Raw genomic sequence first — 55274 nt, forward strand, 5'->3', positions numbered from 1 at the left:
GCTCAATCCGCCGCCATTCCGCATCGCTGAGCCAGTAGACCTGCTTTGCCATTCAAGCCTCCCTTCCACTGAGAAGCTTGAATCACAGCCGAATTCCGGATGGAATCCCTATTGAGTACAGACCCTAGAGCGTTTTCGAGCGAAGTGGATACCGGTTCGCGTCAAGAAAACGCGACAAAATAGGAATCCAGAGCCCCGTTACGATTCCATCGGAACGGGAAAGTCTCCAGGCCAAGGTCGTCGGTTCGTCAGTCCGAACGCGCAACACGTCAGCCCGGAATCCGTCGATCCACGTTGTCCGGGACAGAACACTGTCCGCGGCAAAATGGATTCCGGGTTCGATGCTCCGCATCATCCCGTAATGACGGGAGTTACTTTCACCGCGCGATGTCGTAACTCTCCGCCATGAACTACCGTCATGCCTTCCACGCCGGCAGCTTCGCCGATGTCATCAAGCACATCGTGCTGGCGCGCATCCTCACTTATCTGCAGGACAAGCCGGCTGCCTTCCGCGTCATCGATACCCATGCCGGCGCCGGGCTCTACGACCTCGACAGCGACGAGGCGCGCCGCGGAGGCGAATGGCTGACCGGCATCGCGCGGCTGATGCAGGCACGCCTGTCGAACGAGACCGTTGCGCTGACGAAGCCCTATCTCGACATCGTGCGCGCCTTCAATCCGAAGGGCGAGCTCAAGGCCTATCCGGGCTCACCGTTGATCGCCCGCGGCCTGCTGCGTCCACAGGACCGCCTCGTCGCCTGCGAGATCGAGCCGAAGGCGCGGAAAGCGCTGATCGACGTGCTGCGCCGCGACGAACAGGCCCGTGTGGTCGATCTCGACGGCTGGATGGCGCTGCCGGCCTTCGTGCCGCCGAAGGAGCGGCGTGGCCTCGTGCTGATCGATCCTTCCTTCGAGGCGAAGGACGAGTTCGAACGGCTCGGCGAAGCCTTCTCGGCCGCCTTCGCGAAATGGCCCACCGGTATCTACGTAATTTGGTATCCGGCCAAGAACCGGCGCGCCACCGACACGCTGGCCGAAACGGTCGCGCGGCTCGCAGCTGCAGCGAAACCGCCCGGGAAATGTCTGCGCCTCGAATTCAGCGTCGCGCCGCAGACCGACAGCGCCGTCCTCACCTCCACCGGGCTCCTGATCGTCAATCCGCCCTACACGCTGCACGGCGAGCTCAAGACCATCCTGCCCGAACTGGAGATGCCGCTCGGCCAGGGTGGAGCTGCCAGATTCCGATTGGAGATGCCGAGGCCTTAACGCTCCGGCATTCTTGGGAAAAATATGCAGGAACGGTAGTCAATCTGCGACGAACCGTATTATGCTGTTTCCGTGACTGGCTTTACGTTCCGCTTCCGCGAATGGTTGCGGCGGAGTGAAGGCCTAAGAAAGATCCGGTCGGACCGATGAGGTTCGTCCAAGGATGGCCAGCTCCCGGGCTCCGTAAGGCCCGGTCATGTCGTGACGTGAGTCTGCGTCGCGACGGAGGAGCAATGAGGGGGAGTTTCCCGATGGCCATGACGGGAACGGTCAAGTTCTTCAACGGCGAGCGCGGCTACGGCTTCATCAAGCCGGACGACGGCGGTCGAGACGTCTTCGTTCACATCACCGCTGTGGAGCGGGCGGGACTGAAGGACCTTGCCGAAGGACAGCGTATTACTTTCGAGGTCGAGCCGGACAAGAAGGGGAAGGGGCCGAAGGCGGTCAATCTGGTGATCCTCTCCTAAGGCGAGATGCGATCGGGATGTATCGTCAACGCGCTTCAGGCTGTGGGTTGAGCACGATCCTTCCGGAAAACCGCTGCGCAGTTTTCCCGATCATGCCTTGGCGAGCCTGACGCAAAAAAAATCCCGGCCGCGAGCGACCGGGAGGCTGGTTCGGTATTTTCTTCTCGAGATTGTCAGAAGCGATAGTTCACGCCTGCGCGGACAACGCTGGCGCTGTAGCCGTTTGACACGCCTGTGATTGCGAACTGACTCGTCGACAGATCGATGTAGAGATATTCGAGCTTGGCGCTCCAGTTCGGCGCAAGGCCGACTTCCGCGCCGGCACCAATGGTCCAGCCCGCGGTGGTGTGCGACTCCGTCCAGCCGAAGGTCTGCCCGCGCAGCTCGCCGAAGGCGAGGCCGGCTGTGCCGAAGAACAGCACGTTGCTGAACGCATAGCCCGCGCGGCCGCGCAGGGTGCCAAACCACGGGTTGGAGAATTTCCACGGCGCGAAGGTGTCGTCGGCACCGGTCGCCTGGATGTCGCCCTCGACACCGAACACCCACGGGCCATTCTGGAAATTATAGCCGGCTTGCACACCACCGACGAAGCCCGACGGCTTCGAGGGGTTGTTGTCGACCGAACCCCATTCATAGCCGATGTTGCCACCGAGATACGGGCCAGCCCAGCTATAGGCATTGAGCGGCTGATTGACGGTATAGGGCGCACGCTGCCCGTAACTGAGATCGGCGGCCTTTGCCGAAGCTGTCCAGCCGGCTGCAACCAACGCGGCTGCGCCCACAACGAGCCTCTTCATCACACACTCCAACGCAACTGCCGCAACCCGTTGCGATGATCCGCGCCGCCGCGCCGACCCCGTCGCAAGGTTACGGAACCCAGAACTTTTCGCGTAGGATTTATCGAGAGTTTTAAGTTAAAGGGCTGTTAAGCCGGGTTACTGCGCTGTTAACAGGCTTAAGCAAGCGTTACCGGGAACCCGGCGCCCATCCTGTGCGTGGCGCATGGCCGGAACTTCAAATCGGCACCCCCAGCGCCTAAATTCACACCATGGTTCACGATTCCTCCGACAATCCGGACGACCACGCGCGTAAGTCACCGCGGGCGGCTGCGAGCGACGCGCCTCCCGAGCTGGCAGCGCCGGACGTCGATCCCGCGGCAGCAGGCGCCGACGACGAGGACGAGGCGCTCCTGCCGGATATCCTCGAAGAGAGCGGCTCGATCGGCGGGGAGCCGCTGGCGATCGGCCACGAGGCGATCGAGCGCGCGGTCCGGCTCGCTCCCACCTCGCCCGGCGTCTATCGCATGCTCAATGCGAACGCCGACGTGCTCTATGTCGGCAAGGCCAAGAACGTCAAAAAGCGCCTGTCCAGCTACGCGCGCCAGAGTGCGCCGCAGCCGGCGCGCATCCTGCGCATGATCGCGGCCACCGTGACCGTGGAGATCGTCTCGACCACCACCGAGACCGAAGCGCTGCTGCTGGAAGCCAATCTCATCAAGCAGCTGCGGCCGCGCTTCAACGTGCAGCTGCGCGACGACAAGTCGTTTCCCTACATCCTGATCACCGGCGACCATTGGGCGCCGCAGATCCTCAAGCATCGCGGCGCGCAGAGCCGGCCCGGGCGTTATTTCGGCCCGTTCGCATCCGCCGGCGCCGTGAACCGCACCATCACCGCCCTGCAGCGCGCGTTCCTGATCCGCTCGTGCACCGACTCCTTTTTCGAGAGCCGCACAAGGCCCTGCCTGCTCTATCAGATCCGCCGCTGCGCCGGCCCTTGCACCCGCGAGATCGATTTTCCGGGCTATACGACGCTCGTCCGCGAGGCGAGCGACTTCCTGTCCGGCAAGAGCCACGCGGTGAAGCAGGAGCTTGCTGGAGAGATGGAGAAGGCGGCCAATGAGCTCGAATTCGAGCGCGCCGCACTCTACCGCGACCGCCTCGCCGCGCTGTCGGCGATCCAGTCGCAGCAGGGCATCAATCCGCGCACGGTCGAAGAGGCCGACGTATTCGCCATCCACCAGGAGGGCGGCTTCTCCTGCGTCGAAGTGTTCTTCTTCCGCACCGGCCAGAACTGGGGCAACCGCGCCTATTTTCCGCGTGCGGAAAAGACGTATACGCCTGAGGAAGTGCTCGGCTCGTTCCTTGCCCAGTTCTACGACGACAAGCCGCCGCCGAAGAACATCCTGCTCTCGCACGAGATCGAGGAGTGCGAACTGCTCGCCAATGCGCTGTCGATCAAGGCCGGGCACAAGGTCGAGGTCACTGCGCCCAAGCGCGGCGAGAAGAAGGAGCTGGTCACCCACGCGCTGACCAATGCGCGCGAGGCGCTCGGCCGCAAGCTCGCGGACACCGCGACGCAAAGCCGCCTGCTGGACGCCATGGCCGCGACGCTGAACCTGCCGCACCCGCCCAAGCGCATCGAGGTCTACGACAACAGCCACATCCAGGGCACCAATGCGGTCGGCGCCATGATCGTCGCGGGGCCCGACGGCTTCGTGAAGAATCAGTACCGCAAGTTCAACATCAAGTCGGAAGGGCTGACGCCCGGCGACGACTACGCCATGATGCGCGAGGTGCTGGAGCGCCGCTTCAAGCGCCTGATCAATCCGCCCGAGGATGGGGCAGCCACGAAGGACGACGACTTCCCGCAATGGCCGGACCTCGTGATCATCGACGGCGGCCGCGGGCAGCTCAACGCCGTCCGCGAGATCTTTGCAAATCTCGGCCTGACCCAGGTGTCGCTGATGTCGGTCGCCAAGGGGCCGGACCGGGATGCCGGCCGCGAGACCCTGTTCATGCCGGAACGCGAAGCCATCAAGCTCGAGCCGCGCGATCCCGTGCTCTATTTCATCCAGCGTCTGCGCGATGAGGCCCACCGCTTCGTCATCGGCTCGCACCGCAAGCTGCGCAAGAAGGACATCCGCGAGGCCGGTTTGCAGGAGATCCCGGGCATCGGCCCGTCACGCAAACGTGCCTTGCTGCATCACTTCGGGACCCTGAAGGAGATCGAACGGGCCTCGATCGTCGATCTCGGCAAGGTTCCGGGGGTCAGCGCCGAGAGCGCCCGCAGGATTTTCGAGTATTTCCATCCCCAGCCGGGGTGAACTAAAGGGAGTCGTAGTCATATGGTCGTCGCATCCCGCGTCCCATTTGGGAGCGGGACGGTTGACCTTCAGGCTCGAGCGGTATTGGTAGGACGGATGAACATCGCCACGACACGAGGGACGACCAGCCGCGCGATGTCCCTCCCCAACATTCTGACCTATGGCCGGATCGCCGCGATCCCGGTCGTCGTCGGATGCATCTATGCGCAGTCGATTCTGGATCAGCCGCTCTGGCTGCGCTGGCTCGCAGTCGCCATTTTCATCGCGGCCGGGGTGACCGATTACCTCGACGGCTATTATGCGCGGATATGGAATCAGCAATCGGCGTTCGGCCGCATGCTCGATCCGATCGCCGACAAGTTGCTGGTCGCCTCCTGCCTGCTGATGCTCGCTGCGGACGGCATCATCCACGGCTGGTCGCTGTGGGCTGCCATCGTGATCCTGTGCCGCGAGATCCTGGTCTCAGGCCTGCGCGAATATCTCGCCGCGCTCCGCGTCAGCGTCCCGGTGACCAAGCTTGCGAAGTGGAAGACCACGGTCCAGCTGGTCGCGATCGGCTTCCTGCTCGCGGGGCCGGCTGCCGACCAGGTGGTGCCCGTCGTCTCGATGATCGGTCTGGCGCTGCTGTGGGCCTCGGCGATGCTCACCATCTACACCGGCTACGACTATTTCCGCGCCGGCATCCATCACCTCATCAAGGAGGACGAGGGATGAAGGTGAAATATTTCGCCTGGGTGCGCGAGCGCGTCGGCAAGGCCGAAGAGACCATCGAGCCGCCCGCGGGCGTGCGCACCGTCGAGGAGCTGATCGCCTGGCTGTCCGGCCAAAGCGAGGCTTACGCTCACGCCTTCGAGAAGCCGAAGGTGATCCGCGCCGCGATCGATCACGCCCATGTCAAGCCGGACGCCGCCATCGCGGGCGCCCGCGAGATCGCGTTCTTCCCGCCGATGACCGGCGGCTAGGCCATGACCTCCCCTGTCGCCGCCTGTCCCGTCACCATCCGCATCCAGGAGGACGATTTCGACCTCGCGCGCGAGATCGCGATCCTGACCAAGAGCCGGACCGACATCGGCGCGGTCGTGAGCTTCTCCGGCATCTGCCGGGCCGAAGAGGACAGCGCGAAGATCGCCGCGCTCACGCTCGAACATTACCCCGATATGGCCGAAGAGGAGATCGGGCGTCATGTCGATGAGGCCATCTCGCGCTGGCCGCTGAACGGCGTCACCGTGATTCATCGGGTTGGCCGCTTCCTGCCCGGCCAGAACATCGTGCTGGTGCTGACCGCTTCGCAGCACCGCCAGGCCGCGTTCCAGGCGGCCGAGTTCCTGATGGACTATCTCAAGACGAGCGCGCCGTTCTGGAAGAAGGAAGAGAGCGAAGCCGGCACCGGCTGGGTCGAGGCGCAGGCCCGCGACGACGAAGCCGCCGCACGCTGGACCCGATCCTGATGGCAAAAGCATCGAAAAAGCCCGCGCGCGGCCGCGCCGCGCCAAGACCTGCCAAGGTCGGTCCGGGCGAGCTTCTCACGCTGCTCGATTTTGTCCGCTATGCGGTGAGCCGCTTCGTCGCAGCCGAGCTCGCCTTTGCCCATGGCACGACCGATCCGGTCGCCGAGGCCGCCTTCCTGGTGAGCGAGGCGCTGCACCTCAATCCCGAGCAGTTCGAGACTTTCGTTGGCGCGCGCGTCACGGCCGCCGAGGGCAAGGCCATCCTCGATCTCATCCATCAGCGCGTCACCACGCGCAAACCGGCCGCCTACCTCGTCAACAAGATCTACATGCGCGGCTTGCCGTTCTATGTCGACGAGCGCGTCATCGTTCCGCGCTCCTTCATCGGCGAACTGCTGGAGTCGCATTTCGGCGGCGAAGAAGCCGCCGGCTCGCTGATCGACGACCCCTCGGCCGTCGCGCGCGTGCTCGACCTCTGCACGGGATCGGGCTGCCTCGCCATCCTCGCGGCGCATCATTTCCCGAATGCCGCCGTCGACGCCGTCGACATCTCCAGGGGTGCACTTGAAGTCGCCGCGCGCAATGTCGGCGAATACGGGCTCGAGGACCGGATCACCCTCTATCGCGGCGACCTGTTCGCCCCGCTCGGCGACAACAGATACGACTTGATCATCACCAACCCGCCTTACGTCGATGCCGAAGGCATGGCGGCGTTGCCGCCGGAATGCCGGGCCGAGCCAAAGCTCGCCTTCGACGGCGGTGCCGACGGTCTGGACGTGGTACGCCGCATCCTGCGCGATGCGCCCGATCACCTGACGCCGGACGGCGGGTTGATCTGCGAGATCGGCCGCGGCCGCGAGCTGGTGGACGAAGCCTTTCCGGAACTGCCGCTGCTCTGGCTGGACACCGAAGATTCCGAGGGCGAGGTGTTCTGGATCGCGGCCGCCGATCTCGGCTGATTCAGCACGGCGAGTCACGCTCCGTCGGAACAAGTCAAATACCGCCACGTTCATCCACCGACCAGGTTCTCACTCTCGGAGGATGTCCGCATGCTCGCGCCATCGGGCGAATTGCTGCGCGCCGGCGTGGCGCTCAAGCTCAACCATCTCAAGCGCGCCACGCAGTCATACTTGCGCGACCGCACCAGCCAGGCCACCGGACGCGCGACCTCCTACGCGGTCGCGGCCGGCCTGTTCGCAGTCGCCGGACTGTTCGTGGTCGCGACCTTCTTCGTCGGCCTGATCGCGCTCTACCGCTGGATCGCAATCACCTACGGGCAATTCTGGGGGTTTGGTGCCGTCGGCACAGTGCTGCTGGTACTTGCCGCGATCTGCGTCGGCGTCGCCATGGCGATGATGAAACGGCCGACCAAGGCGATCGTGCCGCTCGCCAGCCGGATGCGGGTTGCGATCGCGACCCCGCGTATCCCGCGCGGAACGGTCAAGCAGGCCGTCAAGGAGGTCGCGACGACGATTCCTCTGGTGCCGCTCGCACCAGGCGAGCGTGGCCACGGCAGCATGGCCCGGGCCGTTCGCACCAACCGGCCCGTGCAGCTCGGCCTGATGCTCGCGGCGATTGGGCTGGCGGGATACACGGCGGCGCGACGAAGGCGTCACGGTCAAAGATTGGACGCCTGAATGCTGGCGCGGCGCCCCGAACAGATCGACTCCTGGCTGCTGGTGGCGGCCACGGCCGTGTTCGTGCTGACGGCGGAGCGCTACTTTCAGGACTCCGGCGTGATCCGGCCGGGGCCTCCGCAAGACCGTCGCAAGGGCGAAGCGAATTCACCGGAAACGCATCCGGCCGGTGCGGCAATGCAGCCCGGCCGGGGCCGCCGGGCGAAAAGTCCGTTCGATATCCCCTGGGCGGGCTGGAAGGATATCTTCTGGCGGACCTATCAGCGTATCGACGAGGATCGCCTGCTCGCGACGGCCGGCGGCGTCGTCTTCTTCGGGCTGCTCGCCATCTTCCCCGCGGTCACCGCGCTCGTCTCATCTTATGGCCTGTTCGCCGATCCCGCGACGATCAGCGCCAACCTCCACACGCTTGCGACCATGCTGCCGGAGGGCTCGTTCCAGATCGTCGAGGAGCAGGTCGCGCGCGTGGTCTCGAACGGCAGTGCGACGCTCGGGGTCACATTCCTCTTCGGGCTGCTGCTTGCGATCTGGAGCGCCAATGCCGGTGTCAAGGCGATCTTCGACGCCCTCAACGTCGCCTATGAGGAACGCGAGAAGCGCAGCTTCATCCGGCTGAACATGGTGTCGCTGGCCTTCACCATCGGCGGCATCGTGGCGCTGCTGTTGATGGTGGGAGCCGTCGTCGCCTTCCCGCTCGCGCTCAATCATCTCGGCATGGCGCCCGAAAGCAAGCTGATCGTGGCGCTGGCGCGATGGCCGCTGCTGTTCCTGATCCTGCTGGTGGCGCTCGCCATCCTCTACCGCTTCGCGCCCAGTCGCGACGCGCCGCGCTGGCAGTGGCTGAGCCTCGGTGCCTTGACCGCCGCGATCCTCTGGATCGCCGGTTCGGCCCTGCTGTCCTGGTACCTCTCGGAATTCGCCAACTACAATGCAACCTACGGCTCTCTGGGCGCCGCGATCGGCCTGATGATGTGGATGTGGATGTCGGCGATCGTCATCATGTTCGGCGCCGAGCTGAATTCGGAGATCGAGCGGCAGACGCTGCGCGACACGACCACCGGGCGGTCGAAGCCGCTTGGGAGCCGCGAGGCCGTCTCGGCCGACACGGTCGGCGCCACCGCGCCATTTTGATCAGTGGCGGTCAGGCCGGAGACCGGCCTGACCGCGTCTCAGGCGCTGTCAGCGCTTGGTGATCACGGCTTCCAGATATTCGCTGTGCACCACGATCGTACCGTCGTCGGCGTGGTTGAACTCCTCGAGCAGCGCCATGAGATCGCGCTTCAGCGCGGCCTGGCCGTTCTCGTCAAGCGCGGCAAACGCCTTCAACGTAGGCCCGTAGAAGGTCTTGAAGATTTCGAGCCAGTGGTCCGGCGAGCGATAGCGGAACACGAACATGCGCGGCTCGGCGGCGATCTCGGAAGCCTGGCTTGCGAACATCTCTTCAAGTCGCGCCGCCGTGCCCCAGAGCGCCGGCGACTTCACTCCCGCGGGCGGCGGCAAGTGCTTGCCGATGGTCTTGAACAGTTGGCCGATGAATCCCTGCGGCGTCCAGTTGGCGAGACCGATCTTGCCGCCGGATTTGCAGACCCGCGCGAGCTCGGAGGCGGCCTTATCCTGATCCGGCGTGAACATCACGCCGAAGGTCGAGAGCACGACGTCGTAGCTGGCGTCGGCAAACGGCAACGCTTCGGCATCTGCCTCGCGGAACTCGACCATGAGATGTTCGGCCGCCGCGCGCTCCTGCCCGCGCTTGAGCAGCGCCGGCACGTAATCCGTGGACGTGACGTCGCACCAGCGCCGCGCCGCGGCCAGCGTCGCATTGCCGTTGCCGGCGGCAACGTCGAGGACCTTGCTGCCGGCGCGCAGGTCGATCGCCTCACACAGCTGCTCGCCGACGATCTGCAAGGTGGTCCCGACAACGGCATAGTCGCCCGACGCCCAGGCGCCGTGCTGGCGCTGCTTGACGGCGGCAAGGTCGGGCTGGGCTATGGGCTGCTTGAGGGCTGCGGATGTCGACATGGGCAATCTCCTGGGGTTGAAAACGCCGGCAGGATAGGACGCATGCGGCTCGCTGGCCTTGAGAGCGGCGTTATTTTACGCTGAGAGCGCCTTGATTTCCGGACGGACAGCCGCGGCGGGCCCGACATCGGCTGCCAGACACTCACTATCCCCTCGAATCAACAATGATGTTAGGGTCTTGCGTGCTTGGGGGGCATGAGGCGCGACCGGTTCGGAACGCGACCCGTGTTTTCCCGGGTGAGGCAGTCAGCTCTTGAGGCGAACGCGCGGCATGATTCGTATTTCGACGATCTTCATCGCCATTTGCATGGTCCTGGTCGCGGCCTCGCTCGGGCTCGTGCTCTATTCGGTCGCCGGCATCACTGGAATGGAATCGGCGATCGTCGCGCTGACCACGCTGACCTTCCTGATCCTCTACAACGCGGTGTCGATGCGGCTGCGCGACCGCAGCGACGTCGGCGGCCAGATCGCCGACCTCTCGCGCGGCACCGCCGACCTCGCTCGGCAGGTAGCCGAGTTCGGCCGCCGGCTTGCCGCGATCGAGGGCCGCATCGCCTCGTCCAATTCGACCAACTCCGACCGCATCCAGTCGGTCATCGGCGAGATCAACGAACTGGGCGGATTGGTCAGGCAGCTCGCCACCACCGTGTCGACCCATGAGGATCTGCTGGCCGGCAACGCGCCGGCTCCCGCCCCGGTCGCGAGGCCCGAGCCAGAGACGCAGATTGATCTGGCTGGCCCCTTAGATGAGAAGCCGGTCGCCCCGCCGCCGCTTTCCGCGCCGCTGCCACGGCCGGCGCCGGCGGTTCAGGCTCAAGCCGCCGGCCCGGTTCAGACCGCCAATGGACGCAACCAGACCCAGCTGCTGGCGACGCTGCGCAATGCAATCGACGAGAACCGCATCGACATATTCCTACAGCCGATGGTGACGCTGCCGCAACGCAAGGTGCGGTTCTACGAGGCGGTGACGCGTCTGCGCGACGAACGCGACCAGCTGATCGCCGCCGAGGAATTCATCAGCATCGCAGAGGCTTCCGGCCTGATCGGACGCATCGACAACATGGTGATGCTGCGCTGCGTGCAAGTGCTGCGGCGCCTGATGGTGCGCAACAAGGACGTCGGCGTGTTCTGCAACGTCGCCGCCTCGACGCTCGGCAATTCCACCACCTTCGCGCAATGCCTCGACTTCCTCGAAGCCAACCGGGCGCTGGCGCCCTCGCTGGTGCTGGAGTTCAAGCAGTCGACGTTCCGCAATCTTGGCCCGGCCGAGACCGAGAATCTCGCGGCGCTCGCCCAGCGCGGTTTCCGTTTCTCGATCGACCATGTCACGGATCTGCGCATCGAGCCGCGCGAGCTGGCCGATCACGGCGTGCGCTTCATCAAGGTGCCGGCCTCGCTGCTGCTGGACCCCCGGCGGGCATCGACCTCGGACATCCACCCGTCCGATCTCTCCGACCTGCTCGGCCGCTTCGGCATCGATCTGATCGCGGAGCGGATCGAGGGCGAACGCGCGGTCGTGGACCTGCTCGACTATGACGTGCGGTTCGGACAGGGCTTCCTTTTCGCGCCGCCGCGGCCATTGCGACCGGAGGGGGCATCTGCTACCGCCGGGGCCCCGTCGAACCAGGCGAAAGACATTCAGGGACCTCATGGCTCCGGCACACCCAGCTCAGGCGCGACGTCCTCTGCGCCTCCGCCACAACGCATCACCGGCAACGCGGCGCTTGCGCGCCGCATCTGATCGGCCACGCACGTCATGACCACGCTGCATTTTGCCGAAGGCCTGCGCGAGCTCGTGGGCGGCGTGGACGTCGTGCTCAGTGACATCTGGGGCGTGGTCCATAACGGGCTGGAATCCTTTCCCGAAGCCTGCGAGGCGCTGCACACCTATCGCAGCCGCGGCGGTACGGTGATCCTGATCACCAACGCGCCACGCCCGGCCGACTCCGTGCAGCGGCAATTGCGCAAGCTCGGCGTCCCCGATGAGACTTACGACGCGATCGTATCGTCAGGCGACCTGACGCGGCTCTATGTCGCCGAACATCCCGGCCGCAAGATGTTCTGGCTAGGCCCGGAGCGCGACAGCTCGATCTACCGCGGCCTCAATGCGGTGACGGCGCCGCTGGAGGAAGCCGATTACATCGTCTGCACGGGCCTCTTTGACGACGAGACCGAGACGGCGGAAGACTATCGCGGCATGATGCTGAAGGCGCGCGAGCGCAAGCTGACGCTGGTCTGCGCCAATCCCGACATCGTGGTGGAACGCGGGGACCGGCTGATCTATTGCGCCGGCGCGATCGCGGAGCTCTACCGCGAGCTCGGCGGCGAGGTGATCTTCTACGGCAAGCCGCACCGGCCGATCTATGAGCGCGCGATGGCGCTCGCCGGAGAACGCCAAGGCTACCAGATCGATCGGAAAAAGGTGCTGGCGATCGGCGATTCCGTCCGCACCGACCTGACCGGCGCGCGCGAATTCGGCATCGACTGCCTGTTCGTGACCCGCGGCATCCATGCCGAGGAGTTCGAGGGCCTCGACCAGCTCGACCCGAATTCGGTGATGGAATTGTTCGGCCACCCCCCGAAGGCGCTGATGCGCGAATTGAAGTGGTAGAGAGCCGGCCGAGCGGGCCCCCCAGCTCAGATCAATTGCTGACGGCTGAGAGCCGTCATTGCCGGGCTTGACCCGGCCATCCACGTCATTCTTTGCGGATCCCAGAACGTGGATGCCCGGGACAAGCCCGGGCATGACGATCACAATGGAAGATTGTTGTCTGGCGAAGAGCGCCCTACGCGCTCGCCATGTCCGGGAAGACCGCCTCGATCTTGGTCTTCAGCGTCGCCGCGTTGAACGGCTTGACGATGTAATTGTTCACACCGGCCTTCTTGGCCGCGATCACGTTCTCGGTCTTCGATTCCGCCGTGATCATGATGAACGGCGTGGTGGCGAGGTTCGGATCCGCGCGGACTTCGCGCAGGAGATCGTAGCCCGTCATCGGCTCCATGTTCCAGTCGGAGATCACGAGCCCGTACTTCTTGCCGCGCATCTTGTTCAACGCTGCCGAACCGTCGCTGGCATCATCGATGTTCTCGAAGCCAAGCTGCTTCAGCAGATTCCGGATGATACGGATCATGGTGCTGTAGTCATCCACCACTAGAACCGGCATCGACAAATCAACCGCCATCTCGACTCCCCCAACGCAAACCCAGGAATAATTAGGACCGGACCTGCCTGGCCGGAGCCCGGCAGTTCCACGTCTCAAGGACTAGCATCAAGGCGTTAAACAGCGCGTTAACTGCGGACGCCCCCAAAGGACTGAAATCGCGCGTTCAATGTCTGCACTCCCACCGCTTGACTTCGTCGGGCGGGTCGAGCCACGGTCCGGGCCGGTCCTGCCCCTTCGAGAATTCCCCTGATGGCCCCGCCTTTTACCGTTATCCGCGACACGACGCCGGATTCCGCGATTCCGAGGGGTGCCGTGGTCGCCATGGGCAATTTCGACGGCGTTCATCTCGGCCATCGCGCCGTGATCGCGGCAGCCCTGGAGATGGGCCGGGCGCAAGGCCGCCCTGCCCTTGCACTGACCTTCGAGCCGCACCCGCGGCGGTTTTTCAGCCCCAACACCCCGCAATTCCGCCTGACGGACGAGCGGGCCAAGCTGCGTCTTTTGGCCGGCACCGGGCTTGCCGGCGCTGTGGTCATGACCTTCGACAAGGCGCGTGCCGGTACCAGCGCGCAAGATTTCATTCACCATGACCTGATCGGGCGTCTCGGCGTCAGCGGCATCGCGGTCGGCTACGACTTCCATTTCGGCAAGGGACGGGTCGGCTCGCCGAGCCTTCTCGTCAGCGAGGCACCCCGGCTCGGCATCGAGGTCGACGTGCAGCCGCATGTCGACATCGACGAGCGCCCCGTCTCCTCCAGCGCGATCCGGATCGCCCTCGCCGAGGGCCAGCTCGACGAAGCCACAACCATGCTGGGGGCGCCCTGGTTCATCACCGGCGAGGTCATCCATGGCGAAAAGCGCGGCCGCGACCTCGGCTATCCCACCGCCAACATCCGCCTGGACGCGAATTGCGGACTCAAGCACGGCATCTACGCGGTGCGGGTCGGCCGCGGTGCCGAGCGCCTGGACGGGGTGGCCAGCTTCGGCCGCCGCCCGACCTTCGACAATGGCGCCCCACTCCTGGAAATCTTCCTGTTCGACTTCAAGCGCGACCTCTACGGGCAGCTCCTCGACTGCGCCTTCATCGGCTTCATCCGCGAGGAGCTGAAATTCGACAGCCTGGAGGCCCTGATCCGGCAGATGGACGACGATTCCGCCCGGGCGCGCGCCATGCTGGCCGCCGCCCCGGACGCCTTTCCGAGGCTGGGCGCGTTCGATTGAGCCCGAAACCGGGCCACCCGAACCTTTGCGCTTCCCTTGGCCCCCTGCTATGGAGGGCCCATGTTTGCGCGGCGCATCATAGGGATTAGCGGCCCGGCTTCCGCCTGAGCCTAATGGCTCGGCGCAAGACCGGGATGTCGTCGTTTCACCCCGCGATTACCCTATCGCCATCCGTTTTCCGCGCCCTTCCGAGCCAGTCAGCCCCATGTCCGAAAAGCCGCAAAAGTCCCAAAAGTCTGAAGCCAAGGACTATTCGAAGACGCTGTTCCTGCCGCAGACCGAATTCCCGATGCGCGCCGGCCTGCCGCAACGCGAGCCGGAGATTCTCAAGCGCTGGTACGAGATCGGCCTCTACGAGAAGCTGCGCGAGAGTGCGAAGGGCCGCGCCAAGTTCGTGCTGCATGACGGCCCGCCCTACGCCAACGGCAACATCCATATCGGCACGGCGCTGAACAAGATCCTGAAGGATCTCGTCACCAAGAGCCAGCAGATGCTCGGCTTCGATTCCAACTACGTGCCGGGCTGGGACTGCCACGGCCTGCCGATCGAGTGGAAGGTCGAGGAGGAGCACTATCGCAAGAAGGGCAAGCAGAAGCCCGACTTCCGCGACAGCGCCGCAATGATCGATTTCCGGAAAGAGTGCCGGGCCTATGCCACCCACTGGCTCGGCGTGCAGCGCGAGGAGTTCAAGCGCCTGGGCGTGATCGGCGACTGGGACCATCCCTATGCCACCATGAGCTATCCCGCCGAAGCCCAGATCGCACGCGAGCTGATGAAGTTCGCCGCCAACGGCACGCTCTATCGCGGCTCCAAACCGGTGATGTGGAGCGTGGTCGAGAAGACCGCGCTGGCCGAAGCCGAAGTGGAGTACGAGGACCACACCTCCGATACGGTGTGGGTGAAATTCCCGGTGACCTCGCCCGCGCACGGTGCGCTCGCCTCCGCAAGCGTCGTGATCTGGACCACCACGCCCTGGACCCTGCCCGGCAACCGCGCCATCTCTTTCTCACCGAAGATCGCCTACGGCCTGTACAGGGTCACGGACGCGCCCGCCGACAATTGGGCCAAGACCGGCGACCTCCTGATCCTCGCCGACGCCCTCGCTGCCGAGGTGTTCAAGCAGGCGCGCGTGACGGCTTATGAGAAGGTCCGCGAGGTCCCCGGCGACACGATGGACGCGGTCGAATGCGCTCATCCGCTGAAGGGCCTTGGCGGCGGCTACGACTTCATCGTGCCGCTGCTGCCCGGCGACCACGTCACCGACGATACCGGTACCGGCTTCGTGCACACGGCGCCCGGCCATGGCCGCGAGGACTTCGACGTATGGACGGCGCAAGGGCGCGACCTCGATGCGCGCGGCATCAACACTGCAATCCCCTACACCGTCGATGAGAATGGGGCCTACACCGATCATGCGCCGGGCTTTGCCGGCAAGCGCGTCATCAATGACAAGGGCGAGAAGGGCGATGCCAACGAGGCCGTGATCAAGGCGCTTGTGGAAAGAGGTATGCTGCTCGCGCGCGGCCGGCTGAAGCATCAATATCCGCACTCATGGCGCTCCAAGAAGCCCGTCATCTTCCGCAACACGCCGCAATGGTTCATCGCGATGGACAAGGACGTGGCGCAGGGTGGCAAGACCAAGAGCGGCGACACGCTGCGCGCCCGCGCGCTGCACGCGATCTCGGTGACGCAATGGGTGCCGCCATCAGGCGAAAACCGCATCAACGGCATGATCGAGGCGCGCCCCGACTGGGTGATCTCGCGCCAGCGCGCCTGGGGCGTGCCGATCGCCGTGTTCGTGCGCGAGAAGGGCGACGGCTCCGCCGAGATCCTCCAGGACGAGGCCGTCAATGCGCGCATCGGCGAGGCGTTCGAGAAAGAAGGCGCCGACGCCTGGTACGCGAAGGGCGCGCGCGAGCGCTTCCTCGGGTCGCGCGCGAGCGAAGACTGGCAGAAGGTCGACGACATTCTCGACGTCTGGTTCGATTCCGGCTCGACCCACGCCTTCGTGCTCGAAGACCCCGTGCATTTCCCGGGGCTATCAGGCATCAAGCGCAAGGTCGACGGCGGCACCGACACGGTGATGTACCTGGAAGGCTCGGACCAGCACCGCGGCTGGTTCCACTCCTCGCTGCTGGAAAGCTGCGGCACGCGCGGACGCGCGCCCTACGACATCGTGCTGACCCACGGCTTCACCCAGGCCGAGGACGGCCGCAAGATGTCGAAGTCGCTCGGCAACACCATCGAACCGCAGGCCGTGATCAAGGAGTCCGGCGCCGACATCCTGAGACTCTGGGTCGCGTCCTGCGACTACACCGACGATCAGCGCATCGGGCCCGAGATCCTGAAGAACACCGTCGAGACTTATCGCAAGCTGCGCAACACCGTGCGCTGGATGCTGGGCACGCTGCATCACTACAAGCCGGCTGACGCAGTCGCGCCCGCCGACATGCCCGAGCTGGAGCGCCTGATGCTGCACGAGCTCGCTGTGCGCGCCGCCGCGATCGACAAGGCCTATCGGGAGTTCGACTACAAGAGCGTGGTCGCGATCCTGTCCGCCTTCCTCAACAGCGAGCTGTCGGCGTTCTATTTCGACATCCGCAAGGACACGCTTTACTGCGATCCGCCGTCGTCGCTGACGCGCAAGGCAGCGCTGACGACCATCGACCTGTTGTGCGCCTCGGTCCTGAAATGGCTGGCGCCGATCCTCAGCTTCACGGCGGAGGAAGGCTGGCGCATGTACCGGCCCGACGCCGAGCCGTCGGTGCATCTGACGCTGTTCCCGACCGATCTCGAAGACCTGTGCGACGACAAGCTCGCCGCCAAGTGGGAGACCATCCGCAACGTCCGCCGTGTCGTCACCGGGGCGCTCGAGCTCGAACGCGCCGCCAAGAACATCGGCTCCTCGCTCGAAGCCTCGCCGGTGATCTATGTCGCCGACCGCGACATGCTGATGACGCTGTTCGACACCGATCTCGCCGAGATCTGCATCACCTCGAACTACGAGGTACGGGAGGGCGAGGCGCCGGCTTCGGCGTTCCGCCTCGATGCCGTGCCCGGCGTCGCGGTCGTGGTGGAGAAGGCGGTCGGCACCAAATGCGCCCGCTCCTGGAAGATTTCGCCGATGGTCGGCGAAGACCCTGAATACCCCGACGTCACCCCTCGCGATGCGAAGGCGCTGCGCGAATGGAAGGCGCTGGGGGTGAGCGTCTGATCCCCGACCATGACCCCGCTCCGCGCCGGCATCCTCACGGCCCTGGTCACGCTGGTGGCCGACCAGGCCTCGAAGCTCTGGCTCTTGAACGTGTTCGACCTCGCCCGTCGTGGCGCAGTGCGGGTGACGCCGTTCCTCGACCTGGTGCTGGCCTGGAACATCGGCATCAGCTTCGGCTGGCTCCAGAACGACAGCCAGGCGGCGCAGCTTGCGCTGATGGCCGTCAAAGGTATCGCGGTGGTTGCGCTGGCGATCTGGATGGCCCGCTCGCACACCATGCTTGCGACCGTCGCGCTCGGCCTGATCATCGGCGGCGCCCTCGGTAACGGCATCGACCGTCTGGCCTATGGCGCGGTGGTCGATTTCGCCCTGTTACACATCGAAATCGCGGGAAATACCTATAATTGGTATGTGTTTAACCTCGCCGATGTGGCCATCGTTGCTGGGGTGGCAGCGCTATTGTATGATTCCTTCCTGGGAGTACCCGCCGCAAAAGCGCCCTGATCCCGGCCGATACGGACCGGCAGGCGGAACCTGCATTTGCGACGGTTGGAGCCGCAAACGAGCGGCAATCTGCCACAATATGGAACAGGTAAAGTGATGCGCAGCTCGAAGACCAGCGGTTCGATGGTTCGAGACACCCGATGGGGGTTCTGGCGGGCTTTGAAATTGTCCGCTGTCGCGCTCGGCATCGGTCTCGTCATGTCGGCCGGCGCGGCCCGCGCCGAAGACGACGACGAGGAAGACGATATGACCTTCGAAGAGAGGCTCATCGACAACCTGATGTCCGGCATCGGCGCCAAGAGCATGGAGAAGAAGGGCATCGAATACCGCGAGCGCTCGCCGCTGGTCGTGCCGCCCAAGCTCGATCTGCCGCCGCCTGCGACCGAAGCCAAGGCTGCGCCTAACTGGCCCAAGGACCCCGAAGAAAAGCGCCGCAAGGAGGCCATCGCCGCGCGGAAGAAGGCCACCAAGGCAACGGAGAACTGGCAGGCCGCCCAGCCGCTGACGCCCGCCGAGATGAAGGCCGGCCAGGTCGCCGCAGCGCCCCGCACGAGCAACGATCCGATTCAGCCGGGCACCAACGGCAACCCCTCGCTGAGCCCCGCCGAGCTCGGTTTCACCGGCGGTCTGTGGAACATGATGAAGGGCGGCAACAGCTCCGAGTCCAAGCCGTTCACGTCGGAGCCGCCGCGCCAGTCGCTGGTCGAGCCGCCGCCGGGCTACCAGACGCCCTCACCGAACTACGCCTATGGCGCTGGACCGGACAAATCGCGGCGGATGTACTACGACATCATGTCCGGCAAGGAGAAGGAACAATAGCGTTCCTTCCACTGCGGCATCCTGACAACAGCGAAGCCGGCGCCGGCGTCTCCCTGTACGCCCGGCGCAGCCGTATATTGCCCATCAGTAACTTGCCCACGAGTTGCGTTCTCTGCTTCGTGACGCGAAGCCTCAGCCGCACGGTGTAGCATGCCGTGCCTCCGAGCCGGACGTCCGGGCTCGGCCTTTCAAAAGGATCATGATGTCCTCTCACCGATCGGCTGCCTGCCTCCTTGCCGCGCTGCTTTCGACGAGTGTCCTCTCAGCCGGAGCGTCCCTCGCCCAGACCACGGTAACATCGGCTCCGCCCGCCAGCTTCACGCTCAGCAACGGCATGCAGGTCGTGGTGATCCCGGATCACCGCACCCCCGTCGTCACCGAGATGATCTGGTACAAGGTCGGCTCGGCGGACGAGACGCCGGGCAAGTCCGGGCTCGCGCACTTCCTCGAGCACCTGATGTTCAAGGGCACCTCGAAGCATCCGGCCGGAGAATTTTCCCAGACCGTGCTTCGCGTCGGCGGCAACGAGAACGCCTCGACCTCGGTCGACTACACCAATTACTACCAGCGTGTGCCGAAAGAGCAGTTGCCGACCATGATGGAATTCGAGGCCGACCGCATGACCGGCCTGATCCTCAAGGACGAGAACGTACTGCCCGAGCGCGACGTCGTGCTCGAAGAGTACAACATGCGCGTCGCCAACAATCCGGATGCGCGGCTGAACGAGCAGATCATGGCCGCGCTCTATCTCAACCATCCCTATGGGCGTCCGGTGATCGGCTGGCATCAGGAGATCGAGAAGCTCGATCGCGAGGATGCGCTCGCCTTCTACCGCCGCTTCTACGCGCCGAACAACGCGATCCTGGTGATCGCCGGTGACGTCGACGCCGCCGAGATCCGCCCGCTGGTCGAGCGCAATTTCGGCTCCATCCCGGCGCAGCCCGCCATTCCCGCGCGGCGCGTTCGTCCACAGGAGCCTGAGCCGGCCGCACCGCGCACCGTCACGCTGGCCGACCCGCGCGTCGAGCAGCCGAACATGCGGCGCTATTATCTCGTCCCCTCGGCGACCACGGCTGCAGCCGGCGAGAGCGCGGCCCTCGACGTGCTGGCGCAGTTGATGGGCAGCGGCAGCAATTCCTATCTGTACCGCGCCCTCGTCGTCGACAAGCCGCTCGCGGTCTCCGCCAACGCCAGCTATTCGAGTATCTCGCTCGACCCGACCCAATTCGCGATCTCGGCTGCGCCGAAGCCCGGCGTCAGCTTCGCAGAAGTTGAGCAGGCGGTCGACGGCGTCATTGCGAGCGTTGCGCAGAATCCGATCCGCGCCGAGGATCTCGAACGGGTCAAGACCCAGCTCATCGCCGAGGCGATCTACGCCCAGGACAATCAGGCTGTGCTGGCACGCTGGTATGGCGGCGCGCTGACGACGGGCCTCTCGATCGAGGACATCAGGAGCTGGCCCGACCGCATCCGCGCGGTCACTGCCGAGCAGGTTCGCGCCGTGGCGCAGAAATGGCTCGAGAAGAAGCGCTCGGTGACCGGCTATCTGATCAAGGACACCGCCGCTGCCAAACGCGAGGAGAAGCGTTCGTGACCTATCCCTTCCTTCGACGCGCCGCATTCTCGCTTGCCACCGCCGCCGCGCTCGCGCTGGCGGCGATCTCGCCGTCACAGGCCGCCGCAAAAATCCAGCGCCTGGTCTCGCCGGGCGGCATCGAAGCCTGGTTCGTGCAGGACGCAACCGTGCCGCTGATCGCGATGGAATATTCCTTTGCCGGCGGCTCGTCCCAGGATCCCAAGGACAAACCGGGAGTCGCCAATCTGGTCGGCGATCTCCTCGACGAAGGCTCCGGCGATCTCGACTCCAAGACCTTCCATGAACGGCTCGACCGCCGTGCCATCGAGCTTTCCTTCAACGCCACGCGCGACACGTTCCGCGGCAGCCTGCGCATGCTTCGCGACAACAAGGATGAGGCTTTCGACCTGCTCAGGGGCGCGCTGACCTCGCCGCATTTCGACGCGGCGGATGTCGAGCGCATCCGCTCGCAGGTCATCTCGGGCCTGCGCCGCGAGACCACGAATCCAACTTCGCTGGCGAGCCGCAAATTCCTGGAGGTCGCCTTCGGCGACCATCCTTATGGCCGGCAGACCAACGGCAACCTGGATAGCGTGCCGACCATTACTGTCGCCGACATGAAGGACTATGTCCGCCGCGTCCTCGCGAAGGATGGGCTGAAGATCGCGGTCGTCGGCGACGTCGATCCGGCAACCCTCGGAAAGCTGCTCGACCACACGTTCGGTAGCCTGCCTGCCAAGGCCAATCTCGTGCCGGTCCCCGACATAGAGGCATCGAAGCCGCCGCAGCGCGCCTTCCTGACGCTCGACGTACCGCAGACCGTGATCACATTCGGCGGCCCCGGAGTGAAACGCAGCGATCCCAACTTCATGGCAGCCTACGTCGTCAACCACATCCTCGGCGGCGGCGGACTGTCCTCCCGGCTCTATCGCGAGGTCCGCGAGAAACGCGGGCTGGCCTATTCGGTGTTCGAATCGCTGCTATGGATGGAGCATTCGGCGATCTTCATCGGCAACACTGGCACGCGCGCCGATCGCGCCGGCGACACCATCGACGCCATCGAGAAGGAGGTGCGCCGAATGGCCGAGGAGGGCCCGACGCAGAAGGAACTCGACGAGGCCAAGTCCTACCTCAAGGGTTCGCAGATGCTGGCGCTCGACACCTCCTCCAAGCTGGCACAGGCGCTGCTGCAATATCAGCAGGACAAGCTGCCGATCGACTATATCGAGAAGCGCAACGCCATCGTCGACGCGGTGACGCTGGATGACGCCAAGACCGCGGCCAAGCGGTTGTGGGGCCAGGGCCTCCTCACCGTCGTCGTGGGCCGTGCCCCGCAGGCCGCCGCGCAGCCGGCAGCGGCGACCAAGTCGAACTGACGCCCCCTCAACTTTCCTGAATGGCCGGGCTCGTCCCGGCCATTTGCGTTTGCAGATGCCATTGCCGAACCTGAACGTCCGCGATATGTCCAGACATCACGGATGGTGCCTACATGCTGCGGATATCCCGCAATCTCGTCATCGACGAGGACGATATCGAGATCGGTTTTGTCCGCGCCTCCGGCCCGGGCGGGCAGAACGTCAACAAGGTCGCAACCTCGGCACAGCTGCGCTTCGACACGCGCAAGCTGACCTTGCCGGAGGACGCGACCCTGCGGCTTGCGCGCCTTGCCGGCCAGCGCATGACCAAGGATGGCGTCATCGTCATCCATGCCCAGCGCTTCCGCACCCAGGAGCGCAACCGCCAGGATGCCATCGACCGTCTCACGGAGATGCTGCGCGAGGCGATGATCAGACCGACGCCGCGGCGCGCGACGCGGCCGACCTTCGCCTCCAAGCAGCGCCGGCTCGAGGGCAAGAAGCGCCGCAGTGACGTCAAGGCAGGACGCGGCCGGAGCTTCGACGACTAACTGGCGCGGCAAAGAGCTCCGGCCGCGAGGCGACCGGAGCTTTGCCGATTCACCGGCGAGATCAGTAACGTTTGGACGGGGCTGCGCCGCCCGTCGCGGCATCGTCCGCCGTTCCCTTGTGCGTAGCGCTGCCCGTGGTGCCGACAGTGCCCCTGGTGCCTTTGGTCGACTTCATGCCGGTCTTCTCACCCGCCGCGCCCGCCTGAGGACTCATTTCTTCGTCGCCGCTGCCCATGGTGCTGCCCTGCATCGGTTTGCTCTGCACGGTGCCGCCTGTCTTGGCAGGCGGCGCGCCTTGCGCGAGAACGGGCGTGGCAACGAGAGCCGATAGAGCGCATGCGATCATCGAGGTCTTGACCAACTTCATCCATTTCTCCTGGATTCTTTCGCGAGGAACGGCTCGGCGGCTCCCCACACCGCTCATCTGCACCGGCCATGTCATCGCGTAGAGAGTTCGAGCGGCGTGACCGTCATGCAATCCGGATGGTGTGGTGATCGTTTAGGGATTTGACGGCGGTTTCGCGGAATTGTGCTCCGCATATATGGCGCGCGGAACATCACACGCGCCCCGCACATCTCCGCTTTCCGCGAAACAGCCCGCTACTACCACCATGTCTTTGACGCCGACTAGAGTTTGCAACACGCTGGATTTGACGTGGATGAGCGAGCTCTTGGCGATACGCACGATCGTGCTGGGATTGTGCACCGCGATGGTGCTGATGGTGCGAGGCGCCGACGCGCAGATGCCGCTGCCGGCGGCAAAGCCGCCGGATGGCGCGACGCTGTTCAGGCAGCAATGCGCGGTGTGCCATACCACCAATCTGTCGGATCCGATGCGGCAAGGTCCGCCGCTGGTCCGGATCGTGGGCCGCGCTGCCGGCAAGGTCGAAGGCTTTCACTATTCAGACGGTCTCGCCAAAGCTGACTTCACCTGGGACGAATCCCGGCTGAACGCGTGGCTGGCCAATCCGCAAGCCGTCATCCCTGGCGCGATCATGGCTTTTCGCCAGGCCAGGCCCGAGACGCGCGCCGCCATCATCACTTACCTCAAGGAGCTGAACTGAATGGCAAAGCCAGTCCATTCCATGATCCGCGTGCTGGAGGAGGCGCGCTCGCTCGACTTCTACAAGCGTGCCTTCGGCCTGGAGGTCACAGACCATTTGAAGTTCGCGGATTTCGCCCTGATCTATCTGCGTCACCCCTCCTCACCTTTCGAGGTCGAGCTGACGGTGAATTTCGATCGCAGGGAGCCGTACCAACTCGGCGACGGCTACGGCCATCTCGCCGTGGTGGTTGAAGACATTGATGCCGAGCATGCCCGCTTCGAACGCGAGAAGCTCGCACCGGGACCCTTACGCGATTTCAAGCACGACGGCCGAACATTGGCACGCTTCTTCTTCGTCAGTGATCCCGATGGCTACAAGATCGAGGTGATCCAGCGGGGCGGCCGTTTCAACTGATCAAACCAAAATCAAAATTTACGGAGGACATGCCATGAGAGAAATCGATCGTCGAAGCAAGCACAGCCGCCGCGTCTTTCTCAAGGGCGCGGCAACCGCCGTGCCGGTCGTCGCCGTGGCGACCAGCGTTGCCGTCAGCATCGAGGACGCCTGGGCCGATGAAGCGAGCACCCTGTCGCCGGCCACGATGAAGACGCTGCTGAAGGTCGCACGCGACATCTATCCGCATGATGTCCTCGGCGACAGCTACTACATCACCGCGATCAAGCCGTGGGACGGCAAGGCGGCCAAGGATGCGTCGGTCAAATCGCTGATCAATGGCGGCATCGCGCGGCTCGACCAGAACGCACGGGATCGCCACAAGGCCCCCTATGCCGAAGTGCCCTGGGAAGCCGACCGGGTGGTTCTGCTGAAGGAGATCGAGCAGAGCGACTTCTTCCAGAAGGTGCGCGGCGACCTCGTCGTCTCGCTCTACAACCAGAAGGAAGTCTGGCCGCGGTTCGGATACGAGGGCTCCTCCGCCGAGCTCGGCGGCTACATCAATCGCGGCTTCGCGGACATCGACTGGCTGCCCAAGGCTTAAACGTCACCCAACGGTTCAGGAGAACGCATATGGCAAAATTCGATCTGAACGACTCCGGCGTTGTGGTGATCGTCGGCTCCGGTGCCGGCGGCGGCACGCTGGGCAACGAGCTTGCGCAGAAGGGCGTCAAGGTCGTCATTCTCGAGGCTGGCCCCCGCATCGAGAACCACGACTTCGTCAACGACGAATGGGAAAGCTTCTCCCAGCTCGCATGGACCGATGCGCGCACCACGTCGGGCACATGGCGCGTCGCCAAGGATTTCTCTGGTCTCCCCGCCTGGATCGTCAAGGCGGTCGGCGGCTCGACCACCCATTGGGCCGGCGCCTCGCTGCGTTTCGACGAGCATGAGTTCAAGGTGAAGAGCACCTACGGCAACCTTCCCGGCGCAAATCTGCTGGACTGGCCGGTCACGCTCGCCGAGATGGAGCCGTGGTACGGCAAGGCCGAGAACAAAATGGGCGTGACCCGCACCAACGGCATTCCCGGCCTTCCCGGCAACAATAACTTCAAGGTGCTGGAGGCCGGCGCGAAGAAGCTCGGCTACAAGACCGTGCACACCGGCAACATGGCCATCAACAGTCAGCCGCGCGACGGACGGGGCTCGTGCCAGCAGATCGGGTTCTGCTTCCAGGGCTGCAAATCCGGTGCGAAATGGTCGACGCTCTACACCGAGATCCCGAAGGGCGAGGCAACCGGCAATCTCGAGGTTCGCCCCGGCAGCATGGTGGTGAAGATCGAGCATGATGCAAGCGGCAAGGTCACCGGTGTCGTCTACGCTGACGAGCAAGGCGCGATGCAGCGTCAGAAGGCGCGAATCGTTGCGGTGGCCGGCAACTCCATCGAGAGCCCGCGGCTGCTGCTCAACAGCGCCTCGCCCATGTTCCCCGACGGCCTCGCCAATTCCAGTGGTCAGGTCGGCCGCAACTACATGCGGCACATGACCGGCAGCGTCTATGCCGTGTTCGAGAAGTCGGTGCACATGTATCGCGGCACCACCATGGCCGGCATCATTCGCGACGAGGCCGCCAACAACCCCAAGCGCGGCTTCGTCGGCGGCTACGAGATGGAGACGCTGTCGGTCGGCTTGCCGTTCATGGCGGCGTTCCTCAACCCCGGCGCCTGGGGACGCACGTTTACGTCCGCGCTCGACGGCTACCCGCGCATGGCCGGCATGTGGCTGGTCGGCGAGGACATGCCGCAGGAGACCAACCGCATCACGCTCGATCCGGTCGTGAAGGACAAGTTCGGTCAGCCGGTCGCGAGCGTGCATTTCGACGATCATCCCAACGATCTCGCGATGCGCACGCATGCCTACAAGCAGGGCGCCGCGGTCTACGACGCCGTCGGCGCCACCGTGACCTATCCGACGCCGCCCTATCCGAGCACGCACAATCTCGGCACCAACAGGATGAGCGAAAAGCCCCGGGATGGCGTCGTCAACAAGTTCGGGCAGAGCCACGACATCAAGAACCTGTTCGTCTCCGACGGCAGCCAGTTCACCAGCGGCGCGGCCTGCAACCCGACGCTGACCATCGTTGCGCTCGCGATCCGGCAGGCCGACTACATCGCCGGTGCAATGCAGAAGAGGGAGATTTGATCCACCTGGCATTGCCAGGACGACATTGAGGTGGATTGCGTACTCACACGCTCAGGTGACGTCCCGGCCTGTCACGCGATTGCGTATCAGGCCGGAGCGACAACGATAAAGCGGGTGTGGCTCCCGCTGTAGGGACTATTCGGCCGCGTCGAGAATGGGCGCAACGGTTGGCTTGAACTCCTGAACCGGCGCAACGCTTCGAGAGCGATAGATCAGGCAGGAGCAGCGCAGCAGCGAGGCGAAATTGTTGACCTCGCCATGATGGTCGAGCACCTCGTTGTAGAGCGTGGTCAGGAACTTGCCGAGGCTCATGCTCTCCTTGGCCGCGATCTCCTCCAACGTGTCCCAGAACGCCATTTCCAGACGGATCGACGTGCAGTGCCCACCGATCCGCAAAGACCGGGTCTGGGATTCGTAGTCGCGTTGGGGCTGATGCGCGAAGAGATGGCACATGGCGTCCTCCCGTCCTGTTGCCGTTTTTTCACGATGCTACACCGCTGTCCGGCGCCTAACAATCACAACCACCGTCGAAAGCCGGCTCAGATGCCGCGGGATATTCCCGAACGTCCAATGTCTTCAATGTGATAGGGACCTTCTTCCCCAACCGTGACGCGGCTGTTGCCCAACACATGCTTTTGACGCAACACGGCATAGAATAGCACTCTCAGCGAATCCAAGACCGAGCCCGATCGAACTCATGCCCGTCCGTCAATTGCCAGAGCAGGTCGTCAACCGCATCGCCGCCGGCGAGGTGGTCGAGCGGCCGGCGAGCGTGGTCAAGGAACTCGTCGAGAACGCGATCGATGCCGGCGCGAGCCGGATCGACGTCTTCACCGATGGCGGCGGGCGGCGACGGATCGGCATCACCGACGACGGCAGCGGCATGACCGCGAAGGACCTCGCGCTCGCGGTCGAGCGCCATGCGACCTCCAAGCTCGATGACGAGGATCTGCTGCAGATTCGCACGCTCGGGTTTCGCGGGGAGGCACTCCCCTCGATCGGCTCGGTCGCACGGCTGTCGATCACGACGCGGCATGCGAGCGAGCCGCACGCTTGGGCGCTGAGCGTCGAGGGCGGCGAGAAGTCCGAGATCATGCCGGCGGCGCTGGCCCACGGCACCCGCGTCGAGGTTGGCGACCTCTTCTATGCGACGCCGGCGCGGCTGAAGTTTCTGAAAACCGACCGCACCGAGGCTGAAGCCATCCGCGAGGTGGTGCGGCGCCTCGCCATGGCCCGGCCCGACGTTGCTTTCACGCTCGCGGGCGAGGAGCGCGCGCCGGTGACCTGGGCCGCCGCCCTGCCCGGCGCCGCCGGTCGGCTGACCCGGCTCGGCGATATTCTGGGGGCCGAATTCCGCAGCCACGCCATCGAGGTCCATGCCGAGCGCGAGGGCGTCGTGGTCGCCGGCTATGCCGCAGCGCCGGCGCTCACGAAGGCCAACGCGCTCGGGCAATATCTCTTCGTCAATGGCCGACCGGTGCGCGACAAGCTCATTCTCGGCGCCGTACGCGCGGCCTATTCCGACTACCTGCCGCGCGATCGACATCCCGTGCTGGCGATTTTCGTCACGCTCGATCCGCGCGAGGTCGATGCCAACGTGCATCCGGCCAAGACCGAGGTCCGCTTTCGCAATGCCGGCCTCGTGCGCGCGTTGATCGTGCACGGACTGAAGGAAGCCCTCGCGCGCGAGGGCCGGCGCACGGCAGCCAACGGCGGCGAGAGCGCATTGTCCTCGTTCCGGCCTGCCTTCACGGCGCGCCCCGCCAGCTGGGACTGGCGGGCATCGCCAGCCGCCCCGGTCGCGCCGATGCCGTCCTTCGAAGGCTCTGCGGCGCCCGCCTTCGCCGAGCGCGCGCAGGCTGCCTTCGACGTCGGCGCGCCCAGCGCGGACGTGCGGTTGGAATCGCAGCCAACCGGCGACCTCGTCGACCGCCCGCTTGGCGCCGCGCGCACCCAGATTCACGAAACCTATATCGTCTCGCAGACCCGCGACGGCCTGATCATCGTCGACCAGCATGCCGCGCATGAGCGCATCGTCTACGAACGGCTGAAGGCTTCGTTGGCCGCCAACGGCGTGCAGCGGCAGATCCTCCTGATCCCCGAGATCGTCGAAATGGACGAAGCGACCGTCGAGCGCCTGCTCGAGCGCAGTGACGAGCTGGCCTCGTTCGGCCTTGCCATCGAATCCTTCGGCCCCGGCGCGGTCGCGGTGCGCGAGACGCCGTCGCTGCTCGGCAAGACAAATGCCGGCGGCCTCTTGCGCGATCTCTCCGAACACATGGCCGAGTGGGACGAGGCGCTGCCCTTGGAGCGCCGTCTGATGCACGTCGCCGCCACCATGGCCTGCCACGGCTCGGTGCGCGCCGGCCGCAGGTTGCGGCCGGAGGAGATGAACGCGCTGCTCCGCGAGATGGAGGAGACGCCGAACTCCGGCCAGTGCAATCACGGCCGCCCGACCTATGTCGAGCTGAAGCTGAGCGATGTGGAGAAGCTGTTCGGGCGGAGGTAGCCACCGAGCCGATGGATGTCCTGCGATCTCTACGGCTTCCTCAAGAACACAAACTCCGTATCGTCATACGTGCGCCGCTCCAGCTCCTCGTATCCTTCAGGCGTGACGAATTGCGCGGCCTTCGCCTCTTCCACCACCAGCAGTGCGCCCGGCGTGAGCCAGCCGCCGTCGCGCAGGCTCGCGAGCGCCTTCTCCGCGAATCCCTTGCCATAGGGCGGATCGAGGAACGCCAGCGAGAACGGCTCGACGGGATGCGCGGGGCCGAGATCGGTCGCATCGCGGCGATAGACCTTGGTGACACCGCCTAAGCCCAGCGCCTCGACATTGCTACGCAGGAGCGCCCGCGCCTCGGCGCCATTGTCGACGAACAGCGTGAACTTCGCACCGCGCGAGGAGGCTTCGATGCCGAGTGCACCCGTGCCCGCGAACAGATCGAGCACGCGTGCATCCGCGATCGGATCGTCATAGGCGTGTACGAGGATGTTGAACACGGACTCGCGCAACCGGTCCGCCGTGGGGCGGATGTCGCGCGAGGACGGTGAGGCGAGGTTGCGCCCCCTCAAGCGACCGCCGACGACGCGCATTACACGACTCCGTCATGCCCGGGCTTGTCCCGGGCATCCACGCTCTGCAGCCGTGGACCCAAGGAAGACGTGGATGGCCGGGTCAAGCCCGGCCATGACGACCTGTTGCGCGGTGTCGGCGTCGCTCTAAGCATTGAGCCTACTCGCCGTCCTTCGGCGTCAGGTCGCGCTTGCCATGATAGCCGCGCTTGGGACGGCGCGGCGGACCGTAGCCGCCCGCTTCCATCTCATTGCGCTCGCGCGCCTCGTCGCTGCCGGTGCGCTCCACCAGCACGCGGCGACCCTTGCGGTCAGCGATCACGTCACGCTTGCTGGCGGGCTTCTTCTCGCGCGGCGTTTCGCCGTCTTGCGAAGAAGATTTCTGCGGCACGTCGAACTGGGCGCCCGATTTCTCGATCACCTTGTCGCCGAGCTGGTCGCGCAGCACGCGCGACTTGATCTCCTCGACCTGGCCTTCGGGGACCTCGCCGAGCTGGAACGGGCCGTAGGAGACGCGGATCAGCCGGTTCACCTCGAGCCCGAGATGGGCGCAGACATTGCGCACCTCGCGGTTCTTGCCCTCGCGGATCGCGAACACCAGCCAGACATTGGCGCCCTGGTCGCGCTCCAGCGTCGCTTCGATCGGGCCGTATTTGACCCCCTCGACCTCGATGCCGTTCTTGAGCTCGTCGAGCTGGGCCTGCGTGACGTCGCCATGGGCGCGGACGCGGTAGCGGCGCAGCCAGCCGGTGTCGGGCAGCTCGAGCGTGCGCGCGAGGCCGCCGTCATTGGTGAGCAGCAACAGGCCCTCGGTGTTGAAGTCGAGCCGGCCGACGCTGATCAGGCGCGGCAAGCCTTCGGGCAGATTGTCGAAAACGGTCGGACGTCCCTCGGGATCGTCATGCGTCGTCATCAGGCCGCGCGGCTTGTGATAGAGGAACAGCCGGGTGCGCTCACGCTCCGGCAACGGCTTTCCGTCGACAGTGACGACATCGTTCGAGGTGATGTCGAGCGCCGGCGAATTGATCACGCGACCGTTGACGGAGACGCGGCCCTGCGTGACCATCTCTTCGGCGTCACGACGCGAGGCGAGGCCCGCACGCGCCAGCACCTTGGCGATGCGCTCGCCGGCCTTCTTCGGCTTCGGCGCTTCTTCCCGACGCGGTCGCCCCTCGAAGTCACGTTCGCGGCTGCGATAGGCGCCGCGGCCGCCGAACGCCGGACGCTTCTCGAAGATCCTGCTCTCGTCCTCGTTTTCACGGCGCGGACGGTCGCCTTCGCTGCGGGGATGCTCGTGCCAGTCCGAGCGTCCTTCGGCGCGCTCGCGCGGACGATTGAATTTCGGACGGTCATCGCCGCGCCCACCGCGTTCGCCATCGCCGTCGCGACGGGGCCGATCGAATTTGGGACGATCCTCGCGCGGACGATCGAATTTCGGACGCTCGCGGAACGGACGATCGCCCGACGGCCGATCGTCGCGCGAACGCGAGAAACGCGGACGGTCATCACCACCGCCTTCACGCTTCTGCCAGGGCTTGTCTGCGCCGCGGTCACGGCCGCCGAAATCCTTGCGCGGCCCGCGATCCCCACGGTCGCGTTCGCGATCCGGTCCGCCCCGTGAAAACTTTCGCTCGCCGTCGAACTTGCGTTCCGGACGGTCGCCGCGCGGCGTCCGATCGCCGCGATCGAAATTCGGACGGTCTCCACGCGGCTTGAAGCTGCGCTCGCCACGATCCTCACGCGGCCCGCGATCCCCACGGTCGCGTTCGCGATCCGGTCCACCCCGCGAAAACTTCCGCTCGCCCTCGAACTTGCGCTCCGGACGATCGCCACGCGGCGCGTAGGGCTTCTTGTCGCCAAACTTTCTGTCACTGGTCCGGCCGGCGGGGCGGGACTCGTCGCGATCCCGGCTGCGCGGCGGACGGTCGTCGCGGCCATAGGAGGGGCGATCATTGCGCGGTTTGAACGGCCGCTTCTCGCCATCGCGCGAGCTGCGATCGGAAAACGGCCGGTCGCCGCGCGGCTTGAAGCTGCGCTCGCCACGGCCTTCACTGCTGCGATCGTCGCGCTTGACGCGGGGACGGTCACTGAAATCGCGGCGCGGGGCATCGCCCTCCTCGCGGCGGCGGAACGGGCGGCTGTCACGATCTCCACGGGGCGGGCGGCTGTCACGGTCGCCGCGGGGCGGGCGGGCGTCGCCCCTGCCCTCAGGGCCGCGCTTGGCGAATTTCTTCTCGGGGCCGCGCGGCTTGCCGGACCGGCCCTTCGGCGGGCCTCCGGCGGCGCGTCCTCTGGGCGGGCCTCGCCGGCCGCGGGAGTCGTTGTCTTTGTCGCTGTCGCGAGGCATGAATGATCTCACTTAAGGGGTAGCCGGAAAGCATTGTGCGCGCTCGTTCCGAGCCGCATGCTCAGGCAAAATCGGTATCCACTCTTGCTGAAGGCGGAGCTAGTAGCAGGTTTCTGGCGATGATACGAGGCATGAAAGCCCCTTCTTTCATGGATTTGGCGCTTCTGGCGGCGGGAAACGCCGGGAAATCGGGCGAGGTTCCGATCGGATGCGTGGTGGTCCGCAATCACGAGGTCATCGCCACCGCCGCCAACCGGACGCTGACCGACCATGACCCGACCGCCCATGCCGAAATCGTCGCGCTGCGCGAGGCGGCGAGCAAGATTGGCAGCGAGCGCCTCGTCGACTGCGACCTGTACGTGACGCTGGAGCCCTGCACCATGTGTGCGGGCGCGATCTCCTTTGCAAGGATCCGGCGACTCTATTACGGCGCGGCCGATCCCAAGGGCGGCGCGGTGGAATCCGGCGTGCGGTTCTTCACCTCGCCGACCTGCCACCACGCACCGGACGTGTACTCCGGCGTCGGCGAGAGCGAGGCGGCGCGGCTGCTGCGGGAGTTCTTTCGCGAGCGGCGCTAACCCGCGGAGAAGAACTCGCGCAGCGCCTTCGCGGTCGCGTCAGGATTCTCCTCGGTGAGGAAGTGGCCGGAATCGACCGGCATGCCGCTCACATTCGTCGCCCATTGCTTCCACGTATCCAGCGGCGTCGCTGCGGCCTGCGCGATGCCCGCATTGCCCCACAGTGCCAGCATCGGGATCGTGATCTTCTTGCCGGCCTCGAAATCCGCCTTGTCGAGCTCGTAGTCGAAATAGGCGCCGGCGCGATAGTCCTCGCACATCGCATGCACCCGGGCGGGATCGCGGAACGGAGCGAGGTAGTGTTGGAGCGCGCGCGGGTCGATGGCATCGAGCGTCTTCGACTTGGTCTGGCTCGCCATCTTGAAGCGCAGGAAGAACTCGCCATTGCTCGAAATCAGCGTCTCCGGCAGCGGCGCGGGCTGGGCCAGGAAGGCCCAGTGATAGATCTTCAGCGCATAGGCGCGGTTCATCCGCTCCCAGTAATCATAGGTCGGCAGGATATCGAGCACGGCGAGGCGCGACAGCCGGCCGGGATGATCGAGCGCGAGGCGGTAGGACACGCGGCCGCCGCGGTCATGGCCGGCGAGCGCGAAGTGGACGTGGCCGAGCCGCTCCATCGCCTCGACCATGGCTTTCGCCATGGCGCGCTTGCTGTAGGGCATGTGCAGCGCATCGCTCGCGGGCATGTCGGACCAGCCATAGCCGGGCAGATCGGCGATGATCAGCGTGAAGGCGTCGGCGAGCTCAGGTGCCACGCGGTGCCACATCACATGCGTCTCGGAGAAGCCGTGGAGCAGGAGCAGCGGCGGGCCCTTGCCGCCGACGCGGGCGAACACGCGGCCGAAGGCAGTGTCGATCCATTCGGCGGCAAAGCCCGGATAGAGGTCGGCGAGGTCGGACATCTTTCCGCATCCTTGTCTGGTCAGTCCCGGAACCGCCCCCGACAAACAAAAACGTCGAAAACAACCCCATGCACAGTAGCGGTATTATCGGAGGGGTAACTAACCCCAACAGCTAATTGTACATTCTCGAACGTAGATGTGGCGGCGCGGTGGCCAAAACCTCGAGATTCCGGCTCGGCGCGTTTGCGCGCCGTCCGGAATGACGAGCTAATTTTTGGCCTTCTCCGCTTCCACCGCCTGCCAGCCGATGTCGCGGCGGCAGAAGCCTTCCGGCCAGTCGATGCGGTCGACGGCCTGATAGGCGCGCTTCTGCGCCTCGGTCACGGTCTTGCCGAGCGCGCAGACATTGAGCACGCGGCCGCCATTGGCGAGGATCGCGCCGTCGTTTGCGACCGTGCCGGCGTGGAAGATCTCGACCGACTCGACCCTGGCGGCCTCATCGAGCCCTCCGATGCGGCTGCCCTTCTGGTAGTCGCCGGGATAGCCCTTCGCGGCCATCACCACGGTGAGCGCGGAGTCCGGATGCCAGCGCAGGTCGAAATTCCTGAGCTGCCCGTCGCAGGCCGCAAGGAAGGCCGGCACGATGTCGCTCATCATGCGCAGCATCAGGACCTGGCACTCGGGGTCGCCGAAGCGGACGTTGAACTCGAACAGCTTCGGGCCCTGCGTCGTCAGCATGATGCCGGCATAGAGAATGCCGCGGAACGGCGTGCCGCGCTGCTTCATGCCTGCGACCGTCGGCAGGATGATCTTCGCCATGATCGCGTCGTGGATGGCGGGCGTGACCAGCGGCGTCGGCGAATAGGCGCCCATGCCGCCGGTGTTGGGGCCGACATCGTGGTCGAACACGCGCTTGTGGTCCTGGGCGGAGGCCAGCGGAATGGCGGTCTCGCCGTCGCAGAGCGCAAAGAAGCTGATCTCGCGGCCCGGCAGGAATTCCTCGATCACGACCTCGGCGCCGGCCTCGCCGAACGCGCCTTCGAACATCATGGCGATGGCCTCCTCGGCCTCGCGCACGGTCTTGGCGACGACGACGCCCTTGCCGGCGGCAAGGCCGTCGGCCTTGACCACGATCGGCGCGCCCTGGCTCTGCACATAGGCGCGCGCGTTATCGGCGTTGGTGAAGCGCTTGTAGGCACCGGTCGGAATGCCGAACTCGGTGCACAGCGCCTTGGTGAACCCCTTGGAGCTTTCGAGCTGCGCGGCGACCTTGCTTGGCCCGAACGCCTTGATGCCGGCGGCGGTGAGATCGTCGACGATGCCGGCCGCCAGCGGCGTCTCCGGCCCGACCACGACGAGCTCGACCGCGTTGGTCTTGCAGAAGTCGATCACCGCGGCATGGTCGGCGACATCGAGCGCCACGCATTCCGCCTCCTTCGCGATGCCGGCATTGCCGGGCGCGCACCAGAATTTGGTCACCAGGGGAGAGGCCGCGATCTTCCACGCAAGGGCATGTTCGCGGCCGCCGGAACCGAGCAGGAGAATGTGCATCGAAGGCTCAGAATGAGGAGTTTTGCTGGAGCCGGAGGTCGCACATATCGGGGCAGGTGTGAAGGGGGCTGGGCCCACACTCCCCGTCATTCCGCGTCGAGTTGCTGCCGCCCATTCTCCCCTTATGAGAGCAAATTGGCGCAAAGCCCCGGATGAGGGGTTTCATCCACCGCAAAATGGTCACCCAACAGAACGCATACCCGAGTGAATCGTGACGTTTCCTTCAATCGACGCCAGGTTTGCAATGCGAGCATTTCCCCCGGTCGGTGAATCGAGGAAATTGTCTTTCCATGTAAGCTTCAGCTTCGGCAAGGGTCGCTAACGGCGGAGACCAGCCTGTGGCCCCCGAGCCAGTTTTTTCCTGTTTTTCTTGACCTTGCCCCTCACGGCAATGAACGCACGAGCCCTTATGAATGCGAGCGCGCTTATGGGGAGTCATGTGGGACACATAAAATTTCACGATGCAGCCCTCCTGATCCTAATCTGTTACACCCTCCAACTACGGATTCCGCTGACGGTGCATTGATCTCTACAGCGTCAGTGTAAATTTGTTTAGTGTGCTATCCAGCATCGTCACCGCACTTCCGGATCACGACATCACGACGTCGCGCGGCATTTCATCGAACGTGCGTCCGCGATAGTGCCTGCCTGTGCTCTTCTTGCGAACCCCACCCCACTGTTTGAAGAAGAACGCCGTTCTCGCTTTGCGGCATGCGTCCTCAATTTCTGCAACCCACTTCTCAGCCATCGGGCGCGCACGCGGGCCGCTCTCGCCGCCGACGATGGCCCACTGGATGCCTTTCAGATCGGCCAGGGCGACCGACCCGAGCAAAGGCTCGAACGACACGAACCTGACCGCGGCATCGACCTTGCGCAGATCATCGATGCGACCGACGTACTCGGCGTTTTCGACACTTGTCCCGAGCCACACGTTCTGAAGCACCGGCAGCGACGTGGTGATCGCCGCCATCCGATCCGGCCGCTTCGTCAGAATTTGATAGGTGTGCCGCGGCGTCGCCTGCATCGTGTGCCAGACAGCCGCAACGAACTCCGGTGGCACGCCTTCGTGAAACAGGTCCGACATCGAGTTCACAAAAATTCGGCGAGGCTTCTTCCAGCCTGCCGGGATGCCAAGCGCGGCGCGATCAAGCCTGATCTTGCCGGTCCAGACGGCGCGCTTGCCGCTCTTGCGCGTGAGACCCCGATACTTCGGCATGCTCATCGCATCCAGCCGCGCCGCCATGCGCATCGCGTAGCAGTTCGTGCAGCCTGGCGAGAGCACGGTGCAACCAGCGACGGGGTTCCACGTCGCGTCCGTCCACTCGATTGAGGTATCAGCCATCACAATCCCTCTAAAAGCGACCCTTGGCCGCCTAGGTTTTGTACGTCGTTCCAGAGCTTGTGTCCTAACGGATTTGAGCTCAAGAACACGAGCCAGTAGAGGCGCTGGTTCTTTGAGCCGACAATCAATGGTATGCCTGTCGCAGGATTTGTGCCAAGCGAGCGAATGGAGCTGAGCCAGTACTCAACGAGTGCCGCGCGGAGAGCCGCCATTGATTGTCGTGCGTTCACCGCGTTGCGCCAACCGGGAGCGAAGACGTCGAATGTTCCGCCTTCACGTGTATAGTCGTCAAGGTTGCGCTGCAGGTCCTGCAGGCTGACGTGGATGATCATGTCCATCCGCTTCACGCGCAGCATTCGCTCGATGATCGAGAAGGGCAATTGTGCGAGGTTGAAGGGGTCGAGAAAGGCAAGGTGAAGACCATACGGGTTGATCGCCTTCATCACCTGATCGACGACGACACTTGCCTCGCCGACGTAGCTTGTTGCGGATCCACCCAACTGCGTGATGCGTTGGGCCAACGCAGCTGAGTTTTGCGCCTCCAGATCAGACAGGTGCATCTCGGAGAACGGCTGACCGCTCGCGCGCCCGGCGTTGAATGCCACCACGGCGCTGCCCTCGATGATCTGATTTGTGCCACTGATGAGTGAACGCCCAGCGCCCGAATACAGCTCGATGTATGTCGCGCCGCCGTTTCCTTTTGGAGGCAAGAACTTCGCGCGGGCACCGCGCGCGGCTTGAATGTACCTTTTTACGCGGTCGTGCTTTTCGACCGCCCACGGGCCGACCTCGCCGATGATTAGCCCGTCGTCGGGATCGAATTTGACTTCCTTTTTTGCCATGCGGTCAGCTCCCCGCCGGAACCAATAACATACCGCCAAAGGTTGAGGGTTAACGGAACGGCACTTTCTGCAGGTTGCCCGCCGGCTCAGACAAGAAGCCCGTAGGATGGGTTGAGCCCTTGCGAAACCCATCGAACTTATTCTGTGATAAGATCGCGTCATGACCGCGTACCGCCGCAACTTCGTTCCGGGTGGGTGTTTCTTCTTCACCGTCAACCTGGCGGAGCGGAAGCTGGCGTTGCTGACGGATCATGTCGAGGCGTTGCGCACGGCGTTTCGCGAAACGCATCAGCGCCATCCATTCAGGATCGATGCCATCGTGGTGCTGCCTGACCACCTTCACACGGTGTGGACGTTACCGGAAGGTGATGCCGATTTTGCAATGCGCTGGCAGCTGATCAAGTCCGCCTTTTCGCGCGGTCTGGCGCGCAACGAGAGGATATCCCGAAGCCGCGCGGCCAAAGGTGAACGGGGCATCTGGCAGCGTCGATATTGGGAGCACACCATTCGCGACGACGTCGATTTCGCGCGGCATGTCGACTATGTTCACATCAATCCGGTCAAGCACGGGCTTGTCGACAGAGTACGTGACTGGGCGCCCTCCTCGTTTCATCGCCACGTCAAGCTTGGCAATGACCCGGTCGATTGGGCCGGCGATCAGTCGGATGACGGCCGCGATTACGGTGAGCGGGGATAGAGCAGCGATGGGTTTCGCAAGGCTCAACCCATCCTACGAGCTAAACGATCAGGCGCCGTCCGCTTCGTCCTCACTTGCAGTCGGATGACAGCCGCGATGATCGAGAGCCGGAAGAGGAAAGCGATGGGTTTCGCAAGGGCTCAACCCATCCTACGAACTGCTTTTCCTTAATGCGACCGATTTCGTGCGGCAGCTCAATATGTCGCGATGGACATGAAGCCGATGTCCGCGAACCCAAAGTCCATTTGGATGTTTGCCGAGATCGATCGCGTGAAATGCATTCGCATATCGACATGATCTGCGCGCTGGGGATGCGTTCCATACGCGCTGCAGTTTGAGTTGCCGCGAGGCCGGTGTGATCCGGCGCACACTTATCCCGCGCTGATTTCGAACGCCTGCGCTTTGCTTGACCACCAACGGATACCTGAACTCAAACTCTGAAAGGACTAAACCATGATTGCAAAGACGCTGTTCGCCGGGCTTCTTACAGCCGGTTTTCTCTCCGCATCTTTCGCGGTCGATGCACAAGCAGACCCACATCGTTCCCCGCAGGTAAAAAGCGGGGGAACCAGCCAGCTCAGCACGACCCAAGGTGGTGCCCGGGCGGGCTCCGTGGATAGCTGGCCGCAGACGATGGACGAACTGACCAACGCCTATAACTGTGGTCCGTATGCGGACAAGGAGTCGGCCAAGAAGTGCAAGAAGTAAGCGCTTTTTCGACCGCTACAGTGCTGCCGAAGGGGTCAGCTACACGCTGGCCCTTTCTTTTCGGGCAATAACTCGCAATTCCGGGATGGGTGCAGTCCCGCACGTTGCGGGAATCGGAAGGCGATGGGTTTCGCAAGGGCTCAACCCGTCCTGCGAGCTGTGATATACGGCATGTCTCTCTCGGGCCCTTGGGGATTGGCGCCGCGCCGCAAAAATCTCTAACGTCGCCCTCGCCCCGAAACGCCGAATCGTTTGCTAGATGCCGCCTGCGGAACAACTCAACAACGCCTTCGAATTCACCGTCTCCGAGCTCTCCCAGTCGCTGAAGCGGACGGTGGAGGACACCTATGGCCATGTCCGGGTCCGCGGCGAGATCTCCGGGTTTCGCGGCGCCCATTCCTCCGGCCATTGCTATTTCGCGCTCAAGGACGAGAGCGCGAAGATCGAGGCGGTGATCTGGAAGGGCGTGCACGGCCGCATGCGCTTCAAGCCCCAGGAGGGGCTCGAGGTGATCGCCACCGGCAAGCTCACGACCTATCCGGGCTCATCGAAGTACCAGATCGTGATCGAGGCGCTGGAGCCGGCCGGCATCGGCGCGCTGATGGCGCTGATGGAGGAGCGCAAGAAGAAGCTCGCTGCCGAAGGCCTGTTCGACGAGGCGCGCAAGCAGCTGCTGCCCTGGCTGCCGGAGGTGATCGGCGTCGTGACCTCGCCGACCGGCGCCGTGATTCGCGACATCCTGCACCGGCTGGAGGACCGCTTTCCCCGCCGCGTGCTGGTGTGGCCGGTCAAGGTGCAGGGCGAAGGCTCGGCCGAGCAGGTCGCGGCCGCGATCCGCGGATTCAACGCGCTGCCCGAGGGCGGCAGGATTCCGCGCCCCGACGTCCTGATCGTCGCGCGCGGCGGCGGCTCGCTGGAGGACCTCTGGTCGTTCAACGAGGAGATCGTGGTGCGGGCAGCAAGCGAGAGCATGATCCCGCTGATCTCCGCCGTCGGACACGAGACCGACATCACCCTGATCGACTTCGTCGCCGACAAGCGCGCGCCGACCCCGACGGCCGCGGCCGAGATGGCGGTGCCGGTGCGCAGCGAATTGTTCGTCGAGGTCGCCGATCTCGGCCGCCGCACTCGCGCCTATTGGCAACGCAGCCAGGAGAGCCGCCGCAGCGAGCTGCGCGCCGCCGCGCGCGCGCTGCCGGCGGCCGGCGATCTGCTCGCGATCCCGCGGCAGCGGCTGGATTCGGCTGGTGCATCCCTGCCCCGCTGCCTCAAGGCCAACACGCATGCGCATTTCCGCAGGTTCACCGCCGCCAGTTCAAAGCTGACGCTGCGGGTGCTGCACGGCCAGATATCGCAGGCCGATCACCGCCTCACCGTGTGCGGCGAGCGGCTTGGCCTTTCCGCACGCTCACTGCTGCGGCGGCGGCGCGACCGCTTTGCCGGGCTGGAGGTGCGCCTGCGTGCCTCGAAGCTCTCCAACGCGCAGGCGCAGCGCAACGCGATTGCGCGCCAGCGCGAGCGCACGCATCGTCTCGCCGAACGGGCGCAACGCGCGCTCGCAACGCTGCTGCATCGGCTGGATGCCCGCGTCGAGAACAGCGGCAAGCTGCTCTCCGCACTGTCCTATCGCAGCGTGCTTGCCCGCGGCTTCGCTCTGGTTCGGGATGAGGCCGGCCATCCCCTGCATTCGGCAGACGCGATCGGCCCTGGCGCGCGCGTCGAGATCGAGTTTGCAGATGGACGTGTTGGCGCAACCGCGGATGCGGACCGCCCACCCCCCGCGCCAAAGCGCGCGGCAGCGCAAGCCAAGCCGGCCACGCAGGAGACAAAGCCGCCGCCGAAGCGCATGGCCAAGCCGGTGGATCAGGGCAGCTTGTTCTGAGGGGTGAGGGAAGGTGCTTCCACGAATTCGTCATTGCGAGCGTAGCGAAGCAATCCAGAATCTTTCCGCCCAGGGACTCTGGATTGCTTCGCTGCGCTCGCAATGACGGAGTGTGCGGCACCCTATCGGCAGGACAATCCCGCGTCGATCGTGGTCCAGAAGCCGCAATGCTCCGGCGCGCGCATTGGCGCACCGGCGCGGGCTTCATACAGGAAGATCGCGACGGTGAAGACGATCAGGGCGGAGGAGAACAGGACGATGCGGTTGCGCATGTGAGATCCGTTTAACCGCTATCGTGGTCGAATGATGGCACAGTCACAGCTGAAACCGGCGCGGCATGGGTCCGTAGATTCACGGTCGGCCATACTCCGTGCAGGGCGGTGGTCGATGCGGGGCTGCCCGCCCACGTTGTTCCTCGGGCGGCCCCGCTCCCGCTTCGCTTCTACCGAGCTATGGCGGGACAAGTCCGTAGCCGCATGAGCACAGCGATGCGCGGGAGCAGTCTTCCCGGATGTCGCTGCGCTCATCCGGGCTACTGGAGCTCCATCACCGTTCACCGCGCCAGCCATCGCGCGACGTCCTTCTGCGATTCCGCACGCGCCTCGGCGTCCATGCCGAAATGGCCGCGTTCGGGCGCGGCGACGCCGGTGCCGCCCCGGTCGAAATCGTGATCGGCGCCGGGATAGACCACGATGCGCGCGAGCGCGCTGCGGCCGCGCGCGCCGTCCACCATCTGACGGCAGGCCGGCGGCGACGACACGTCGTCATCGGCGCCGATCAGCACGAGCGTCGGCACCCGCGTGCTCCAGCCGAGGCCGGCGGAGATCCTGCAATCCGGATAGAACGCGATCGCGGCGCGGAAATCCGGGCGGAGATCGCGCGCCGCACTCTGCGGGCGCACGGCCCAGAGCAGCGCGCTCGCACCATTCGCCCAGCCGACCAGGCTGACGCGGTCGTGCGCCACCCAGGCCTGCTTCATCAGCCAGGCGCGCGAGGCCGCGATATCGGCGACGCGTTGGCGGCGCGCTTTGACATGCATCTCCCTGACTCGGCATTGCGGCCCGAGCTCGCGCGATCCGTAGCTGTCGGGCAGCAGCACCGCATTGCCAGCCCTGAGCAGGCGCTCGGCCCAATCGCGATAGTGCGGCTGTACGGGTTCGGCATGGCTGCCGAGGCCGCCGCAGCCATGCAGCGCGATCACGGTCGCAAACGGACCTGCGCCGTCCGGCTTGTAGAGCTGCGCATGGAGGACACCGGACGCGAGCGGGATGTCGACCGGCTGCGGGACCGGCGCGGCTCGCGCCGCCGACAGCAGCAGGATCAGGAAAAGGACGGTCAGCCGAAGACGCATCGGACTCTGCCGGAGAAGATGCCGGAACCGGCGATCCTTCGCTCGAAGCCTTATCACGCGGAAACGGCGGTAAAACATCACAAACCGGTGGGTTTGACGGGCGGACAAGCCACCCCATCTATGCTACATCCCGTCCAACACATCGTGCCCTCCAGGCTCTTTCCCGGGAGGGCCTTCCGCGGAGACTTTCGACCGTGCTGAACAAGTTCGGCCCCTCGGGCCATGGCGAAGCGCAGGTGCAGTATCTCGACGGCGATTTCCGCGTGATCTCGCCGGGGACCTTCGTGCGCTGCGCGATCACCGACACGCGAATCCCGCTCGACGAGCTGAAGTACTGGAGCGTGGACCTGCAGGAGGCCTACGCCACGCCCGCCGCCGTGCTGCAGCGGCATTTCCCCGGCGCGCTCAAGCCGCAGCCGTGAGGCCCATGGCGCGCGGCTATCGCTGCTGCGTGCCATCTGATGAGCCTGCGCAAGTCTTGATGAAGTCCTTCCGGGTCTTCCCAACGATCTTCTGATCGATCGCCTGCTTCAGACAATCCAGGCGCGCCTGCGCCATGCAGAGCTGCATCTGGTCGCGCTTGTCCTGTCCCTGCAGAGCTTGGGTCGTGGCCAGGCACGCGACCCGCTTGGTCGCGGGAACGGGCACTGTGCCGGCCGGATTTTCCGGAGCAGTCGGCGGACTCGCTTGTGCAAGCACCGGCGCAATACTCAGACACACAAGGCTCGCGGCGACAGCGGCAGACGGCAGCTTCATCGAACTCTCCTGATGGTCTGGAGCCGATAGACCTTTTGCGATGAATGTCGCCTGAATGATGGGATGCTGCAGCTCCGGCGAAGCGCACTCTCCGGCCGGCCAGAGCACGCGGTGCAGTTTCTCCAGCATCGTGGAGATGCGGACATTGCTCGCGCGCATCTGAGATGCGCGGCTACAACCGAAATGGTCTCCGTCGTATCGGCCTGCGTTGCATCGAAGAGCGCATGCACTCCGTGGTTAGTCATTTCGCGCTGTAGTTGGATTTTCGCCGCGCCTTGGCGCCCTTAAGTTGTTCGACGAAGTCTCGGTGAAACACAGCACTGCTATATTGCAAGTCAGGTCGTTGGCCCTGATCCTCCGACGCGCAGGCAATCGAGCGACCAGACGGCCATCGAGCTTTGGATTTGCCGCCGTCTGTGAACGGGCTCATACCGAAGAGCCAACTGGCGGACTACGATCGCCTCGGAAATTCGCGGTGGAATATGTAAATCGAAGGCAACGATGGGGGTGATCATGCCCACCATATTAGACTTGCTCTATCGTGAATATTGCCGCGCCCGTCTCGCTGAAATGCGCAAACAGCTTCTGATCGCAGCTAAACGCTCTGAAGCGTTCGAAGCGGATCATCGTCCTGCGGAGCAGAGTGACGATGAGAGAACCGCGGCACTCGGCAAGACCGGTCGCGTCCTGCCGAATTGAAGCGATCCAACACGGCGATCTCTCCCGCGTAGCAGTGACCAAGCAACTGACAGCAGTTTGGGAGGCAGCAATGAATACACCCGAGTGCTATACTGTCATCGTGACCTGCATCTCGTGCCTGACCATCGTCGGATTGATGGCCGTCGGAGCGTGGTGAGCAGGACACAGCGCTTCTTTGCAGACATGGCTCCGACTCCGACATGAGCACAGCCGCCGCGTCGTTCGACTGCGGCGGCTGTGCTTTAGATCCGGATGTCAGCTTCCAGGCGGGGTGTACGAAGAACGCAGCTTCGCCGCGTTCTGGCGGACCTGCTTGATCTCGTCCTGCGTGAACAGCCGAGTCAGCTTCACGTTCTGCAGCGTGCCCGCCGTGACGGTCAGGCCGGAAATGGCTGGAGCCGCACTGGGATCAGGCACATCGAAGATCACCAGAACGCCTGGACCGTCGGCAGCAACGCTGTACATCGAAATCAGCTTTCCGCCGGCCGCTTCAACGAGCTTCCTGGCTGCCTCCTGGCGATTCGTTCCCGGGTTTTCCAAGATGGCGTTGAGAGCGCGTGGTGTGTATTGGCCGGTGAGGCAAAAATGCATGGCATGTTCTCCTCTGCTTTTGGCAATGACTCTCCCGCCGCTCCGAACTGGTCGTTGCGGCCGTCGCATCTGAAAGAATGAAGATCGCGCCCGCCGTGGGCATAAACGCCGTCTATGATTGCCGGGAGTTCGGCACGTCCTGGTGACGGCTCTCATGAAAGGCTACATCAACTGCCAAGAGTGCGGAAGAGAATTCGTCAGCCGCGGCACTTCGCTTGATGAGCTACGGCAGAGACGCTTGCCTAATACACGAGATCAACGCGCGCTGAACCGCCGCTCGCGCGCCCTGTACAGATGATCGCCGATCAACTGCCGCAGCTTTGCCGGATCGTCGAACTCGAGTTGCACTGCGAACGGCACGATGCCGTCGGGCACGCCTTCACGGCCGCGCAGACGCGCGAGATCCTTTTCCGTGGTCACCAGCGTGAGCTGCTCGCGCTGGGCCTCAACGGCGAGGGCGGCGAGCTCCTCATCCGAAAACATGTGATGGTCGGCGAAGGCACGCGTGCGCGCGACATCGACACCGCTCGCACGCAGAGTCCGGAAGAAGCGGTCGGGATCGCCGATGCCGGCGAACGCGAAGACCCGCTTGCCTGAGAGCTGCGCGAGCGATGCAGCAACGGGCTTGAGGCGTGCGCGCAGCTCCGGCTTGTCGCGCTTGGCAAGCTCGGCAGCGACGTCGTTGGCGGCACGACCATCACCGATCAATACCAGCGCGTCGGTGCGCGCGAGCTGCGCCGCCAGCGGCGCGCGCAGAGGGCCGGCGGGAAACACATTGCCGTTGCCGAGACCGCGTTCGCTGTCGATGACGATCAGCGATGCGTCTTTCAGAAGGCGCGGATTCTGAAAACCGTCGTCCATCAGGATCACGGTGGCGCCCTGCGATTTCGAGAGCGCGACGCCGTCGAGGCGGTCGCGCGCGACTGCGACCGGGACGTCGCTCGCCATCATCAGGGGCTCGTCGCCGACGTCAGCAGCGGTGTGACGCGCGCGATCCACCATCACCGGGCCCTTCAGGCGTCCGCCATAACCACGGCTGAGCACCACCGGGGTCTCGCCGAGCCCGCGAAGCAGCTTCGTCAGCGCCAGCACGGTCGGCGTCTTGCCGGCGCCGCCGACATGGTAGTTGCCGACGCAGATCACGGGAATGCCGGCGTCCACGCCGTTGCGCAGCATGCGCCATGCGGTGACGGCGCCGTAGAGCGCACCGAGGGGACGGAGGACATGCGATAGCGGGGAACGTGGCCGGTACCAGAAGGCCGGCTCACGCATTGGCGGCCCCCATCTCGATTCGCAACTGCAACAGATACGGCTCGAGCGCGGTGATGGTGCGATCGAGCGCGCCGCCGAGCTGCTCGACCACGCCGATGCCCGCACGTTGCATCTTGTCGCGCACCGTCGGCTCGGCGAGGAGCAAGCCGAGCTGCTTGACCAGCGCCTCCTGCGTATCGGCCTGCCGCGCCCCGCCGCTCCCGTCGAGCGCCTCATAGACGTCGGCGAAGTTGAAGACGTGCGGACCATGGACGATCGCGGCGCCCAGCTTGATCGCCTCGATCGGATTCTGGCCGCCATGCTGGATCATCGATCCGCCCATGAACACGATCGGCGAGAGGCGATAGAACAGGCCGAGCTCGCCCATGGTGTCGGCAACATAGACGTCGGTCGTCGCCGTCGGCAGCTCCTCGCGCGAGCGCAGCGCCGGCTTCAGGCCGGAGGCCGTGACCAGGCCTGCGATCGCGGAGCCGCGATCCGGATGCCGCGGCACGATCACGGTGAGGAGCTGCGGGAAGAAGCCGCAGAGACTGCGATGCGCCGCGATCAGCATCTCGTCCTCGCCCGGATGGGTCGAAGCCGCGACGATGATCGGACGGCCGCGCGTCATCGCCATGAGCCGCTCGAGCTTTGCGGGATCGGCCGGCGGCGCCGGCACGTCCAGCTTCAGATTGCCCGTGGTGACGACGTCGCGGCCGCCGAGCGCGGAGAAACGCTCCGCGTCGGTCTTCGATTGCGCGAGACAAATGTCGAACCGCGACAGCAGCGCCGAGATGGTACCGTGCATGCGTCGCCAGCGCGGGAAGGAGCGCGGAGACATCCGCCCGTTGATCAGCACCATCGGCACCCGGCGCGCCGCGCCGGCGAGAATCAGGTTCGGCCACAGGTCGGACTCGATGAACAGCGCCAGCGACGGCTTCCAGTGATCGAGGAAGCGCGCGACATAGCGCGGAGAATCGTACGGCACGTATTGATGGATCACGTCGGGCGGAAAGCGCTTCGCCACCACGGCCGCCGAGGTGACGGTGCCCGAGGTGAGCAGGATGCGCAGATTGAGATCGCGCAGGCGCTCGATCAGCGCCGCCGCGGCCAGCACCTCGCCGACGCTGGCGCCGTGGATCCAGACGAGGGGGCCATGCGGCCGCACGTCCCGGGATAGCCCTCGCCGCTCGCCGACGCGCGCGGGATCCTCCTTGCCCTGCTTCAGCCGCCGCTTGATCAGCGCAGGCGCGAGCGGCACCAGGCCGGAGGCCAGGCGCCGATACATCCGTAGCGTGATCGGCAGCGCAATGGGCAGGGATTTAGGCATCTTCCGGTCCCGGACGGCCGAGTTGCGCGTAGGCGCGGCGGGTCGCTTCGTTCAACGTGTCTTCCAGCTCCTGCCGCAACGCTTCCATCGTGGCGGCGTCGGCATCCGGAGGAACGTGGATCTCCTTGATGCCGACCAGCGCGCCCCGCCCGAACGGCAAATTGATGGTGGTGCGATCCCAGTTCTTGAGCCGGACGAAGCGGCTGGTCGCCATCGCGAAAGGCATGATCGGCCGCCCCGATTCGCGTGCCAGCATGATAATGCCGAGTCCCGCCACGCGCGAGCGCTTGGGGACGTCGGCGGTCAGCGCGACATTACAACCGGCTTCCAGCGTCCGCACCATTTCCTTGAAGGCGCCGACGCCACCTTTGCGGTGAAACGCGCCGCCATGGTCGCCGGAACCTCGGATGGTGCCGATGCCGAGCCGTTCGGCGGCGATGGCATTGAACTCGCCGTCGCGATGCCGGGAGATCAGCACCCTGGCCTTGTACCAGTCCTTGTTCTTGATGAAGGGCGTGAGGAAATGCTGACCGTGCCAGAAGGCGAAGATGGCGGGGATCTGGGGCTCGACGCGTTCATAGACGTCCGGCGGATCGAACGTGAATTTGTTGGTCCGCCAGACCAGACGCAGATATTCGGCCGCCAGGACCCCGACGGCACGCTGAACGAAGCTGCTTCGCAGCGTATTGCGAAGCAGCTTTTTCAACGCGCCGAATCTTGATTCGGGTCGAGCAGCCGATGCAAATGGACGATGAAGTAGCGCATCTGCGCGTTGTCGACCGTGCTCTGCGCCTTGGCCCGCCAGGCGGCGTGGGCGGCCGCATAGTTCGGATAGAGCCCGACGATCTCGACGTCGTCGAGATTCTTGAAGGTGTTGCGCTCGAGATCGACGAGCTCGCCGCCGATGACGAGGTGAAGCAGTTGTTGCGGGGCGCTATCTGGCATGGGTCCTGTTCCTAAGGGGCTGCCCGGCAAAGCAGTGTCCGACAAGCACGACGAAGCGCTTCACGGCAAGGGACGATTGCGAAAATGCGCGACAATGCCCGCATGACGATCGCGTCCCGCTGCCACCAGCACCCCGTGCGCCACTTCCCGGCGGTTGTAGAGGATGGGTTCTCCGGAGAGGTCGCTCATCCTACCATCCGCTTCCTGCACGATCAAATCGGCCGCCGCAAGGTCCCAATCATGGCTGTTGCCGCCCGCAAAAGCCGCATCCAGCGCGCCATGGGCGACCCGGCACAGACGCAGCGCGAGCGAACCGATTCGCCGATGCAGCGTGATCTCGCCGAGTGAGGGCTTCAGCCGCTCGACCAGCGGCTTCGGGCCGGCGACGCGGGCGAAGTCGAGCGCGGATCCGGACGTCGCCCGCACCGGCTTGTCGTTCAGCGTCGTACCCTGCCCGCGCACCGCGAAGAAGAACTCGTCGCTGCTCGGCGCGAACACCGCGGCAAGCACCGGCGAGGCGTCCTCGACCAGCGCAACGCTGACGCACCACTCGTCATGCCCGCCCAGATAATTGCGCGTGCCGTCGATGGGATCGACGATCCAGGTCAGCCGTCGCGACAGCCGCGCCGCATCGTCGGCGCTTTCCTCGGACAGCCAGCCATAGTCGGGAGTCGCAGCACGCAGGCGCGCCTCGAGCAGATCGTTGACTGCGATATCGGCTTCCGACACCGGCGAGGAGGCACCCTTGGTCCACTTCCTCAGCTCGGTGCGGAACATCGACTGCGCGAGCGCGCCCGCCTCCCGCACCGTGTCCTTGAGCAGCGCCGCGTCGCGGGTCAGGATGGTTTCATCGAGAACAGGCGTCATCGGCGCAACCGAGCCACACGCGAGGACCACCTCTCCCCATCGGGAGAGGCAAGCCAAACAGCATCTGCTCGATCAGCGTCCGCCAAGCGTCAAGCCCTCGATGCGCACAGTCGGCGCGTTGATGCCGTAGCGGAACTCGAGATTGTTCGCGGGCTGCATCGACTTGAAGATCTCGAACAGATGCCCAGCGATCGTCACTTCGCTGACGGGATAGGTGATCTCGCCATTCTCGATCCAGAAGCCGGAGGCGCCGCGGCTGTAGTCGCCGGTGACGCCGTTGACTCCGGAGCCGATCAAATCGGTGATATAGAATCCTTGCTTGATGTCGGAGATCAGCTCGGCGGGCGTCGGCGTGCCGGGTTCGAGATGCAGATTGTACGGTCCGGGCGACGGCGAAGACGAGACGCCGCGATGGGCGTGGCCGGTGGTGGTGAGGCCGAGCTCGCGCGCGGTCGCGCAATCGAGCAGCCAGGTCGTCAGCACGCCCTCGTCGACCAGCGCGATCTTCTTCACCGCGACGCCTTCGGCGTCGAAGGTCTGTGAGCGCAGGCCGCGCCTGCGCAGCGGATCGTCGACGATGCGGATGTTATTCGCGAACAGCTGCTGGCCGAGCTTGTCCTTCAAGAAGCTGGTCTTGCGCGCGATCGAGGCGCCGTTGATGGCGCCGACGAGATGGCCGACCAGCGAGCCGGCAACGCGCGGATCGAACACGACCGGCACCTTGCAGGTCTCGACCTTGCGCGGATTGTAGCGCGCCACGGTGCGCTCGCCGGCGGAACGGCCGACCGTCTCCGGCGACAAGAGATCGGCGCCGTGAGGCGCAGAGGTGAAGTCGTAGTCGCGCTCCATGCTGGTGCCTTCGCCCGATATGGCGGTCGCGGAAATGCCCTGGCTGGAGCGCAGATAAGAGCCGTGGAAGCCGGTCGAGGTGACGAGCACCATGCCCCCGATGCCGGCGGAAGCCGAGGCGCCGCCGGACTTGGTCACGCCCCTCACGCCGAGCGCCGCAGCTTCGGCTGCAAGCGCGCGGCGCTCCAGTTCGGCGGTCGCGGGCACGTCGGGATCGAGCAGGTCGAGATCGGGGAAGTTGCGCGCGAGCAGCGCGGGATCGGCGAGACCGACATATTTGTCGTCGGGCGCAACACGCGCCATCGCGACCGCGCGCTCGGCGAGCTTGGTGACTGCATCGCCGCTGACGTCGTTGGTCGAGACCACCGCCTGGCGCTGGCCGACCAGCACGCGCAGGCCGACATCGTCGCCCTCGGACCGCTCGGATTCCTCGACACGGCCGTCGCGTACCTCGACGCCTTGCGAGACGCCGCGCACGGCGACCGCATCGGCCGCATCCGCGCCGGCGCGCCTGGCCGCCTCGACCAGCCGCTGCGCGAGATCGGAGAGCGCGGACTGGTCGAACAGGTCGCGATTGGCCGTGGTCGTCGAGCTTTGTGAAGAGTTCACGAACGAAATCCTGTTGGGGCGGGGTTCGGGACCGGAACCCACACATGTGCCCTGATAGCGGGGACTTCAAGCATTTTCAGCTCGCCAAAGTTCAGATTCGCGGCTTCGGGGCAACGTCTCGTCAATCATGCGCGCCAAGGTCTTGTCAATCATGAGCTGCAGTGACGGTGGGTTAACCAGCCTTTTTAAGCGGTTTCGGAAACGGGCGCGCTAGGGTCCTCGCATCGACCGGGAACATAATCCCGGCGGGGAGAACCAAGCCGTGAGGCGTCAAACAGCAACATGCGGGATCGCTCCCGCCGGGTCGAGCCGCTCCTTGCGGCTCGACCCTCTTTCCCTTCCGGTCCGCTTCGATGCGCACGATCCGCGCGCCGACGGACATGTCAGGCAGATCGAGCTTCATCGCGAGCGTGTCGTGCTGCGCCGTGCCGTGCGCGGCATGCAGATGGCGATCAACGTGCGCGTTGCCGACTTTACCGGCGTTGCGTTGCGCGGCAACGACGAGGCGCGGACGCTCGTGCTCGTGCATCGCGATCCTTCGCTGTCCATTCCGCTGCTGGTCGGCGCCGATGCCGACGAGATCGCGCAAGCCTGGGCGGTCTGGAGCGAGATCTTCGCGCTGCCGCAGCTCGATGAAGGCGCCCGCAAGCCCGCGCAGCGCCGCCGCCGCGCCAACGCGATCCGCGCCCGCAGGCCGAAATTCCTGATGCGCCGGCGTACCGGCCTCGCGCGTGCGCTATCGGTTCATCGCGGCGAACGCGAGATCATCGCAAGGAATTGAGTGGCAATCAGGCCGCCCGCAGCACCGCGTCGGCCAGCAATCCCGCAAACAGCAGCAGCCCGGCATCGCGGTTCGACTTGAACAGGCGAAGGCACAGTTCGGGATCATCGATCCTGAGCCGCACGATCTGCCATGCCAAATGCGCGGTGAAGGCGGCAAGGCCGAGCCATGCCGGCCAGCGCGCATCGCCTGAGGCGAGCGCGACGCCGATCAGCATCGCCGCGAGCCCGTAGAACAGGATCAGCGCCTGGTGCGTATGCGCGCCGAACAGGCGCGCGGTCGACTTGACACCGATCAGCGCGTCGTCCTCGGCGTCCTGATGCGCGTAGATCGTGTCGTAGCCGATCACCCAGGAGATCGCGCCGGCATAGAGCACGAGCGCAGTGACGTCGATGCGTCCGAAGGTGACGGCAAATCCCATCAGGGCGCCCCAGGAGAAGGCCAGCCCGAGCACGATCTGGGGCCACCAGGTGATGCGCTTCATGAAGGGATAGATCGCGACGACCAGAAGCGAGGCGATGCCGGTCAGGACGGCGAAGCGGTTGAACTGGAGCAGCACCAGCAAACCGATCAGGGCCTGCGCGACCATGAAGGCCAGCGCCTGCCTCGTGGTCACCTGGCCCGAAGGCAGCGGCCGCGAGCGCGTGCGCTCGACCTTGCCGTCGAGGTCGCGGTCGGTGATGTCGTTCCAGGTGCAGCCAGCCCCGCGCATCACGAAGGCGCCGATGAAAAACAGCGCGATAGTGAGCGGCAGGCCGCGGACGTCATGCGCCATGCCGGCGGCCAGCGCAGCCGACCACCAGCACGGCATCAAGAGAAGCCAGGAGCCGATCGGACGGTCGAAGCGTGACAAACGCAGGTAGGGTCGCGCCCAATGCGGCGCGACGGTATCGACCCAGTTGCCGGTGGAATCGGCAACGCGGGCGGATGTATCGCTCATCGGGTCAGGACGTTGCCATTGAGCGTGTCGAAGGTGCTGCCGCCCTTCTTGCCGGCATTGGCTTCAGGCGCCGAGCCCGAACCCAGGACCTCGCTCAGCGAGGGACCGGCCGGACGCGCCTGTTGCTGCTGCATCTGCAGCGCAACGTTGCAGACCTTCGTCGCCATGGCCTCGGTGTTCTTGTGGCCATCCTTCATCTGCGCACCGATCTGCGGCGGGATTCCACATTTGGCGGCATTGGTCTCGATGTACTTGATCATCTTGACTTCAGCCTGGCTGAAGTTGCGGATCAGCTTGCATGCCTCGTCGGGCGGCGCGTGACGGTCGCTCGCGGCCTTGATCAGCTTGCCGCGCTTCTCGGCCTCCTCGCGCAGAGGAACGAAGGCCTTCATGCAATCCTCGCCGGGACCGGCTTGCGTCGGCGGGGCCGCGCTGAAAGCGCCCGCGCCACCGACCGGCGCAGCGCCGTTCACTGGAAAGGAGGATTGCGGAGCGGTACCGACCGAGGCGGTCGGCGCCGAACCGTTCACCGGCGGAAAGGCCGAACTGGTTGGAGCCTGATTGGGCAGCGGCGCCGGGAACGCGCTTTGCGCGTAGGCGCCCGCAGTGCCAATGGTGATCATGGCCGCGGTGATCGGAACCATCAAATGACGGATCATCAAGAGAGTCTCTCCGGCAGGAGCTTACGGGGTTCGGCGTCTTCCCAATTGAAGCGCAACCAGCGTGTTCGCGTTTTTACGATTCCCGCCAGCGCTTAACAACCCGTTGAATAGGGCAAGAGCGCGGCGCCGGGACGCACCATCCCGGCAATATTTAACCCCGAGATGGCGGCTTTCGGTTAAGAACGGCGGCAAATCGGACCCTGAACGATGCCTTCCCACGATTTTCGCGCCCCTCGCCTGTTCATCGACGCCCCCCTGGCCCAGGACGCCAGGGTCGAGCTCGACCGCGACCAGAGCAATTATCTCGGCAATGTGCTGCGGCTTGCCGCCGGGGCCGAGGTCCTGGCCTTCAATGGCCGCGACGGCGAATGGCAGGCCGCCCTCGAAGGTCGCAGGCGGCCGGATGGCCTCGTCATCCTGCAGCAGACCCGGCCCCAGGACCGGCTGCCCGACCTCGTTTACGCCTTCGCGCCGCTCAAGCATGCCCGGCTGGATTACATGGTGCAGAAGGCCATCGAGATGGGCGCCGCCGCCCTGCAGCCCGTCTTCACCCGGTACACCCAGGCCACCCGGGTCAACACCGAGCGGATGCGCGCCAATGTCGTCGAGGCGGCCGAGCAATGCGGCATCCTCAGCATCGCCGCCGTTGCCGAGCCGGTGCCGCTGGAGCGCTTCTTGAGCCAGCGCGCCGCGGGCCGGCTGCTGATCTTCTGCGATGAGGCGGCGGAGGTCCAGGACCCCGTTCAGAGCCTGCAACGCGCCCGTGAGGAGGCCGGCGGAGGTATTGACGTGTTGATCGGCCCCGAAGGCGGCTTCGCCGATGAGGAGCGAGCGCTGCTGCTGCGGCAGCCCAAGGTCCTGCGGCTGGGCCTTGGCCCCCGGATCATGCGCGCCGACACCGCCGCAGTGGCGGCCCTGGCGCTGGTGCAGGCGGTGCTGGGCGATTGGGGCGGTGGAAACGGCTAGATCGTTTCCTGCATGGCGCGGTGCAGGGTCTCGGACGGCAGCTCTCCGAAGGCCGCCCTGTAACTCGCCGCGAACTCGCTCAGATGCCAGAAGCCGTGCGCAATTGCGCAAGCCTTCACACTGCGCCGCCCGGGTCCGATGCGCAGCTGCTTGCGCACCGACCAGAGCCGCAGGACCCGGCTATAACGATGCGGGCTCATGCCGCAAATGGCCTGCGTCGCGCTCTGGAGAGTCCGGACGGACACGCCCACCTGCGCGGCCAGTTCGGTCGTCTTGGGCCAGACCGTCAGATCTTGCCGCATCAATCTTTCCATGTCCGCGACGATCCGCCGATAGCCATCCGTGGCGGACGACGCAGGTCCGCCGCTCACGCCGGTGCGCAGCGCAACCTCCATCGTGCTGAGCAGGGCCTGCTCGACGGCGGCCAGCGACATCGGCTGGTTCAGGAAGTCCGGGTCATGTGCCGCAATTTCCAGCGTGACGGAGATCAGGCGGCGCAGCGAGGCAAGGACGTCCGATGGCGGGTTTACCAGGCGATATCCGTCACCCAGTTGCGTCCAGGGTTCGCGCTGCGGCGGACTGAAATACACCACAGCCATCAGCCGGCCCTCCGGCTCATAGACCAGGCAATCGGAGCTGCCCGTCAGGACGACGATGGAACGGCCCATCGATCGCCCATTGATGCGCGGCGAGGTCACGTGATCCATCGGCACGACGACGGCGGCGGCATTGTTCAATTGGTAGCCGCGAACGATCCTCGGGAAGGTCTTCACCAGAGAGAGGGTCAGGGTCGGCAGGCTGAGCCGGGCCCGCATGATTGCCGTCGCCCCGACCGACAACGGCATGCTGGATGCGCCGGCATATCGCTCGGTCTCGCCGAAATGGTCGATGTCATACGCCCTGACTTCGAGGGCTGATGATGGCTTGAGGTCCCGGAAGGACATCAAGCCATCCGTCGCCAGATCTCGCGCTCCCTCGTGCACAGTATCCAGATGGCCTTGATCCATGTCGTGTTGCTTACTTTGTCTTCTTTGCGGACGTGGCTCCCTTGGAAGCGCGCAGATCATCCGGCCCATTGATGCCGGCACGCCTGAGATCGCGAAGCAGCTTCGTGAGCAACAGCATGTTCGTCTTCTGCAGTTCGTGGTTGTTTCCAAACCTGAATGCGTTCTGCTCGGTCACGATGAGTCCGGCCTTCGTCTCGGCGAGAATCTTCCGTCTCTTCAGCCCTGTCACGCGACGGCGAACCGTCTCGAGTGGCAGGCTGAGGAAACGGGAGAGTGCCGCCCGGGAAACTCCCTGCTTGATCAAATCCGGCTCGACCGCATGAATGCTCGAGAATTGCTCGTCCAGCGCCGGATTGTTCATCACGTGAATGACGTTCGCATTCAGGACCGCATGAACGATCAGAAGGTCCAGCGGATCGAACTCTTCGTAATGCCGGAATAGCTCGCTGATCGAGAACAGCATGTAGGCCAGCGTGTGTCGCGAGACCGTCCGGATAATATCTGAGGCATTGCGCATGAATCTCAAACCATGATTTGCATTGTAACGAACTGCAGCAGCGAACGGATCATCCGCCATACCCAGAATGAGTATGCGACGACTTGCCAGCCATCTTCAATTTCTCATGGTGACACTGGCCTTCGGCTGCATCGGACATCGTTCGCCGACGAGTTCGCGAACAGCATTGAAGGTTGGACCTTCGGCGTGCCTGCCGGAGCGGTGACCGCCAAGTCTTTGTTGCGCGACCACGCATCCAACTATTTCGACGATGCCGGCGCCGTCGAGGCGGCGATCGCGATGGAAGACTTGGCGATGGAAGGCTTGGTGACGGAAGACTTGGTGATGGAAGACTTGGCGACGAATGACGATGTCGTGCCCGGGGCGGGACGATACGAGGCGCTGCGACTCATCAAGGCGTTTCTCCGCCTCACGGACCCCGGCAGAAGGGGAAGGGTCCTCGACCTGGCGGAGCAACTTGCGGCAGATGCGGTGTCCGCCGCAGCAGGCGCGACCCGCGCGACGACCGAGGCAGTCCCAGTCCGCGGCCCAACCGAATGAACCCGAATCGTCTCGTGCGGCGCCCCCGCGACGAAAAGGCGAGCGCACCCGGAATGAGGTGCCATATTACCTAAAGCGCGATGCGAGCGACGCTGCGTGTCACGCCCTGGCGACGGGCCGGCGCCGCGCCGAGCTCATTAAGCGATTGATCCTTTGGAGGTCGAAACCGCTTTCGGGCCATGCTAAGGGCTGCGCCAACTCCCATTCCTTCCTTGCCCTGCCCGGTTCCACCGGGATGATGGACCCTGAGATGACCGCGACTGCCACCTCAAATGCTGCCGGCTCCGCCGCCTGGGCGGATACGCTGCTCTTGTCGTTCGCGCAGGCCGGCTATGTCAGGGCTGAGCCCGCCATCCTGCAGCCGGCCGAGCCGTTCCTGGACCTCTCCGGCGAGGACATCCGCAAGAGTCTGTATCTGACCACGGACCTCACGGGCGAGGAGCTCTGCCTGCGCCCGGACCTGACGATTCCCGTCGCGCGCGACTACCTGGCCTCTGGGCGCGCCGGCCAGCCGGCCGGGTTCAGCTATCTCGGCCCGGTGTTTCGCTACCGCAGCGGCCAGGCCAGCGAATTCCTGCAAGCCGGCATCGAATCGTTCGGCCGCCAGGACCGTGCCGCCGCCGATGCCGAGATGCTGGCGCTGGCACTGGAGGCGACCGCCGCGTTCGGCGTCCGCGATGTCGAGATCCGCACCGGCGACGTCGCGCTGTTCAATGCCCTGCTGGACGCGCTCAACCTCTATCCGGTCTGGCGCCGCCGCCTGGTCA

The 55274-nt window shown here is 65.0% G+C and carries 58 protein-coding genes (1 of these 58 running past the window's edge); 33 read left to right on the forward strand and 25 right to left on the reverse strand.

Annotated elements, in window-relative coordinates:
* Positions 1 to 405 precede the first annotated feature (405 nt).
* Together ACYCVF_RS21250 and ACYCVF_RS21255 are read left to right on the forward strand one after the other, a co-directional pair.
* Complete coding sequence (locus ACYCVF_RS21250; protein ID WP_459599935.1) at positions 406 to 1266, forward strand: 23S rRNA (adenine(2030)-N(6))-methyltransferase RlmJ; 861 nt, start codon at positions 406 to 408, stop codon at positions 1264 to 1266.
* Between the two features lie 251 nt (positions 1267 to 1517).
* Complete coding sequence (locus ACYCVF_RS21255; RefSeq protein ID WP_008544396.1) at positions 1518 to 1733, forward strand: cold-shock protein; 216 nt, start codon at positions 1518 to 1520, stop codon at positions 1731 to 1733.
* Between the two features lie 173 nt (positions 1734 to 1906).
* On the opposite strand, the gene ACYCVF_RS21260 is transcribed toward ACYCVF_RS21255, so the two are convergent.
* The gene (locus tag ACYCVF_RS21260; RefSeq protein ID WP_459599937.1) at positions 1907 to 2530 is read right to left on the reverse strand and encodes an outer membrane protein; all 624 of its coding nucleotides are present in this window, start codon (positions 2528 to 2530) and stop codon (positions 1907 to 1909) included.
* Positions 2531 to 2781: 251 nt separating this feature from the next.
* Here ACYCVF_RS21260 and uvrC point away from each other — a divergent pair, with 251 nt between their 5' ends.
* From uvrC to ACYCVF_RS21295, 7 genes are all read left to right on the forward strand, one after another.
* Positions 2782 to 4836, forward strand: coding sequence for an excinuclease ABC subunit UvrC (gene uvrC, locus ACYCVF_RS21265; protein WP_459599939.1), 2055 nt, complete (start codon positions 2782 to 2784; stop codon positions 4834 to 4836).
* A gap of 96 nt (positions 4837 to 4932) precedes the next feature.
* On the forward strand, positions 4933 to 5550 hold the full coding sequence (pgsA, locus tag ACYCVF_RS21270) for a CDP-diacylglycerol--glycerol-3-phosphate 3-phosphatidyltransferase (protein ID WP_459599941.1): 618 nt from the start codon (positions 4933 to 4935) through the stop codon (positions 5548 to 5550).
* Positions 5547 to 5798: a molybdopterin converting factor subunit 1 gene (gene moaD / locus ACYCVF_RS21275; protein ID WP_459599942.1), complete on the forward strand. Its 252-nt coding sequence runs from the start codon at positions 5547 to 5549 to the stop codon at positions 5796 to 5798. The genes pgsA and moaD overlap by 4 nt, the downstream gene beginning before the upstream one ends.
* A gap of 3 nt (positions 5799 to 5801) precedes the next feature.
* On the forward strand, positions 5802 to 6284 hold the full coding sequence (locus ACYCVF_RS21280; RefSeq protein WP_459599944.1) for a molybdenum cofactor biosynthesis protein MoaE: 483 nt from the start codon (positions 5802 to 5804) through the stop codon (positions 6282 to 6284).
* Positions 6284 to 7243: a 50S ribosomal protein L3 N(5)-glutamine methyltransferase gene (prmB, locus tag ACYCVF_RS21285; RefSeq protein ID WP_459599946.1), complete on the forward strand. Its 960-nt coding sequence runs from the start codon at positions 6284 to 6286 to the stop codon at positions 7241 to 7243. Before ACYCVF_RS21280 ends, prmB begins: the two co-directional genes overlap by 1 nt.
* Before the next feature lie 90 nt (positions 7244 to 7333).
* Positions 7334 to 7921 carry a phage holin family protein gene (locus ACYCVF_RS21290; RefSeq protein ID WP_459599948.1) on the forward strand — a complete coding sequence of 196 codons (588 nt, stop codon included), beginning with the start codon at positions 7334 to 7336 and terminating at the stop codon, positions 7919 to 7921.
* Positions 7922 to 9052, forward strand: coding sequence for a YihY/virulence factor BrkB family protein (locus tag ACYCVF_RS21295; protein WP_459599950.1), 1131 nt, complete (start codon positions 7922 to 7924; stop codon positions 9050 to 9052).
* Between the two features lie 48 nt (positions 9053 to 9100).
* On the opposite strand, the gene ACYCVF_RS21300 is transcribed toward ACYCVF_RS21295, so the two are convergent.
* Positions 9101 to 9940 (reverse strand): class I SAM-dependent methyltransferase, encoded by an 840-nt coding sequence (locus ACYCVF_RS21300; RefSeq protein ID WP_459599952.1) that lies wholly within the window; start codon positions 9938 to 9940, stop codon positions 9101 to 9103.
* Between the two features lie 271 nt (positions 9941 to 10211).
* Between ACYCVF_RS21300 and ACYCVF_RS21305 the strand changes: the two genes are divergently transcribed.
* A complete protein-coding gene (locus ACYCVF_RS21305; protein ID WP_459606609.1) occupies positions 10212 to 11681 on the forward strand; it encodes an EAL domain-containing protein in 1470 nt (489 codons plus the stop codon).
* Between the two features lie 15 nt (positions 11682 to 11696).
* Positions 11697 to 12551, forward strand: coding sequence for a TIGR01459 family HAD-type hydrolase (locus tag ACYCVF_RS21310; RefSeq protein ID WP_459599956.1), 855 nt, complete (start codon positions 11697 to 11699; stop codon positions 12549 to 12551).
* Positions 12552 to 12726: 175 nt separating this feature from the next.
* Here the strand turns inward: ACYCVF_RS21310 and ACYCVF_RS21315 are convergent, their stop codons facing one another.
* Positions 12727 to 13122 carry a response regulator gene (locus ACYCVF_RS21315; protein WP_008567674.1) on the reverse strand — a complete coding sequence of 132 codons (396 nt, stop codon included), beginning with the start codon at positions 13120 to 13122 and terminating at the stop codon, positions 12727 to 12729.
* Positions 13123 to 13353: 231 nt separating this feature from the next.
* On the opposite strand from ACYCVF_RS21315, the gene ACYCVF_RS21320 reads away from it, so the two are divergent.
* The 7 genes from ACYCVF_RS21320 (at position 13354) to arfB (ending at position 22344) form a co-directional block, all read left to right on the forward strand.
* Positions 13354 to 14325 carry a bifunctional riboflavin kinase/FAD synthetase gene (locus ACYCVF_RS21320; RefSeq protein ID WP_459599958.1) on the forward strand — a complete coding sequence of 324 codons (972 nt, stop codon included), beginning with the start codon at positions 13354 to 13356 and terminating at the stop codon, positions 14323 to 14325.
* 205 nt (positions 14326 to 14530) lie between these two features.
* On the forward strand, positions 14531 to 17539 hold the full coding sequence (gene ileS / locus ACYCVF_RS21325) for an isoleucine--tRNA ligase (RefSeq protein WP_459599960.1): 3009 nt from the start codon (positions 14531 to 14533) through the stop codon (positions 17537 to 17539).
* Positions 17540 to 17548: 9 nt separating this feature from the next.
* On the forward strand, positions 17549 to 18043 hold the full coding sequence (gene lspA, locus ACYCVF_RS21330; protein ID WP_459599962.1) for a signal peptidase II: 495 nt from the start codon (positions 17549 to 17551) through the stop codon (positions 18041 to 18043).
* Between the two features lie 96 nt (positions 18044 to 18139).
* Complete coding sequence (locus ACYCVF_RS21335; RefSeq protein WP_459600851.1) at positions 18140 to 18862, forward strand: hypothetical protein; 723 nt, start codon at positions 18140 to 18142, stop codon at positions 18860 to 18862.
* Between the two features lie 199 nt (positions 18863 to 19061).
* Complete coding sequence (locus ACYCVF_RS21340; RefSeq protein WP_459599964.1) at positions 19062 to 20456, forward strand: M16 family metallopeptidase; 1395 nt, start codon at positions 19062 to 19064, stop codon at positions 20454 to 20456.
* Positions 20453 to 21814, forward strand: coding sequence for a M16 family metallopeptidase (locus ACYCVF_RS21345; RefSeq protein ID WP_459599966.1), 1362 nt, complete (start codon positions 20453 to 20455; stop codon positions 21812 to 21814). Before ACYCVF_RS21340 ends, ACYCVF_RS21345 begins: the two co-directional genes overlap by 4 nt.
* Before the next feature lie 113 nt (positions 21815 to 21927).
* The gene (gene arfB / locus ACYCVF_RS21350) at positions 21928 to 22344 is read left to right on the forward strand and encodes an alternative ribosome rescue aminoacyl-tRNA hydrolase ArfB (protein WP_459599968.1); all 417 of its coding nucleotides are present in this window, start codon (positions 21928 to 21930) and stop codon (positions 22342 to 22344) included.
* 61 nt (positions 22345 to 22405) lie between these two features.
* On the opposite strand, the gene ACYCVF_RS21355 is transcribed toward arfB, so the two are convergent.
* Complete coding sequence (locus ACYCVF_RS21355) at positions 22406 to 22711, reverse strand: hypothetical protein (protein WP_448040977.1); 306 nt, start codon at positions 22709 to 22711, stop codon at positions 22406 to 22408.
* A gap of 310 nt (positions 22712 to 23021) precedes the next feature.
* On the opposite strand from ACYCVF_RS21355, the gene ACYCVF_RS21360 reads away from it, so the two are divergent.
* From ACYCVF_RS21360 to ACYCVF_RS21375, 4 genes are read left to right on the forward strand one after another with little or no spacing between them, the layout of a single operon-like run.
* Positions 23022 to 23408 carry a c-type cytochrome gene (locus ACYCVF_RS21360; protein ID WP_459600853.1) on the forward strand — a complete coding sequence of 129 codons (387 nt, stop codon included), beginning with the start codon at positions 23022 to 23024 and terminating at the stop codon, positions 23406 to 23408.
* The gene (locus tag ACYCVF_RS21365) at positions 23409 to 23804 is read left to right on the forward strand and encodes a VOC family protein (RefSeq protein WP_459599970.1); all 396 of its coding nucleotides are present in this window, start codon (positions 23409 to 23411) and stop codon (positions 23802 to 23804) included. It begins immediately after the preceding gene.
* Between the two features lie 34 nt (positions 23805 to 23838).
* Positions 23839 to 24387 carry a gluconate 2-dehydrogenase subunit 3 family protein gene (locus ACYCVF_RS21370; protein ID WP_459599972.1) on the forward strand — a complete coding sequence of 183 codons (549 nt, stop codon included), beginning with the start codon at positions 23839 to 23841 and terminating at the stop codon, positions 24385 to 24387.
* Positions 24388 to 24416: 29 nt separating this feature from the next.
* Positions 24417 to 25985: a GMC family oxidoreductase gene (locus tag ACYCVF_RS21375; protein WP_459599974.1), complete on the forward strand. Its 1569-nt coding sequence runs from the start codon at positions 24417 to 24419 to the stop codon at positions 25983 to 25985.
* A 135-nt stretch (positions 25986 to 26120) separates the two neighbouring features.
* On the opposite strand, the gene ACYCVF_RS21380 is transcribed toward ACYCVF_RS21375, so the two are convergent.
* Positions 26121 to 26438: a ribbon-helix-helix domain-containing protein gene (locus ACYCVF_RS21380; RefSeq protein ID WP_459599976.1), complete on the reverse strand. Its 318-nt coding sequence runs from the start codon at positions 26436 to 26438 to the stop codon at positions 26121 to 26123.
* 244 nt (positions 26439 to 26682) lie between these two features.
* Between ACYCVF_RS21380 and mutL the strand changes: the two genes are divergently transcribed.
* The gene (gene mutL / locus ACYCVF_RS21385; protein ID WP_459599978.1) at positions 26683 to 28494 is read left to right on the forward strand and encodes a DNA mismatch repair endonuclease MutL; all 1812 of its coding nucleotides are present in this window, start codon (positions 26683 to 26685) and stop codon (positions 28492 to 28494) included.
* Between the two features lie 29 nt (positions 28495 to 28523).
* Here mutL and rsmD read toward each other — a convergent pair whose 3' ends face one another.
* Entirely contained in the window at positions 28524 to 29078 is a 555-nt protein-coding gene (gene rsmD / locus ACYCVF_RS21390; RefSeq protein ID WP_459599980.1) for a 16S rRNA (guanine(966)-N(2))-methyltransferase RsmD, read from the reverse strand.
* Between the two features lie 139 nt (positions 29079 to 29217).
* Positions 29218 to 31404 (reverse strand): pseudouridine synthase, encoded by a 2187-nt coding sequence (locus ACYCVF_RS21395; RefSeq protein WP_459599982.1) that lies wholly within the window; start codon positions 31402 to 31404, stop codon positions 29218 to 29220.
* 119 nt (positions 31405 to 31523) lie between these two features.
* Here ACYCVF_RS21395 and ACYCVF_RS21400 point away from each other — a divergent pair, with 119 nt between their 5' ends.
* Positions 31524 to 31982, forward strand: coding sequence for a nucleoside deaminase (locus tag ACYCVF_RS21400; protein ID WP_459599984.1), 459 nt, complete (start codon positions 31524 to 31526; stop codon positions 31980 to 31982).
* On the opposite strand, the gene ACYCVF_RS21405 is transcribed toward ACYCVF_RS21400, so the two are convergent.
* From ACYCVF_RS21405 to ACYCVF_RS21420, 4 genes are all read right to left on the reverse strand, one after another.
* Positions 31979 to 32884: an alpha/beta fold hydrolase gene (locus ACYCVF_RS21405; protein ID WP_459599986.1), complete on the reverse strand. Its 906-nt coding sequence runs from the start codon at positions 32882 to 32884 to the stop codon at positions 31979 to 31981. The two genes, ACYCVF_RS21400 and ACYCVF_RS21405, sit on opposite strands and share 4 nt — an antisense overlap.
* 207 nt (positions 32885 to 33091) lie before the next feature.
* The gene (purD, locus tag ACYCVF_RS21410; RefSeq protein WP_459599988.1) at positions 33092 to 34375 is read right to left on the reverse strand and encodes a phosphoribosylamine--glycine ligase; all 1284 of its coding nucleotides are present in this window, start codon (positions 34373 to 34375) and stop codon (positions 33092 to 33094) included.
* A gap of 589 nt (positions 34376 to 34964) precedes the next feature.
* On the reverse strand, positions 34965 to 35717 hold the full coding sequence (locus tag ACYCVF_RS21415; RefSeq protein WP_459599990.1) for a DUF5131 family protein: 753 nt from the start codon (positions 35715 to 35717) through the stop codon (positions 34965 to 34967).
* On the reverse strand, positions 35717 to 36559 hold the full coding sequence (locus ACYCVF_RS21420) for a three-Cys-motif partner protein TcmP (protein ID WP_459599992.1): 843 nt from the start codon (positions 36557 to 36559) through the stop codon (positions 35717 to 35719). The genes ACYCVF_RS21415 and ACYCVF_RS21420 overlap by 1 nt, the downstream gene beginning before the upstream one ends.
* A gap of 160 nt (positions 36560 to 36719) precedes the next feature.
* Between ACYCVF_RS21420 and ACYCVF_RS21425 the strand changes: the two genes are divergently transcribed.
* The 3 genes from ACYCVF_RS21425 to xseA all read left to right on the forward strand — a co-directional run bounded on the left by ACYCVF_RS21425 (position 36720) and on the right by xseA (position 39846).
* Positions 36720 to 37256: an REP-associated tyrosine transposase gene (locus tag ACYCVF_RS21425; protein WP_459599994.1), complete on the forward strand. Its 537-nt coding sequence runs from the start codon at positions 36720 to 36722 to the stop codon at positions 37254 to 37256.
* 453 nt (positions 37257 to 37709) lie between these two features.
* Positions 37710 to 37964, forward strand: a complete 255-nt coding sequence (locus ACYCVF_RS21430) for a hypothetical protein (RefSeq protein ID WP_459599996.1) — start codon at positions 37710 to 37712, stop codon at positions 37962 to 37964.
* A gap of 259 nt (positions 37965 to 38223) precedes the next feature.
* Positions 38224 to 39846: an exodeoxyribonuclease VII large subunit gene (gene xseA / locus ACYCVF_RS21435; RefSeq protein ID WP_459599998.1), complete on the forward strand. Its 1623-nt coding sequence runs from the start codon at positions 38224 to 38226 to the stop codon at positions 39844 to 39846.
* Between the two features lie 122 nt (positions 39847 to 39968).
* Here the strand turns inward: xseA and ACYCVF_RS21440 are convergent, their stop codons facing one another.
* Positions 39969 to 40118 carry a hypothetical protein gene (locus ACYCVF_RS21440; protein WP_459600000.1) on the reverse strand — a complete coding sequence of 50 codons (150 nt, stop codon included), beginning with the start codon at positions 40116 to 40118 and terminating at the stop codon, positions 39969 to 39971.
* Positions 40119 to 40399: 281 nt separating this feature from the next.
* Positions 40400 to 41197, reverse strand: coding sequence for a dienelactone hydrolase family protein (locus ACYCVF_RS21445; protein ID WP_459600002.1), 798 nt, complete (start codon positions 41195 to 41197; stop codon positions 40400 to 40402).
* Positions 41198 to 41391: 194 nt separating this feature from the next.
* Here ACYCVF_RS21445 and ACYCVF_RS21450 point away from each other — a divergent pair, with 194 nt between their 5' ends.
* Positions 41392 to 41619 (forward strand): DUF2093 domain-containing protein, encoded by a 228-nt coding sequence (locus ACYCVF_RS21450; RefSeq protein ID WP_014491939.1) that lies wholly within the window; start codon positions 41392 to 41394, stop codon positions 41617 to 41619.
* Between the two features lie 16 nt (positions 41620 to 41635).
* Here ACYCVF_RS21450 and ACYCVF_RS21455 read toward each other — a convergent pair whose 3' ends face one another.
* Positions 41636 to 42082, reverse strand: coding sequence for a hypothetical protein (locus ACYCVF_RS21455; protein WP_459600004.1), 447 nt, complete (start codon positions 42080 to 42082; stop codon positions 41636 to 41638).
* Between the two features lie 372 nt (positions 42083 to 42454).
* On the opposite strand from ACYCVF_RS21455, the gene ACYCVF_RS21460 reads away from it, so the two are divergent.
* Positions 42455 to 42652 (forward strand): hypothetical protein, encoded by a 198-nt coding sequence (locus tag ACYCVF_RS21460; RefSeq protein WP_459600006.1) that lies wholly within the window; start codon positions 42455 to 42457, stop codon positions 42650 to 42652.
* A 255-nt stretch (positions 42653 to 42907) separates the two neighbouring features.
* On the opposite strand, the gene ACYCVF_RS21465 is transcribed toward ACYCVF_RS21460, so the two are convergent.
* From ACYCVF_RS21465 to ACYCVF_RS21495, 7 genes are all read right to left on the reverse strand, one after another.
* A complete protein-coding gene (locus ACYCVF_RS21465; RefSeq protein ID WP_459600008.1) occupies positions 42908 to 43243 on the reverse strand; it encodes a GYD domain-containing protein in 336 nt (111 codons plus the stop codon).
* 255 nt (positions 43244 to 43498) lie between these two features.
* The gene (gene lpxK, locus ACYCVF_RS21470) at positions 43499 to 44515 is read right to left on the reverse strand and encodes a tetraacyldisaccharide 4'-kinase (RefSeq protein WP_459600010.1); all 1017 of its coding nucleotides are present in this window, start codon (positions 44513 to 44515) and stop codon (positions 43499 to 43501) included.
* Positions 44508 to 45824, reverse strand: a complete 1317-nt coding sequence (locus tag ACYCVF_RS21475; protein WP_459600012.1) for a 3-deoxy-D-manno-octulosonic acid transferase — start codon at positions 45822 to 45824, stop codon at positions 44508 to 44510. Before ACYCVF_RS21475 ends, lpxK begins: the two co-directional genes overlap by 8 nt.
* A complete protein-coding gene (locus ACYCVF_RS21480) occupies positions 45817 to 46530 on the reverse strand; it encodes a lysophospholipid acyltransferase family protein (RefSeq protein WP_459600014.1) in 714 nt (237 codons plus the stop codon). The genes ACYCVF_RS21475 and ACYCVF_RS21480 overlap by 8 nt, the downstream gene beginning before the upstream one ends.
* Positions 46527 to 46769, reverse strand: coding sequence for a DUF4170 domain-containing protein (locus tag ACYCVF_RS21485; RefSeq protein WP_459600016.1), 243 nt, complete (start codon positions 46767 to 46769; stop codon positions 46527 to 46529). Before ACYCVF_RS21485 ends, ACYCVF_RS21480 begins: the two co-directional genes overlap by 4 nt.
* Positions 46770 to 46829: 60 nt before the next feature.
* A complete protein-coding gene (locus ACYCVF_RS21490; RefSeq protein ID WP_459600018.1) occupies positions 46830 to 47636 on the reverse strand; it encodes a 3'(2'),5'-bisphosphate nucleotidase CysQ in 807 nt (268 codons plus the stop codon).
* Positions 47637 to 47708: 72 nt separating this feature from the next.
* Positions 47709 to 49094, reverse strand: coding sequence for a TldD/PmbA family protein (locus tag ACYCVF_RS21495; protein WP_459600020.1), 1386 nt, complete (start codon positions 49092 to 49094; stop codon positions 47709 to 47711).
* Between the two features lie 262 nt (positions 49095 to 49356).
* Here ACYCVF_RS21495 and ACYCVF_RS21500 point away from each other — a divergent pair, with 262 nt between their 5' ends.
* Positions 49357 to 49875: a DUF6101 family protein gene (locus ACYCVF_RS21500; protein WP_459600022.1), complete on the forward strand. Its 519-nt coding sequence runs from the start codon at positions 49357 to 49359 to the stop codon at positions 49873 to 49875.
* A 7-nt stretch (positions 49876 to 49882) separates the two neighbouring features.
* Here ACYCVF_RS21500 and ubiA read toward each other — a convergent pair whose 3' ends face one another.
* The gene (gene ubiA, locus ACYCVF_RS21505; protein WP_459600024.1) at positions 49883 to 50815 is read right to left on the reverse strand and encodes a 4-hydroxybenzoate octaprenyltransferase; all 933 of its coding nucleotides are present in this window, start codon (positions 50813 to 50815) and stop codon (positions 49883 to 49885) included.
* A complete protein-coding gene (locus ACYCVF_RS21510; RefSeq protein WP_459600026.1) occupies positions 50812 to 51474 on the reverse strand; it encodes a hypothetical protein in 663 nt (220 codons plus the stop codon). The genes ubiA and ACYCVF_RS21510 overlap by 4 nt, the downstream gene beginning before the upstream one ends.
* A gap of 210 nt (positions 51475 to 51684) precedes the next feature.
* Between ACYCVF_RS21510 and ACYCVF_RS21515 the strand changes: the two genes are divergently transcribed.
* Positions 51685 to 52443 (forward strand): 16S rRNA (uracil(1498)-N(3))-methyltransferase, encoded by a 759-nt coding sequence (locus ACYCVF_RS21515; RefSeq protein ID WP_459600028.1) that lies wholly within the window; start codon positions 51685 to 51687, stop codon positions 52441 to 52443.
* Here the strand turns inward: ACYCVF_RS21515 and ACYCVF_RS21520 are convergent.
* A complete protein-coding gene (locus ACYCVF_RS21520; protein WP_459612938.1) occupies positions 52440 to 53450 on the reverse strand; it encodes a helix-turn-helix domain-containing protein in 1011 nt (336 codons plus the stop codon). The genes ACYCVF_RS21515 and ACYCVF_RS21520 overlap by 4 nt on opposite strands.
* A gap of 10 nt (positions 53451 to 53460) precedes the next feature.
* Positions 53461 to 54027 (reverse strand): hypothetical protein, encoded by a 567-nt coding sequence (locus ACYCVF_RS21525; protein WP_459600032.1) that lies wholly within the window; start codon positions 54025 to 54027, stop codon positions 53461 to 53463.
* Between the two features lie 141 nt (positions 54028 to 54168).
* On the opposite strand from ACYCVF_RS21525, the gene ACYCVF_RS21530 reads away from it, so the two are divergent.
* Both ACYCVF_RS21530 and ACYCVF_RS21535 read left to right on the forward strand, forming a co-directional pair.
* Positions 54169 to 54507, forward strand: coding sequence for a hypothetical protein (locus ACYCVF_RS21530; RefSeq protein WP_459600033.1), 339 nt, complete (start codon positions 54169 to 54171; stop codon positions 54505 to 54507).
* Positions 54508 to 54757: 250 nt separating this feature from the next.
* A protein-coding gene (locus ACYCVF_RS21535) for an ATP phosphoribosyltransferase regulatory subunit (protein ID WP_061026707.1) crosses the window boundary here: on the forward strand, positions 54758 to 55274 show its 5' end (the start). Its footprint extends 635 nt past the window's final position; 517 of the gene's 1152 nt are visible here — the first part of the coding sequence; the start codon lies at positions 54758 to 54760; its stop codon lies off the right edge, out of view.

The sequence above is a fragment of the Bradyrhizobium cedriense genome (genome assembly GCF_054602315.1).

Coding starts and splice junctions, on each gene's coding strand:
- ACYCVF_RS21320 (WP_459599958.1), top strand. CDS start 13,354: ATGGCCCCGCCTTTTACCGTTATCCGCGACACGACGCCGGATTCCGCG.
- ACYCVF_RS21375 (WP_459599974.1), top strand. CDS start 24,417: ATGGCAAAATTCGATCTGAACGACTCCGGCGTTGTGGTGATCGTCGGC.
- moaD (WP_459599942.1), top strand. CDS start 5,547: ATGAAGGTGAAATATTTCGCCTGGGTGCGCGAGCGCGTCGGCAAGGCC.
- ileS (WP_459599960.1), top strand. CDS start 14,531: ATGTCCGAAAAGCCGCAAAAGTCCCAAAAGTCTGAAGCCAAGGACTAT.
- ACYCVF_RS21300 (WP_459599952.1), bottom strand. CDS start 9,940: ATGTCGACATCCGCAGCCCTCAAGCAGCCCATAGCCCAGCCCGACCTT.
- ACYCVF_RS21305 (WP_459606609.1), top strand. CDS start 10,212: ATGATTCGTATTTCGACGATCTTCATCGCCATTTGCATGGTCCTGGTC.
- ACYCVF_RS21290 (WP_459599948.1), top strand. CDS start 7,334: ATGCTCGCGCCATCGGGCGAATTGCTGCGCGCCGGCGTGGCGCTCAAG.
- ACYCVF_RS21490 (WP_459600018.1), bottom strand. CDS start 47,636: ATGACGCCTGTTCTCGATGAAACCATCCTGACCCGCGACGCGGCGCTG.
- ACYCVF_RS21460 (WP_459600006.1), top strand. CDS start 42,455: ATGGGGGTGATCATGCCCACCATATTAGACTTGCTCTATCGTGAATAT.
- ACYCVF_RS21475 (WP_459600012.1), bottom strand. CDS start 45,824: ATGCCTAAATCCCTGCCCATTGCGCTGCCGATCACGCTACGGATGTAT.
- xseA (WP_459599998.1), top strand. CDS start 38,224: ATGCCGCCTGCGGAACAACTCAACAACGCCTTCGAATTCACCGTCTCC.
- ACYCVF_RS21440 (WP_459600000.1), bottom strand. CDS start 40,118: ATGCGCAACCGCATCGTCCTGTTCTCCTCCGCCCTGATCGTCTTCACC.
- ACYCVF_RS21315 (WP_008567674.1), bottom strand. CDS start 13,122: ATGGCGGTTGATTTGTCGATGCCGGTTCTAGTGGTGGATGACTACAGC.
- ACYCVF_RS21425 (WP_459599994.1), top strand. CDS start 36,720: ATGACCGCGTACCGCCGCAACTTCGTTCCGGGTGGGTGTTTCTTCTTC.
- lpxK (WP_459600010.1), bottom strand. CDS start 44,515: ATGCGTGAGCCGGCCTTCTGGTACCGGCCACGTTCCCCGCTATCGCAT.
- ACYCVF_RS21485 (WP_459600016.1), bottom strand. CDS start 46,769: ATGCCAGATAGCGCCCCGCAACAACTGCTTCACCTCGTCATCGGCGGC.
- ACYCVF_RS21465 (WP_459600008.1), bottom strand. CDS start 43,243: ATGCATTTTTGCCTCACCGGCCAATACACACCACGCGCTCTCAACGCC.
- ACYCVF_RS21395 (WP_459599982.1), bottom strand. CDS start 31,404: ATGCCTCGCGACAGCGACAAAGACAACGACTCCCGCGGCCGGCGAGGC.
- ACYCVF_RS21430 (WP_459599996.1), top strand. CDS start 37,710: ATGATTGCAAAGACGCTGTTCGCCGGGCTTCTTACAGCCGGTTTTCTC.
- ACYCVF_RS21335 (WP_459600851.1), top strand. CDS start 18,140: ATGCGCAGCTCGAAGACCAGCGGTTCGATGGTTCGAGACACCCGATGG.
- ACYCVF_RS21340 (WP_459599964.1), top strand. CDS start 19,062: ATGATGTCCTCTCACCGATCGGCTGCCTGCCTCCTTGCCGCGCTGCTT.
- ubiA (WP_459600024.1), bottom strand. CDS start 50,815: ATGAGCGATACATCCGCCCGCGTTGCCGATTCCACCGGCAACTGGGTC.
- ACYCVF_RS21260 (WP_459599937.1), bottom strand. CDS start 2,530: ATGAAGAGGCTCGTTGTGGGCGCAGCCGCGTTGGTTGCAGCCGGCTGG.
- ACYCVF_RS21415 (WP_459599990.1), bottom strand. CDS start 35,717: ATGGCTGATACCTCAATCGAGTGGACGGACGCGACGTGGAACCCCGTC.
- ACYCVF_RS21255 (WP_008544396.1), top strand. CDS start 1,518: ATGGCCATGACGGGAACGGTCAAGTTCTTCAACGGCGAGCGCGGCTAC.
- ACYCVF_RS21295 (WP_459599950.1), top strand. CDS start 7,922: ATGCTGGCGCGGCGCCCCGAACAGATCGACTCCTGGCTGCTGGTGGCG.
- lspA (WP_459599962.1), top strand. CDS start 17,549: ATGACCCCGCTCCGCGCCGGCATCCTCACGGCCCTGGTCACGCTGGTG.
- ACYCVF_RS21525 (WP_459600032.1), bottom strand. CDS start 54,027: ATGGCGGATGATCCGTTCGCTGCTGCAGTTCGTTACAATGCAAATCAT.
- ACYCVF_RS21455 (WP_459600004.1), bottom strand. CDS start 42,082: ATGCTGGAGAAACTGCACCGCGTGCTCTGGCCGGCCGGAGAGTGCGCT.
- ACYCVF_RS21280 (WP_459599944.1), top strand. CDS start 5,802: ATGACCTCCCCTGTCGCCGCCTGTCCCGTCACCATCCGCATCCAGGAG.
- ACYCVF_RS21355 (WP_448040977.1), bottom strand. CDS start 22,711: ATGAAGTTGGTCAAGACCTCGATGATCGCATGCGCTCTATCGGCTCTC.
- ACYCVF_RS21365 (WP_459599970.1), top strand. CDS start 23,409: ATGGCAAAGCCAGTCCATTCCATGATCCGCGTGCTGGAGGAGGCGCGC.
- pgsA (WP_459599941.1), top strand. CDS start 4,933: ATGAACATCGCCACGACACGAGGGACGACCAGCCGCGCGATGTCCCTC.
- ACYCVF_RS21510 (WP_459600026.1), bottom strand. CDS start 51,474: ATGATCCGTCATTTGATGGTTCCGATCACCGCGGCCATGATCACCATT.
- uvrC (WP_459599939.1), top strand. CDS start 2,782: ATGGTTCACGATTCCTCCGACAATCCGGACGACCACGCGCGTAAGTCA.
- mutL (WP_459599978.1), top strand. CDS start 26,683: ATGCCCGTCCGTCAATTGCCAGAGCAGGTCGTCAACCGCATCGCCGCC.
- ACYCVF_RS21520 (WP_459612938.1), bottom strand. CDS start 53,450: ATGGATCAAGGCCATCTGGATACTGTGCACGAGGGAGCGCGAGATCTG.
- purD (WP_459599988.1), bottom strand. CDS start 34,375: ATGCACATTCTCCTGCTCGGTTCCGGCGGCCGCGAACATGCCCTTGCG.
- ACYCVF_RS21310 (WP_459599956.1), top strand. CDS start 11,697: ATGACCACGCTGCATTTTGCCGAAGGCCTGCGCGAGCTCGTGGGCGGC.
- ACYCVF_RS21445 (WP_459600002.1), bottom strand. CDS start 41,197: ATGCGTCTTCGGCTGACCGTCCTTTTCCTGATCCTGCTGCTGTCGGCG.
- ACYCVF_RS21515 (WP_459600028.1), top strand. CDS start 51,685: ATGCCTTCCCACGATTTTCGCGCCCCTCGCCTGTTCATCGACGCCCCC.
- ACYCVF_RS21370 (WP_459599972.1), top strand. CDS start 23,839: ATGAGAGAAATCGATCGTCGAAGCAAGCACAGCCGCCGCGTCTTTCTC.
- ACYCVF_RS21420 (WP_459599992.1), bottom strand. CDS start 36,559: ATGGCAAAAAAGGAAGTCAAATTCGATCCCGACGACGGGCTAATCATC.
- ACYCVF_RS21380 (WP_459599976.1), bottom strand. CDS start 26,438: ATGTGCCATCTCTTCGCGCATCAGCCCCAACGCGACTACGAATCCCAG.
- rsmD (WP_459599980.1), bottom strand. CDS start 29,078: ATGCGCGTCGTCGGCGGTCGCTTGAGGGGGCGCAACCTCGCCTCACCG.
- ACYCVF_RS21400 (WP_459599984.1), top strand. CDS start 31,524: ATGATACGAGGCATGAAAGCCCCTTCTTTCATGGATTTGGCGCTTCTG.
- arfB (WP_459599968.1), top strand. CDS start 21,928: ATGCTGCGGATATCCCGCAATCTCGTCATCGACGAGGACGATATCGAG.
- prmB (WP_459599946.1), top strand. CDS start 6,284: ATGGCAAAAGCATCGAAAAAGCCCGCGCGCGGCCGCGCCGCGCCAAGA.
- ACYCVF_RS21250 (WP_459599935.1), top strand. CDS start 406: ATGAACTACCGTCATGCCTTCCACGCCGGCAGCTTCGCCGATGTCATC.
- ACYCVF_RS21405 (WP_459599986.1), bottom strand. CDS start 32,884: ATGTCCGACCTCGCCGACCTCTATCCGGGCTTTGCCGCCGAATGGATC.